This is a genomic window from Saccharopolyspora rhizosphaerae, from assembly GCF_003931915.1.
Taxonomy (GTDB): domain Bacteria; phylum Actinomycetota; class Actinomycetes; order Mycobacteriales; family Pseudonocardiaceae; genus Saccharopolyspora; species Saccharopolyspora rhizosphaerae.
Window position 1 is genome coordinate 229707 of record NZ_RSAA01000004.1, and the last position, 57671, is coordinate 287377.

Below are 57671 nucleotides of genomic sequence, written 5' to 3' on the forward strand. Positions count from 1 at the left end.
CGAGTGCGCTACCAAACTGCGCCACACCCCGTCCGACGTGCGACACACCCGGGTACCCCGGGTGCGTTGCGAAGAGCCTATCGCGACCGGTTAAGCTGGGGCACGCAAGGTCACCAACGGACCGCGGCTGCGCCGCGGACTCAGGTGCGGCTTGCACGCGGGCGTAGCTCAATGGTAGAGCCCCAGTCTTCCAAACTGGCTACGCGGGTTCGATTCCCGTCGCCCGCTCCGAACAGGGCGGAGACCCCGGCTGACCGGCTGGGATCTCCGCCCTTCTGCGTGCCCGCCCCGTGCTGCGCGTGGTGCGACACCAGGCTCCTGCGACGCCTGTGACCAGCGGCAGGAACCGTTTTGGGGTTTGTCGCGGGCTGGGGGATGCTGAAGGTGTTTCCGGTGTTGGAGCGGGGGGTTCTGTGCGGCGGCTCGAGTACAAGTGGCTGGTCGGCATCACGTTCGTGCTGGCGCTGATCATGCAGATCCTGGACGTCACGATCCTCAACGTGGCGCTGGCCACGCTGGGCCGCGAGTTCCAGGCCGAGCCCGCTCAGCTCCAGTGGGTGCTGACCGGCTACATGATCAGCCTCGCGGTGTTCATCCCGTCGTCCGGCTGGATCGCCGACCGCTTCGGCAGCAAGAAGACCTTCCAGGCCGCGGTGATCATCTTCACCCTCGCCTCGATGCTGTGCGGGCTGGCGACCTCGATGTGGATGCTCGTCGGGTCGCGCGTCCTGCAAGGCGTCGGCGGCGGCATGCTCGTCCCGGTCGGCCAGGCGATGATGTTCCGCGCCTTCCCCGCCAACGAGCGCGCGAAGGCCGGGGCGGTGCTGTCCATCCCGATCACCGTCGCCCCGATGCTGGGACCGCTGCTCGGCGGCGTCCTGGTCGAGTTCGCGAGCTGGCGGTGGATCTTCTTCATCAACCTGCCGGTCGGCGCCATCGCGCTGCTGTTCACGGTCCTGTTCCTCCGGGAGGAGACGACCCGCGACCCGGGCCGCTTCGACCTGCCGGGGTTCGTGCTGGCCGGAGCCGGCCTGGCCACGCTGCTGGTCGGCCTGGACCAGGGGGCGCAGGTCGGCTGGGCTCAGCCCGCGGTGTGGCTCAGCCTGGCCGCGTCCGTGCTGCTCCTCGGCGGTCTCGTGTGGCGGGAGCTGTCGGTGCGGTCGCCGATGCTGGACCTGCGCCTGCTGGGCGACCGGCTGTTCGGCACCGGCAACCTGCTGCTGCTGTGCATGACCGGCGCGATGTTCGGCGTGCTCTTCCTGATCCCGCTCTACCTGCAGACGCTGCGCGGGGTGTCGCCGATGTTCGCGGGGCTGACGATGATGCCGCAGGCCGTGGCGATGCTGGCGACCACGCAGGTGGTGAGCCGCGTCTACGGCCGCATCGGACCCAAGCGGCTGGTGCTGGCGGGCTTCGGCGTCCAGCTGCTCATCGGCGGGCTGCTGCAGCTGCAGGACCTGTCCACGCCGCTGTGGGCGCTCGGCCTGATCCTGGCCACCCAGGGCGTGGCGATGGGTCTGCTGATGACGCCGGTGCAGACCGCCACCTTCGCCGCGGTGTCCGGCCCGGCGATGGGGATGGCCAGCTCCATGTTCAACGTCACCCGCCAGGTCGCCACCGCCTTGGGCACCGCGGTCGTCGCGACCGTGCTCACCGCGCTCATGCAGCACAACCAATCCACAGTGGACAGCAGTGTGCCTGCGATGGCGGCCGAGGCGCAGCTGAGCGCCTTCCACGGCGCGTTCCTGGTCTCGGTGGTCTTCGCGGTGCTGGGTATCGTGCTGGCACTGCGGGTGCGCGACGCCGATGCCGCGGCCAGTCTCGATCGCCCGGATGCCGCCGCACGGCAGGGTGAACCCGAGCCGTCGAAACCGTGAGATAGGTCAAGCGCGCCCCACTTCCGGACACGTCCGGGCACTATGTGAGGGGTGACCGACATGCCGCATGCCGATCAGGTTCGCAACCACACCCGCTGGCGCACCGACTGGCACGCCGGCCGCACCGGGTACGCCTGGGTGTTGCCGCTGGCGGACCAGTCCGGGCTGCGCAAACTGGTCAACGACTACCAGTACGCGCTGCGCGACCTGCCCGGGTTCGACCTGGTGCCGCTGGAATGGATGCACATCCTGGTCCAGGAGATCGGTTTCACCGACGAGGTGGACGAATCCCAGGTCGAGCCCCTCCTCGAGGCGACCCGGCCGAAGCTGGCCGAGATCATGCCGCTGACGTTGGCGTTCCACCACGCGGTGGTGCTGCCCGAGTCGCTGTCGCTGCCCGCCGAGCCGCAGTCCAGCGTGCTCGACCTGCGCGCCGCCGTGCGCGAAGCCACCTCCGAGGTGCTGGGCGCCGACGCGGTCCCCTCGGAGCCCGAGGACATCGACAAGCACGTCAGCCTCGCCCACTCGACCACGGACGGACCGGCGATCTTCGCCATCGCCACGCTGCAGGCCACCCAGGTCGAGTCGGCCACCGCCAAGGTCTCGGCCCTCTCGCTGGTCAAGATGAGCCGCGACCACTCCAGCACGGAGTGGGAGACCATCGCCGAGGTCCCGCTCGGCGGCTGAAAAAACGGTCGCTCCACCTCGGGTCGGGCGGTACCAATGGTCCATGGGGAATCTTGAGGCGAGGAAGCTCGACGCTGCGGAGCACGAGGAGTTCCCGGCCGTGTTCGCGGCCGCGTTCCTGGAGGACTCCGAGGAGGAGCTGGCCCGGTTCCGCCCGATCGTCCCGCACGTCACGGCGCTGGGTGTCTTCGACGGCCCGGAGATGATCGGCACCGCCGGTCACCACGACCTCACGATCACGCTGCCCGGCGGACGCAGCTCGCCGGTGGCCGGGGTGACGACCGTCGGCGTCAAGCCCGGTCACCGCCGTCGCGGCGTGCTGACCGCGCTGATGCGCGAGCAGCTCGACCAGGTGCGCGGTTCGGCCGTCCCGCTGGCCGTGCTCTACGCCTCCGAAGGCGCGATCTACGGCCGCTTCGGCTACGGCGTGGCGACCTTCGAGAACCACCTCGCCCTGCCCGCAGGCGCTCGGTTCCGGGCCGACGTCGAGGTCGACGAGCGCCCGGTGCGCGAGGTCGACCGGGACCGCGCGTTGCCGGTCGTCCACGAGCAGCACACCCGGATCGCGGCGACCCGGGTCGGCTGGACCGGCCGCGGTGACGGGTCGTGGGAAGCCCTGGAGCTGATGCGCCAGAAGCGCGACGGCCTTCGGTCGCGCTACGCCCTGCACCCCGACGGCCACGTGATCTACCGCGCGGTCAAGAAGTGGACCGACCGCGGCCCGGACTACGGGCTGGTGGTCACCCACCTGATGGCCGAGACACCGCGGGCCTACGCCGCGCTGTGGCGCTACCTGGTGGAGTTCGACCTGGTCAGGGAGGTGGCGTGGAAGAAGGCGGCCGTCGACGAGCCGATCGTGCACCTGCTGACCGACCCGCGCGCCGCCGACCAGCGGGTCGTCGACGGGCTCTGGCTGCGGCTGGTCGACGTGCCCGCCGCGCTGGCCGCCCGCGGCCTCCCGGACGACGTGGTCGTGGAGGTCGGCGACTCCTTCTGCCCGTGGAACCAGGGGCGCTGGCGGCTGAACGGAGAGCCCGCGACTGCCCCGGCGCAGCTGTCCCTGGACGTGGCCGACCTCGCCGCGGCCTACCTGGGCGGCACCACCCTGGTGCAACTCGCCGCGGCCGGCCGCGTGCGCGAACTCGAACCGGGCGCCTTGGCCGCCGCCTCCCGCGCCCTCGCAACCGACCGCGCCCCGAACTGCCCGGACGCCTTCTAGGAGCCGCCTTCTCACCCTTTCGAGAGAGGGCGCGACATGTCGCGCGACATGTCGGCCACCACTCGGAAGGGTGAGAGGTTCGCTCGGGGTCCGTCGGCGGCAGCGCTGCTCGGAGCACTTCCCTCGACAGGGGCCCAGCGCCTCCCCGGGGCGGGTACTGTCGAACACAACGGGGTCCCGGGGAGGCAGGGATGACCAGTGCACTCGTAGTTCTGCTGATCGCGCTCGTCGTGCTGGGCACCGCGGTGTGGTGGTCCCGGCAGAAGGTCCTGGCCCACCAGCGCGAGCAGCTGGAGGACGACAAGGCCGAGGCTCGTCGCTGGGTGGAGCGGCTGGGCGGGCAGGTCCTCAACCTGGTCGGCACCAACGAGGCCGCGAAGCAGGCGCTGGCCGACGCCTCCGAGCGGCACGCCGCCGCGCTCACCCAGCTCGAGCAGGCCACCACCTCCACGCAGGCCCGGCTGACGACCCAGTCCGCGATGGAGGGGCTCTACTACGTGCGCGCCGCGCGCATGGCGATGGACGTGGATCCCGGACCCGAGCTCCCCTCGCTCACCGGCCAGCGCTACGCCGGGCACGTCAGCGAGGAGCGCGAGGTCGAGGTCGACGGCACGACGCAGGTGGCCTCGCCGAACCCGAGCGAACGCACCCCGCACTACTACCCGGGCGGCACCGTGGCGGGCAGGCCGGTGCCGGAGGGCTGGTACAGCGACCCGTGGTGGAAGCCGGCGATGGCCACCGGGATGTGGACCGCGGGGTCGTACGCGCTGATGTCGGCGATGTTCATCGGGATGGCGACCGTCCCCACCGAAGCCGCGTACGCCGACGGCTTCGCCGACGGAGCCGCGGTCGGCGACGTCCCCGGCCCGGGCGGCGACCCCGGGCTGATCGACGACTCGGAGGCCTTCAACGACGGAGGCATGGGCGGGTTCGACTTCGGGGGCTTCGGCTTCTGACCTGGCCCGCCGCACGACGTCTCAGCGCGACGCGAATGCGATCAGCAGGTCGTCGAGGCCGCCCGGGGCGCGGGAGCGTCGGGCGGCGAGCGCGGCGTCGCGCAGCCGCGCGCTCGCGCGGGCCGACCTCACCCCGGTCGCCAGGGCCGCGACCTGCGCCGCCGCACGTTCGGCTTCCGCCCAGGAGCGGACCTCCACCAGCACCGAGACCAGGTGGGCCGCGGCGAGGTAGGACGCCCACGGGTAGTCGTCGGGCGCCGCGTCCAGGGCGGCCGCGTAGCAGTCGACCGCTCGGTCCGGACGTCCGAGCGCGCTCCAGACACCGGCCTCGTGGTGGGTGACCTCGCGCAGGTCCACCCACCAGGCCCACGCCGGGTCCGTGCTCCGGACGCTCGAACCCACCTCGGTTCTGGCCCGGTGGAGGAGCTCGGCCGCTCGTTCGTCGCCCAGCGATGCTGTGGCGCGGGCGCGGCGCAGCGCGGTCATGATCCGCACCCGCGGGCTGAGCGGCAACCGCTCCACGAGCTCGACCGTGCGCAGCGCGTCCCGCGCTCGCCCGGTCTCCTGCTCCATCAGGGCCAGGTTGCCCAGCAGGAACAGCTCCATGCTCGTGTCCCCGGCCCGCCTCGCCAGGCGCAGCGCCGCCGAGGACAGCCGCCGGGCTCGTCCGTGCTGCCCGGCGTCGAAAGCGAGCCAGGCGGCCACTTCTCCGAGCTCCGCAACGGTGGCGGTGCAGTCGGCCTCGAGCGACGACGGGACGTTCCCGGCGGCCAGCCGAGCGGACGCTTCCCGGAACGCCCGTGCGGCCACCGGGACGAGTGCGGTGCCCCCGCTCTCGCCGTCGAGCCGCACCAGGTGCGCGGTGCTCGCCCGCAGCTGGTCGATGTCGTCACTGGCCAGAGGCTCGCGGCTGGGCTTCAGGACCAGGTCGTCCGGCGAGGGAAAGCGCCCCGCGTGCGCTCCGTCCGCCATCGCACCGCCTCCCCAACCGCTGACCTCCCGTGATCCCAGGTTACCGAGCCGCAGGACCGTCCTCCGCGGTGGAAGGAACTTCCCCACCACCACCGGAAGGGGCCAGTCGCAGGAGTTCCCGTCCTCGTGGGGTCACGCGGGCTGGCAGGTGGGGCACCAGTAGAGCTTGCGGGCGACCAGGTCGGCCGTGGCGACCTCGTCCCCGCAGACCAGGCAGGGCATCCCAGCTCTGCGGTAGACGTAGACCTCACCGCCGTGGCGGTCCTGGCGCGGTGCCCGGCCGGTGACCTCGGGGAGGTGTTCGTCGCGGACGGTGTCGATGCGGCCGACCTCGACCCCGTCTGCCATGAGCTCCACCAGATCGGCCCAGATGCGCTCCCACCGCTCACGCCCCAGCTCGCGGCCGGGCGTCAACGGCGGAACGCCGTGCCGGAACAGCACCTCAGCCCGGTAGACGTTGCCGACCCCCGCGAGGACCGCCTGGTCCATCAGCAGCGCGGCGATGCTCGTGCGCGACTTCGAGATCCGCTGCCACGCGCGTTCCGGGTCGGCGTCGGCGCGCAGCGGGTCGGGGCCCAGCCGGTCGCGGACGGCGGCGACCTCGTCGGGCGTGAGCAGTTCGCACTTGGTGGGCCCGCGCAGGTCGGTGAAGTGGGTGCGGCCGACCACGCGCATCCGCACCTGGCCGCGCGGTTCGGTCGCCGGGAGCTCGCTCTCGGCGAAGGTGCCGTAGAGGCCGAGGTGGACGTGCACGACCCGGTCGGCCTCGTAGAAGTGGAACAGGTGTTTGCCGTGCGCTTCGGCCCGCTCGTACACGGTTCCGTCCAGGACCGAAGCGCCCGAGGCGAAGCGCCCCTGCGGACTGCTGACCCGAACCGCGGTGCCGGCGAAGAGCTCCTGGTGCACCCCGGCCAGCCGGTGCAACGTGTGGCCCTCCGGCAAACCCGTCCTCCCGAGGTCGTCGTGCGCGGGAGGAGAGTCAAGCACACCGGCACCGCCGGGCCCGTGCCGGGAGCCTCAGAGGAGGATCCAGACCACAACCGATTCGAGCAGGTAGATCGCCGTGCAGCACAGCGCGATCCACAGGCCGCGGCGGACCGGGCGCTCGGTCCGCCGGAAGAACCCGGCGAGCAACGCGACCAGCACCACGGCCACCGCTCCGGCGATCAGCCACAGCCCGGCACCCAGCGCGCAGTCGGGCTCGGGGCAGGTCGACCCGGGCCCGCCGATGAGCACCGGCGACAGCAGGCTGTTCAGGAAGAACAGCACGCCCGCGCCGAGGGCGGTCGCGGCCAGCGCGGTCAGGGCGACGTGGAGACGCATCGTCGAAGTCTTGCAGAGATCGCCGCGCCTCCGCACTAAGCTCCACCCGTGGGCAACGCGTGGATCGAGGTGGCGGACCGGGTCTTCGCCCGTCGCCACACCGAGCTCGACCTCACCACGGGTCTCGTCGTCGGCGAGGAGTCCGCACTGGTGGTCGACACCCGCGGCGACCACCGGCAGGGCGCCGACCTGGCCGAGGCGGTGCGCGCGATCACCCGGCTCCCGGTGCAGGTCGCGATCACCCACGGCCACTTCGACCACTGCTTCGGCACCTCCGCGTTCCTGCCCGCACCGGTCTGGGCGCACGAGCGCTGCCCTGAGTTCCTCACCCGGACCGCGGCTGAGCAGCGCCGGCACTGGGTCGAGCACTACCGCGAGCGAGGCGACACCGGCACTGCCGAGGCGCTGGCGACCTCCACGCCCGCGCAGCCCGACCACCTCGTCACCGGCACCGCTTCCCTGAACCTCGGCGGCCGGGAGGTGCACCTGCACCACTTCGGCCCCGGCCACACCGACCACGACCTCGTGGCCGAGGTCCCCGACGCCGCAGTGGTCTTCGCGGGCGACCTGGTCGAGCACGGCGCTCCCCCGGACTTCGAGGACGCCCGCCCCGCGCACTGGCCCTCCACAGTGGACGCCGTGCTCGCGCTGCACCCCACCACCGTCGTCCCGGGCCACGGCGACCCGGTCGGCCCGGGGTTCGTGCACGAGCAAGCGGCGGACCTGGCGCGACTCGCGGAGGTCTGCGCGGGGCTGCGCCCACCGGCGGAATCGCCCTTCCCCGACGAAACCACCCAGGCAGCGCTAGACCGTTCGGCTCAGTGAAATGCGCCGTTGAGCCGCATTGTGCTGGGCGAGGGCACCGACGACCCCGGCGACACGTCAAACTGGTCGAAGCCATCACATCCGCACTGCAACGTGCTGTTGAGCCGGGGGAAGGCTGGAGATGCCTGGACGGGACTTCGACGCGTCGAGCGAGGAGAAGGCCGCGCGGAACTCCGCGTTGCGGAACCAGATCGACGACATGCTCGACGACCTGCGCAAGCGCACTGCCGACATCCAGGAGAAGCAGGCCACCGCCGCGCAGCAGACCTTCGAGGTGGCCTCCGACGACGGCATGATCACCGTGCGGGTCGACGCCACCGGGACAGTGCAGGAAGTCCGCTTGTCGGACAAGGCGTTCGAGCGCACGAACCCGGAGAAGCTCGCGCGGGCGATCACCAGCGTGATCCGCGAAGCCTCCGGCACCGCGCAGCGGCAGTTGCACTCCGAGTTCGCGCCGCTGGCCGACACCTCCAACGTGCCCGAGGTGCCGGGAATGCCGTCGCTGCAGGGGCTTCTCAACAGCGGGCCTTTCCTCACGCCGCCCGACCCGGCGGCCGAACGCGCGCAGCGCCGCAGCGAGGAGTCCACCTCGAGCCGGTCCGCGTCCGCACCGCAGGTGCAGGCCGGGCCCGACGACTGGGACGACGACTGGGAGAGCAACCGCCGAGGGGGCCGCCGATGAGCGGGAAGATGCGGATGCAGCCCGAGGAGATCCGCTCGGGCGGCAAGAAGATCGGCGACGCGGGGGACGACCTCGACCAGGTCCTCACGACCCTCAAGTCCGGTTTGGACGCTGAAGGTGAGTGCTGGGGCAACGACGAGGCCGGCCAGCAGTTCGGCGGCGACTACACCAAGGGCCGCGACAGCGTTCTGGAGAGCCTGAAGAAGGTCGTCAAGGCGCTCGGTGACATCAACGACAACCTCAAGGCCACCGCCGACGACACCGAATCCGGCGACCAGCAGGGCGCGAGCGGGATCGGCAAGGCCGGCTCGAACATGCCTCGGTAGGGAGTTGACTTCACGTGAGCATCGAGATGCCCGACGAGGTCAAGTGGCTGTTGCCGATCGTCGTCGGACAGTCCTGGCCCGAGGGTGATGAAGACGCCATGCGCCGGATGGCCGACGCGTGGCGCACGGCCGGCGAAGGCATCGCGAACGTCCAGGACGCGGGCAACGCGGGCGCGAACCAGGTCAACCTCGCGGTGGAGGGAGAGACCGGCGAGGCGTTCTCCAAGCTGTGGAAGGACGTCGGCGGCAGCGGCGACTCCGCTCTGGCGAAGCTCGAGGAAGCGTGCGAGAAGCTCGCCAAGTCCTGCGAGGACGCCGCGCTGGACGTCGAGCACACCAAGCTGACGATCATCGCGTCGCTGATCGCGCTGGCCATCCAGATCGCCGCGATGATCGCCGCCGCGCCCGCCACCTTCGGCGCCTCCACCGCCGGTATCGCCGCAGCTCAGGGCATCACCCGGGCCGTGGTGCTGCAGATCTTCAAGCAACTCGTCTTCAGCATCCTCAAGAACGTGGCCATCGAGGTCGCCACCTCGGTCGCGATCGAGTTCGCCGTGCAGGGCACGCAGGTCGCCATGGGCACCCGCGACGGCCTCGACGGTGGGAAGTTCAAGGACGCGGCGATCAGCGGCGCCATCGGGGGTGCCGTGGGCGGTGTCTTCGAGGGCGCGGGCAAGGCGTTCAGCAAGGGGGCCGGTGACGCCATCGGCGACGCGGCCGGGGACGCCGCGGGCAGCGCGGGCACCGCAGCCGGGCGCGCCGCGGGTGACGCCGCAGGCGACGCGGCCGGTGAAGCCGCCGAGAGCGCCGCGAAGACCATCGGCAAGGAAGCCGTCAAGGAAGGCGCGCTCGGTGCCGCCGAGGGTGCGGTGGGCAGCGCCGCCGAGCAGCTCATCACCGAGGGCAAGCTCGACTGGGAAGACGTCGGCACGGGCGCGGTGTCGGGCGGTGCCACCGGCTCCGTCATGGGGGGCATCGGCGGGGCCAAGGAGCACTTCGGCGGGGACGTGGACGTCCCCGACACCGACGGAGGTTCGTCGGGGTCGAACGGCTCCTCCTCGGGCGGTTCGTCGTCCGACCCGAGTTCTTCCTCCGACAGCTCAGGCAGTTCGACGTCCGACTCGAGCTCTTCCTCCGACAGCTCAGGCAGTTCGACGTCCGACTCGAGCTCTTCCTCCGACAGCTCAGGCAGTTCGACGTCCGACTCGAGCTCTTCCTCCGACAGCTCAGGCAGCTCGACGTCCGACCCGAGCTCTTCCTCCGACAGCTCAGGCAGCTCGACGTCCGACCCGAGCTCTTCCTCCGACAGCTCAGGCAGCTCGACGTCCGACCCGAGCTCTTCCTCCGACAGCTCCGGCAGCTCGACGTCCGACCCGAGCTCTTCCTCCGACAGCTCAGGCAGCTCGACGTCCGAGTCCGGCTCCTCCTCGGGTGGTTCGTCATCGGGCTCCGGTTCGAGCTCGAGCTCCACCTCGTCGGACCCGTCGGCTCCCGGCTCGGGCGCGGGCGGTTCCGAGGGTTCGACGTCCACCTCCGGAAGCAGTTCCTCGTCGGACCCCGGCACGTCCACGTCCTCCGACAGCGGTTCTTCCAGCACGTCCTCGTCGGGGTCGAGCACCTCCGCCGATTCGGGCTCGAGCCGCTCCTCGGACTCCGGCGTCTCGACCGCGAGCACCGCGGATCCCAGCGGCTCGGACAGCGGCTCCCGTTCGTCGGAGAGCGGTTCCTCGTCATCCGGCGGTTCGTCGGAGGGCTCGTCCTCGGGCGGGTCCGATGGCCGGTCCCACTCCGACACCACTTCGTCCACGTCGGAGTCGTCGGGTCCGTCCACCACCTCGGAGTCCGGTTCGTCCGACGTGCGGTCGGGTTCGGACGGAAGTGGCGACACCACAGGCGGTTCCAGCCGTTCCGACTCCGGGTCCTCTTCGGACTCCAGTGGTTCGGCCTCCAGTGGTGACGGCTCTCGCTCCACTGACTCCGACGACAACGGCTCGCGCGGCGGCGGAGGCGTGGCCGGAGCAGGCGCCGCGCACGCAGGTGGTGGCGGGTCGTCGAGCTCGTCCCCGGGCGGGTCGGGTGGCACCTCGCTCAGCGGCACGCTGCCCACCGACGCGGACCGCGGCCCGAGCACTCCGGCCGGCACCTCGGCAGCCAACGTCGACGCCCCCGCAGCCCCTGCTGCCTCGGCCGCGCCGGGAGCGGCAGGCCCGACAGCACCGCGCACCGACCAGCCCGCCTCGGGCGGAGCGGTCGGCGGGGGCATGGCCGGCGCCCCCGGATCGGCCGGCGTGGGTGGCTCGACACCGTCCGCAGGCGGCGGTCGCCCCGGCGGCGGGTGGACCGGCACCGCCGGATCCCCGGGCGCCGCAGCCCGCCCAGCTGGTGGTGACCCAGGTCCACGCCCGGAGCGCGCCGCCCCCCGCGGCTCAGCCACCCCGGACGCCCCGTCCCGCCCGAACACCAGGCCGGACAGCGGAGTCCCGCAGCACCGCGCCCCGCAAGGACCGGGCACCAGCTCCCCGCGTCCCGACGGTTCGGCGCCGCGCCCAGCCGGACCTGCTCAGCGCCCGGACACCCCAGGACCGGGCGGCACGCGGCCCGACAGCTCCACGCCACGTCCGGACGGGCCCGCCCAGCGCCCGGACGCGGGGTCGCCACACCCCGACGGGCCTGGTCAGCGGCCAGACGGCACGAGCCCGGAGGGCGCTCAGCGCCCGGGCGGCTCCGACCCGAACGGATCCCGCCACGACGGCGACCGTCCCGACTCCCACAGCGACCGCGACGGCAACCAGGACGGCCAGGACCGCCACGACGGCGACCGGCCGCAGGACGGCGAGCCGGGCACCCCGGAGCGCCAGGAGCAGATCGACAACGCGGAGTCCACCCGCCAGGACACCCCGGCCGGGTCGTCGTTCCACACCGATCCGAACATGCGCGACCTGGCCAGCCGGGTCCCGGACGACGGCGTGCACCACACCGTCGACGTCCACGCCTTGCCCGACGGCCGCGTCCGCGTCGGCGACCACACCTTCTCCGCGAAGGAGTTCGCCGACATGCTCCGCCGCGACCCGAACTGGGACGGCAGCAAGCCCGTCCGCCTGCTCTCCTGCGACGCAGGTACCAGCGGCCTGGCGCGGGACCTCTCGAACGAGCTCGGAGTCCCGGTCACCGCACCTCGAGGACTCGCCTGGACCGACGGCAACGGCCGCGTCTTCGCCTCCGACATGGGCCCCGACGGCCGCCCGGGCTGGCCCCCGAACGGCGGCTGGGACACCCACCACCCCGACGGCACACGAACCCCGGCCAGCAACGACGGCTTCCACCCCACCCGCGACGGCGAGGACGCAGGACAGCAGCCGGATGGCAGCGAAGCTTCCCGGAAGGACGGCCTCTCGGAAGAGGACAGGCGGCAGCGCCAGGAAGCGTTGGTCGACGAGCTCAATTCACTTCCACGGGACAAGGCGCAAGCCATCTTCGACAGGTACTACCGTCAAGACTCCAACGGGGTGGTGTACCGGCGCGACGGATACGCGAACGACCCGAACCTCTGGCACCAGGGTGCCACCGTTCCCCCGCTCCGCCTCGGTTCTGACGGCCGCTTCTCCATCAACGAGGGGCAGCGGGAACTCACCGCTAGAGCTGACTACGTCGGAGAGCCTCGGCGGCAAAGCGGTCCGCTCCCGCAGGAATGGGCCCAGACGGCCGATGACCTCGCGCGCGGTAGACCTGGGATCCAGCAGTCCACCATGGAGGCGGCCGAGTCCGCGAAGGGCAACCCCGATCCGAACTCGCGGTGGACCGAATCTGGTGGGCAACCGCTTGACGACATCGATCGCAGCGGTTTCAACCACGCTCGCTCCGTGACCGGAGAGGCGCTGGGCGACCTGGCGCAGACGCACTTCTTCAGCGAACTGGAGCAGCGCGGCTACCGCTTCGACGACGAACGCATCGCGACCGGCAACGCAGGCCACTTCGACGGGTTCAGGCGGGGCATCGACCCCGACGGGAACTCGGTCTACGTCGTCACCGAGGCGAAGGGGCCGAGCGCCGGCCTCGGCGCTCGGCAAGGCTTCGAGCAGGGAACGCCTGAATACTTCAAGTCCGTCTTAGACGCGATGGACAAGCGAGGCGGTCACGAAGCCGTCATCGCCCGGGAGCTCTCCGATGCTCTCGGCGATGGCCGGGTCGAGTACCACCTCGTCCAGGCGAACGTCGAGCCCGTCGGCACCAACTCCACAGACGCTCCGTCCTCTGGTACATCGGTGCCGCACGAGCGGTACTCCGGGTACACCGAGAAGCAGTTCGACCTGAACCCCGATCGTCCGCTCCACGAGCCACCGAGCTCGCGCCCGGACGCAGATGGCCCTGAAGCGCCTCCGGAGAACGCCGAAGCACGCGGAGGCGCCCCGGATGAGGACACGGGGACCGCTGAACACGAACAACGGGATGGCGCAGAGGCCCAAGAACCGTCGGACTACAAGCCACCGGCGGCCGAAGGGCCGGCAGCCCATCCTGTTGACTTCTCGCACACACCGCTGGAGGACCCAGGCGCCACCCCTGACTTCTCCGAGAGCGGGCCTTCTGACCGCACTCGCGGCTCAGCTGTGGAATCGCTCCCAGAAGACCGCGTCAAGCGGAACGACAACGGCCTCATCGCCGAAGTCAAGGACGCCGAGGGGAACTTCGTCCCCATCCACGACTACGTCCAACAGCTCTCCCAAGAACGGGCCGAAGCCATCGCCCCGGGAACGCACAAGAAGGAAGGGCCATGTTCGGCGGTCGCCATCGACCTCCAAACTGGGTTGATCACCGAAGGCGTGAACGGACGCCCGAACGATGTGCTGAAACCCGAGAACGTCCACCCGCTGCTGCGGGAGAACCTCGAGTCGCTCGGCCAGTGGCAGTACCCGGTTCGGGAGTCCGAAACCACCCTCGCGACCAACCACGACGGGGAGGCGGTCGTGCTCGACGGGCAGCCCCATTTCGACAAGCCGCTACGGCATGCCGAGGTCAAGGCCGTCAACGAACTGCTGTGGGCGCGCGAGCGAAGCGGCGATCCGCTGACACGGGAGGCTCTGGAACAGCTGCGCATCGATCCGCGCTGGGTTCGCGACGGCAGGAACATGGCCGTCGGCCAGGAGGCCCCTGCCTGCGCGAACTGCGATTCCGTGCTTCGCGGTGTGCCCAGCTACACCGGGCGCTTCTCGTACAACCCGTTCGACTATCGGTACCCTGACAAGCACTCGGTAGAGAACGACAACGGTTTGCGGCGGGACAGCGAGGACTCCGGTGGATAATGTGCGCGTCAACCGGGCGGACACGTCGATGGACGACCGCATGATCACGACGTACCAGGGATCTCCGTTCACCGGCGAGGTGGTCGACTTCGCCGCGGACGGGACGGTGATCGAGCTCACCAGCTACGAGAACGGCATCGAGCACGGTCCGCAGGTGGAGTGGTTCCCGAACGGCACCAAGCAGCTGGAAGGACGGTGCGACCGCGGGAAGGCCGTGGGTGAATGGCGCGAGTGGCACTCGAACGGCCGGCTCGCCCGGTACGAGGAGTTCGACGAGTTCGGCGAGCTGCTCAAGCGGCAGCGTTGGAGCGAAGCCGGCGAGTTGACCGAGGACCACACCGGCACACCTCCCCGCCGCTGAGAGCGCGCCAGGTCCCGGGTTCAGCCGAGGGTTGCACCCGCCGCGGTGAACTTCACCATCGACCTGGAGCGACACCCGCGCTTCACCGACACCACCCCGGACTGGTTCCGAGCGCACGTGCCTGGCGGACGAAGCGCAGGACCGTGAGGGTCCTGCGCGCAGGAACGGGGTTGTGACGCGGTGGGCAGGTGACCTGGAAAGCGCTGCACACGGCTGGGCGCCGCTGGTCAGGAGCGACGGGACAGGTGGTCCGCGGATCTCGTCGTCTCTGGGAGGCGGTACTTCGGTGCCAGGTCGAGAACCAGGTCGCAGGCGTCGTCGAGGGTGTAGCGGTGGCCGATGGAGACGAACACCGGCTTGACGCCGGTCTGCGTGCGGAGGGCTCTGCCGACCTCCTCTCCGTCCATGGTCACGGGTGACCACGAGCCTCGTGGTTCTGCGGGTGGCTCGTAGTGGCCCATCGCGGTCTTGCCGACGCCGATCGACGGCAGGTCGGTGAGGACGCCGAGGTGGCAGGCGAGGCCGCAGCGCCGGGGATGAGCGAGGCCGTGGCCGTCGCAGACGAGGACGTCCGGGACCACCCTCAGCTCCTGCAAGGCCTTGAGCAGAGCGGGCGCCTCGCGGAAGGCGAACAACCCTGGGACGTACGGGAATTCGGCGCGGCCTCGGACCGCTGCGCTGTCCACCAGGGACAACGTGGCGACGTCCAGGACCGTCACCGCGGCGACGAGCTCGTCCGAGGACTCGCGGTAGTCCACGTCCAGGCCGGCTGCGGTGCGCACCTCCGCCGGCTGCTCGTCCGTGCGGACCAGCGACCGGAGCCGCTCCTGGATCGACACGGCTTCGGACTCGGTCGTCGGCCAGTCGTGCAGCTCGCGCACCTCGATCACGGACGTCATCCTATGGCCCCGACTCCCGCGCCTGGCGCCAGCAGGCGGCGCACCTCCTGCCTCAGCGGGCGGGTGTTCCGCCGAGCGCGCCGAGGACTCCGAGGCCGGTGCGGATCGGGTCGAGGACCAGAGGTAGTCCCGGTTCCTGCTCGGCGGTGTCGACCGCGGAGCAGCCGTTGACCACCGCCGTGACCCCGGCGGCGCGGGCCGCGATCAGAGCGGGGCGCATGGCCGCCGACCAGCGGGCGGGGTCGGTGATGTCCTCCACGTCGAGGTCGAGGACGCTGACCTCGTGGAACGCGGAGTTCCAGCCGTAGGCGGAGATGCGGTCGCGCAGCTCGGTGGCGATCGCCGTGTTCCGGGTGATGGCGCCGACGCGGTGCCCGGCGGCGACCGCGGCACCGACGGTCAGGCGGAGCAGGCCCAGCGCGGGACGGCCGCCCAGCGTGCCGCCGTCGTCGGGCACCGCGGGGTCCAGGACGCAGTCCGGCAGGACCGCGTCGCAGCCGGGCGCGTCGGCGAGGGCCTCGGCGACCAGGGCCTCGGACCGGCGCACCTCCTCGGCGGTGTTGAGGGCGCGCGGGCCGTCCTGGAGGTCTCGCAGCACCACCTGGATCCCGGGCGGGGCCAGCGAGTCGTAGCGGGCTTGGCGGCGGGCCACTTCGGCTGGTCCGACGGTGATCGGGGTGACGGCGTGGATGAGCACGTGGTTCCTCCTCATCGGAAGCGGGTCGCCGACCCGAGCGCGCGCAGCACGTCCCCGGCGTCGGCCGCGTCCGGCAGGGCGGCGCACTGCTCCCGCACCGCCGCGACCACCTCGGGCGCGCCCAGCAGGTCCCCGAGGACGCGCACCCGGTCCTCGGCGGTGAACGGGTGGTACGCGGCGTCCCCGACCGGGTTCGGGCGTTCTTCGACGAGCTTCCCGGCAGGTGTGTCCACCGTGACGCGGACCGGGCGTTCACCCGGCAGCCGGGCGTCCAGGTCGGCGGCCGCACGAACCGTCACGCGCCGGGCGAGATCGGCCGTGGCGGGATCGCCCAGCGCGTCCGATGAGAGGTCAGCCGGGACGACGTGCCCTCGCAACAGCGCGGTGGCGACGACGAAGGGCAGCGAGAACATCGCGGCCAGCGGCGTCGGCCACGTCGTGCGGTCCAGTTGCGCACCGAGGGAGTGGATCTCGACCACGACGTCCCCGGCTTCACCGTCGAAGCGCTCCCGCAGCCCCAGCGCCGCGTCGATCGCGGCGTGGGTGAACGAGCAGGACGAGTGCTGCTTGAAGTAGCCGCCGAGGACCTCCCAGCGCTCCCCCAGGCTCTCGTCGAGCGCGGCCGGGTCGAGGGCGCCGAGCAGGTCCCCGAGCGATGCGGCGGCGACGCCGGTGAGGTGGCCGGTCCGGGAGGAGGCCAGTCGCGCCGCGGCCAGGCCGGACTGGTTCGACGCGCCCACCCAGTGGTCGCGGACCGGGTTCCCGTCCAGGGCGGCGGAGAACGGCCCGGCGACCGGCAGCCCGCTCGCGGCGTCCACCGCGACCGCGGTCTCGTCACCCCGCAGGCCCAGGACGCGGGCGCACCCCGCTCCGGCTCCGACCACGCCCCAGTTGCCGTGCGGGTGGACGCCCTGGCGGAGCCGGGTCGCCCGGCCGAACCGGGCGGCGACCTCGTAGGCGGCCAGCAGCGCGCTGCCCAGGTCCGCTCCCGTCGTCCTCGTTCGCGACGCCAGCGCCAGCACCGCCGGGAACCCGTGCGCGGCGGGGTGTCCGCCTGCGAGCCGGTGGCCGTCGTCGAGTTCGAGCCGGACGGAGGCGGTGGCGTTCAACCACGCTGCGGCGTCGACCGCGACCGAGCGGCCGGTGCCGAGCAGGGGCGCCGGACCACCAGGCGGGTCCCAGGCGTCGACGACCGCGCGCTGCGCGGGTTCGCGCGAGCCGAGCGCGGTGACCGCGACGGCGTCGACGAGCACGGTCAGCAGTCGTTCCTGGACCTCGGTCGGGACGTCTGACCAGCGCAGACCGGCCACCCACTCGCCCAGCCGCCGCACGGCCGCGCGGACGCGGTCCTGCCGGGGCGCGGTCACGCTCAGACCCCGGTTGCGGCGGTCGCCGCCTCCGGGCTGCTCGTGCGCTCGCGCGGCACCAGCAGCATGAGCAGCGCGCCGGCCACGGCGAGCCCGGCCATGACGACGAAGCCGCTGGTGAAGCTCCCCGTGCTGGACACGATGAAGCCCATCACCGAGGGGGCCACGATGCCGGAGGACGCGAACGCCGCGTCGGCGAAACCCGCCGCGCTGCCGGGCTGGTCGGGAGCCGCGTCGATGGACGCGACCCACCAGATCCCGCCGGTGACGAACCCGAAGCCGACGCCCAGCGAGATCGAGATCACCGCGACGGTCAGGGTCGGCGCGATCGCCAGCGGCACCAGCGAGCAGCCGGCGAGCAGCAGCGCCACGCCCATCACTCCGAACCGGCTGCGGATCTTCGGGCTGCGCCGGTAGACGCGGTCGACGATCACCCCGCCCGCCAGCGCGCCCACGATGCCGCACGCCCACGGCGCGATCGAGAACGCCCCGGCCTGCTTGACGCTGAGCCCGTAGGCGTGGGACAGGAACGAGGGCAGCCAGTACATGAAGCCCCAGAACATGAAGCCCCACGCGAAGTAGCCGCCCGCGACTACCCACAGGTTCCGGTTGGTCAGCAGCGGACGCCAGCGCACCGGCGCGCGGCCCGAACCGGCCTCGGCCTCCTGGCCCGAGGCGATCAGCTCGCGCTCGGCGGCGTTCACCCGCCGCGACTCCTGCGGCAGGTCGCGCAGCAGCGCCGTCGCGATCACGGCCCACACGACGCCGAAGACCGCCAGGGTCCAGAACATGCCACGCCAGCCGATGACGTCCATCAGCCCGGTCAGCAGCGGACCGGAGATGAGCAGGCTGCCCGAGACGGCGACACCGCCGCAGAGCGCCAGCGCGACGCCGCGCTCGCGGACCGGCAGCCAGCGGCTGACGGTCCTGGTCGCCGCCGGGAACGCCGGTGCCTCACCGATCCCGAGGAGTAGCCGGATGACCAGGAGGCCGGCGAACGACCCGGCCACCGGGATCAGGGCGGTGGTGATCGAGAACAGCACGACGGCGGTCAGCAGCACCCGGCGGCACCCGAACCGGTCCACCAGCGGTCCGGACAGGAACGCGGCGACCATGTAGCCGACGGAGAAGACGGAGCTGATGATCCCGTACTGCGCGGTGGTGATCCCGAAGGCCTCCTCCAGCGGTCCGACCGCGTAGGAGACCGCGCTGCGGTCGATGTAGTTGATGACGATGAGGCTGACGACCAGCCCCAGCGTCACGAAGCGGAACCGTGTGCTCATGTGGGCTTCCTTCGAACAGGGACTGCTCTCACGGTGGGGTGGGCATCAGCGTCCGGTCGGGCGGTGCAGGTAGGTGCCGCGCGGTTCACCGAGCACCTTGCCGTCGTCGAAGATCCGCTGTCCCCGGAGGAACGTCGTCTCGACCGTCGCCCCGACTTCCAGGCCGCGGAAGGGCGTGTACTCCTGGGTGGATTCGGAGTCCGCCGGGTCCACCACGAACGACCGGTCCGGGTCCACCAGCGCGATGTCGGCGTCGAAACCCGGTGCGACGTCGCCCTTCGTGGGCAAGCCGAGGCGCCGGGCCGGGTTCGTCGAGACGAGCTCGGCGACGGTCGACATCGGCAGTCCGCGCTTGCGCCCCTCGCCGACGAGACCGGGCAGCAGGTACTCGGTGCCGCCGAACCCGGACTTGGCGGCGAACACGTCGTCGCGGTCCTGCCCGAACTTCTTCTCCTCGCGGCAGCAGGCGTGGTCGGACACCACCCAGCTGACGTCGCCGGCGAGCAGGTGCTCCCACAACTTCTCGACGTCCGCCCTCGGGCGCAGCGGCGGGTTGACCTTGCCGCCGACCCCGTCGGCCGTGGTGACGTCGGCGAGCAGGTGGCCGATGGTGACCTCCCGCCGGAAGTCGACGTGCGGGAAGGTCTTCGCCATCAGCATCGCCGCTTCCATCGCCTTCGCCGACGACAGGTGCAGCAGGTTGATGGTGGGCAGGCCGGTCTCGTGCGCGAGGTAGGAGGCGATGGTGACCGCCAGGCCTTCCGAGTGCGGCGGGCGGGACGCGCTGTAGGCCTCCAGGCCGGACAGCGAGCCCTCCTCCTCGACCATCCGCGTGTAGGCGGTCATGATCTCGGCCGTCTCGCAGTGCAGGGACAGCGAGATCTGGTCGGCGATCTCCGGGTTCGCCTCGCGCGCGGCTTGGATGCCGCGCATCACGAACTCGAAGTGGGCGATGTCGTAGCGCTCGCCCTCCGGGATCATCAGGAAGTCGCTCTGGTCGGTGGACCGTCCGTGCAGCCCGTGGCTGCCGTAGAACATGAAGATCTTGAACGAGGTCACGCCGTGATCGCGCACGAGGGACGGGATCTCGTCGATGTGCGAGGCCTGCATGGGCGCGAGGTGGAACGCGTAGTCCACGTAGGACTTGCCCTCGGCGGCGTCGAGCACCTCCGGGAAGACCTCGGAGTAGGGGCCGCCGCGGTTGAGGTAGTACTGACCGGTCCGCATGTAGGTCAGCGAGGTCGTCACCCCGCCCTGCGCGCACGCCCGGCTCTCCGTGGTGGTGTCGTCGGAGAGCGGGTTGTAGATCCCCCAGTGCTGGTGGGCGTCGACGACACCGGGGAACGCCAGCAGCCCGCGTCCTTCGTGGACCTCGGTCCCGTCCGGGACGGTCAGCCCGGGGCCGACTTCGGAGATCACGCCGTCGGTGACGGCGATGTCGGCGGCGACGGGTTCGCCGCCGCCCGGGCGGACCACGCGGACGTCGCGGAGGATCAAGTCGGGCCGGGTCATCTGGCACCTTCCGGAGTGAGGGGGCGGGTGGTGGCGACCGACCGGGCGAGGTGCCCGGCGGCGAGGTAGGCGAGGCCCAGCGCGGGGAGCAGGCCGTTGCCGGCCAGGTAGCCGGCCGCGCCGTGGCCGGAGATGCCGGCGGCGGCGCCACCGGACGCGTACAGCCCGGGGATCGGGTCACCGGCGTGGTCGAGGACGCGTGCGTGCTCGTCGACGAGCAGTCCGCCCTGCGTGTGGAACAGCGCGGGGATGATCTCCACCGCGTGCAGCGGTGCGCGCAGCGGTTGCGCGGTGGTGCGGCCGAACCGGTCGGTGCGCTCCCCCGCCGCGACCTCGGCCAGCGCGTCGAGTTCGGGTTCGAGTTCCGCGGCGGGAACTCCGATCACCGTCGCCAGCTCGGTGGCCGAATGCGCGGTGCGCACCGCCCCGGCCGCCTCGACGTCCTGGAAGTCGCCGAACGCGCGGCAGGCCTGGGCGATGCGCTCGTCGAAGACCAGCCACCCGCGCCCGCCGGGCCTGGCGGCCAGCGCGGCGGCGTACTCGGAGTAGCCGGTGGTCTCGTCGCCGAACCGGCGTCCTCCGGTGTCGACGACGGCACCGCCGTGCATCACCGCCGTCCAGGTCACCAGGGTGCGCGCCGACGCCGAGAGCGCGGCGTGGCCCTGGTAGGCGTCCAGGAAGCCCGTCGCGGCACCGAGCTCGCGCCCGATCCGCAGCGCGTCGCCGCGGGAGTGCTCCCCGCCGTGGTAGGTCGCTCCCGCGATCTCGGGCACGTGCGCGGACACCAGCTCGGGGTCGGCGCCGTAGCCGTTGGTGGCCAGCAGCACCGCTCGCGCGCGGATCTCCTCATACCCACCGTCCGGCGTGCTGACGGTGGCGACCGCGCTCCCGTCCGGCCCGGGGGCGACCGCGGTCAGCCTGGCGGGAACCATGAGGTCGGCCCGTTCGCTGCGTTCCACGGCCTCGACGAGGTGGCGCAGCAGCGAGGAACCGTGCCTGCCGGGCAGGCTGTGCACCCTGGGCGCCGAGTGGCCGGGGTAGGTGAAGTCGGTGGGCAGTTCGACCGGCACGCCGACGTGGTCGGCGAGCCATTCCACGAGTTCGGCGCCGACGCGGGCCAGGGCCGAGGCGACCCGCACGTCCGCGGAACCGCCGGTCTTGCGCGCGATGTCGGCGACGAACTGCTCAGGTGAGTCGTCGATCCCGGCCGCCGCCTGGAAGCGGGATCCCGGCCCGGGAACCATCGCGGTGGACATCGAGGTGTTGTTCCCGCGCCGGAAGTTCGGGTCGGAGTCCACCACGAGCACGTCAAGACCCAGTTCGGCAGCGCGGACCGCGGCGCTCAACCCGCCTCCGGCTCCCGCGACCACCAGGTCGACGTCGAACGTCATCCTTCCTCCTCCTCCCGACCCTGCGGCAGTCGTTCCGCTCGGCGGAACAGCTGCCCGGGCCGTTCCGGTGAGGTCGATAACACCAGGTGGACTGTTCAAAAACAATGGCTGCGGCGGAACTTCTTGACAGGCTGCCGAGCGGAGCCCCACTCTTGTTCCGTCCAGCGGTACGTCAGGGAGCACGAGGAGGACCGAGTGGCGGAGCCGACCGGGACCGGGGCCACCGAACGGGTGGCGGACGTCCTGCTGCTGTTCACCTACGGGCCGCCGACGCTCGGCGTGACCAGGGTGTCCCGCGAACTCGACCTGTCCAAAGCCGTGGTGCACCGCATCCTGCGGTCACTGACCAGCCGCGACCTCATCGCCTACGACCCGGACACCCGCGAGTACCGGCTGGGGCCCGCCGCTGCCGCGCTGGGCAGCCGGGCACTGCGCGACTCCGACCTGCGGGCCACGGCCCTGCCGTTCCTGTCCGAGCTGCGAGACCGCCTGCACGAGACCGTCACGATCAGCGCGAAGGTCCACGGTGGACGCGTCTACCTCGACCAGGTCGTCGGCAACCACGAGATCACCATGTCGGTGGAGCTCGGCCGGCGGTTCCCGCTGCACGCCGGCTCGTCCGGCAAGTGCATGCTCGCCCACTCAGACCCCGACGAGGTCGACCGGTTGCTCGCAGGCGAACTCCAGGCGCTCACCCCGGCAACGCCCACCGACCCCGAAGCGCTGCGCGCCGAGCTCACCGAGATCCGCGCACGCGGGTACGCGGCGTCGGCGGGCGAGCGCCAAGGCGACGCCGGTTCGGTCGCCGTGCCGGTCTTCGGACCCGGCGGTCTCGTCGGCGCGGTCTCGGTGTGCGGGCCGCGGTTCCGCGTCACCGAGGAGTTCGTCGCCGACACCGCCCCGGAGCTGATCGAGACCGCCGACCGGATCACCGCCCAGCTCGGCGGCACCGCACCCGCGCGCGCCGTCCACACCTCCACCGGAAGGACGACATGAGCCACGACCACCCGGCTGCGCTGGGGGGCCTGAAGGTCCTCGACGCCTCCACCCTGTTCGCCGGCCCGCTGGCCGCCACGCTGCTCGGCGACCAGGGCGCCGACGTGATCAAGATCGAGCACCCGCGGGGCGATCCGGCCCGCACCCACGGCGCGCAGAAGGACGGCGTCGGGCTCTGGTGGAAGATGTTGGCGCGCAACAAGAGAGCGATCACGCTGGTGCTCTCCACCCCGCGCGGCCGGGAGCTGTTCCTCGACCTGGCCACCGACGCGGACGTGGTGATCGAGAACTTCCGGCCCGGAACGCTGGAGCGCTGGGGTCTCGGCTGGGAGGAGCTGTCCGCCCGCAACCCGCGCCTGGTCCTGGCGCGGGTGACCGGCTTCGGCCAGACCGGCCCCTACTCGCACCGCCCCGGGTTCGGCACGCTCGCCGAGGCGATGAGCGGGTTCGCGGCCATGACCGGCGAACCGGACGGACCTCCCACCCTGCCGCCGTTCGGCCTCGCCGACGGCGTGGCCGCGCTGACCACGGCGTTCGGCATCATGACCGCACTGCGGGCCCGGGAGACCACCGGCCGCGGGCAGGTGCTGGACACCGCGATCATCGAGCCGCTGCTGCACCTGCTCGGTCCCGGCCTGATCGCCTACGACCAGCTCGGCGTCCTGCAACCGCGCACTGGCAACCGCTCCACCAACAACGCTCCGCGCAACACCTACCAGTGCGCCGACGGCCAGTGGGTGGCGGTGTCCACCAGCGCCCACTCCATCGCCGAGCGGGTGATGCGGCTGGTCGGGGCTCCCGAGCTGATCGACGAGCCGTGGTTCGCCAGCGGCGCGGGTCGCGCCGAGCACGTCGAGCAGCTGGACGCGGCCGTCGGGTCCTGGATCGCCGCCCGCAAGCGGGACGAGGTCGTGGCCGCGTTCGAGGAGGCCGAAGCCGCGGTCGCACCGATCTACACCGCCGCCGACGTGCTCGCCGATCCGCACTTCACCGCGCTGGGCAGCATCGTGACGATCGACGACGACGAACTCGGGCCCGTCCGCTTCCAGAACACCCCGTTCCGCCTGTCGGAGACTCCCGGGTCCGTGCGCACCACCGGCCCCCGGCTGGGGGCGCACACCGCGGAGGTCCTGGGCGAGATCGGGATCGGCACCGACGAGCTGGAGCAGCTGCGGGAGCAGGGGGTCGTGTGACCGCCATCGGACTGGCCCGCAGCTGGCTCTACGCGCCCGGACACCGCCCGGACCTGGTCCGCAAGGCGCTCGAGGGGCCCGCCGACGCCGTGGTCGTCGACCTGGAGGACGCGGTGCCCCCCGCGCAGAAGGAGCAGGCCCGGGACGCGGTGGTCGCGATCTGCGACACCGCGGCCGACCGGGTCTGGGTCCGCATCAACGCCTCCGGTACGAAGTGGGCGGACGGGGACGCAGCCGCGCTGTCGGGCAGCCCGCCAGCGGGCGTGCGCGTCCCCAAGGCCGAGGACCCGGCGACCGTGGCGGCCCTCGCCGAACGGACCGGACTTCCGCTGCAACTGCTGATCGAGAGCGCCCGCGGGCTGCGCCGGGTCTTCGAGCTCGCCGAGTGCCACCCGCTGGTCGCCGGCGTCTCGCCCGGAGAAGCGGACCTCGCCGCCGACCTGCGGATCCGCGATCGCCGCGAGCTGGCGTGGGCCCGCGCCCGCATCGTCACCGCGAACCGCGCGGCCGGGCTGCCCAGCCCGGTCGCGAGCGTCTGGACGGACCTGTCCGACACCGCGGGTCTCGCCGAGGACAGCGCCGCGCTGCGCGACGCGGGGTTCTTCGGCCGCTCGGTGATCCACCCGAGCCAGATCGCACCGGTGCACCGCGCCTTCACCCCGGACCGCGACGAAGTGCAGCGGGCCCGCGCCCTGCTCGACGCGCTCGACGTCGCGGGCGACTCCTCGACGTGGGTCGACGACCGCGGTCGCTTCGTCGACCCGGCCGTCGTCGCCGGTGCTCGATGGGTCGCCGAACTCGCCGACACGCTCCGAGACCTCCCCGACGACCACGACGAACCGGCCGGAGCCAGGCCGGGAAGGAGCAACCCGTGAGCAGCACCACCGCCGCAGGCCCCGACCTGCTCGCCGCCTTCCGCGACGGAACGCGGGTGATCGAGCTCGGCCACCCCCTCTACACCGGGATGGCGGGCTCGCCGAACCACCCCGGGTTCCGGATGACGCTGGAGCGCCGGCACGGTGACGCCGTCCGCCCCGACGGCGGCTCGGCCTCCAACGAGGTCATCGTCACCGGCGGGCACACCGGCACGCACGTCGACGCGCTCGCGCACGTCAGCCACGACGGACTGCTGCACGGCGGCGTCGACGCCGCCGAAGCCCAGCGCGGCGGGAAGCACGCGGTGCACGGCGCGGAGACCATCCCGCCGATGGTCACCCGAGGCGTGTTCCTCGACGTCGCCGCGGTGCACGGCGTGGACGTGCTGGGAGCCGGGTACGGCGTGACCGCCGAGGACCTGGAGCGGGCCGCCGAGCGAGCGGGAGCCGAACCCGGCCCCGGTGACGTGGTCGTGGTGCGGACGGGCTGGGGACGGCTGTTCGGCGACCCGCAGGCCTACGTGGGCAAGGAGACCGGTGTTCCCGGCATGACGGTGGAGGGTGCGCAGTGGCTCGCCGAGCGGCGGATCGTCGCCACCGGCACCGACACCACCGCCTACGAGCAGATCCCGGCGGGCGCCGGGCACCGGGTGCTGCCGGTCCACCGGGTGCTGCTGGTCGACCACGGCATCCACATCGTCGAGCACATGGCCTGCGAGGACGCCGCCGAAGCCGGGCTGGGCGAGTTCCTCGCGGTGTTCGCGCCGCTGCGGATCGTCGGCGCCACCGGAGCTCCGGTCCGCCCGCTGGCGGTGGTCCCGGCATGACGACTCCCGCGCAGCGGATCGGTGAGGTCGGTGCCCGGCTGGCCGTCGAGGGCGTCGACGACCACCTCGCCGACGACCTGGTCCGCCGGATCGTCGACGTCGTCGGCAACTCCCTGGCGGCCACCCGCGAGGAGCCCGCCCGGATCGCCGGAGCGGTGGCCACCGAGTGGGCGGGCGCCCCGGATGCGACCGGGATCGGGCTGGCGCAACGCGTTCCCGCACCCTCGGCGGCGCTGGTCAACGGCACGCTGGCGCACAGCCTCGACTTCGACGACACGCACCTGCCCTCCGTGCTGCACCCGTCGGCGGCGGTGGTCCCGGCCGCGCTGGCGACGGCCGAGCGCACCGGGGCCGGTGGCCGGGCGCTGCTGGCCGCCGCGGCGATGGGCATCGAGGTGACCTGCCGTCTGGGCATGGCCGGTTACGACGAGGAGCTGGGCAACTCGGTCTTCTTCGAGCACGGCCAGCACGCGACCGCGATCTGCGGCGCGGTCGGCGCGGCCGTCGCCTCCGGCATGCTGCAGGGCTTCGACGCGGACCGGCTGACCTCGGTCATCGGCATCGCGGCGAGCATGGGCTCCGGGGTCATCGAGGCCAACCGCACCGGCGGCACCATCAAGCGCGTGCACTGCGGGTGGGCCGCCCACGCGGGTGTGGCCGCCGCCGACCTGACCCGGCACGGGTTGACCGGGCCACCCACCGTGATCGAGGGCCGGTTCGGGTTCCTGCGCGCGTTCTGCGGCGAGCGGGTGCACCCGGAGCGGGTCACCGACGGCCTGGGCGAGGAGTGGGAGACGCCCGGGGTGTTCTTCAAGCCGTACCCCTGCAACCACTTCACGCACGCGGGGGTGGACGCCGCGCTGCGGCTGCGCGAGCGCGGGGTGACCGCCGACCAGGTCCGCGAGCTGGTGCTCGGAGCGCCCGCACCCGTCCTGCGCACGATCGCCGAGCCCGCGGACGAGAAGCGGCGTCCCCGCTCCGGCTACCACGCGGCCTTCTCCGGCCCCTACACCGTGGCCGCGGCTCTGCTCGGCGGCGGTGGGCTGGGCGTGTTCCACGAGGACTTCACGGACGCGGCAGCGGCCGACCCGCGTCGGCTGGACCTCGCCCAGCGGGTGCGGGTGGTCGCCGACGACGAGGCCACGGCCGGGTTCCCGCGCCAGTTCCCGGCGGTGCTCACCGCCGAGCTCGCCGACGGCACCTCGGTGACCGAACGCGTCCGGGAGAACCGGGGTGGACCGCAGCGACCGCTCTCCAGCGACGAGCTGGCCGCCAAGTTCACCGGCAACGCCGAGCGGGCCGTGGGGCCGGACCGGGCGGCCGAGGTCGTCACGTCGTTGTGGGACCTGCGCGACGACCGGCCGGTCGCCGCGGTGATGTCCGGCCTGCAGGGGGTCGCGCAGCCGGCGTGACCCGGTCTCGACCACGCAGAGGCCGGAGCCCCGAGCGGCTCCGGCCTCTGTGGACGGTCGTGGAACGTGATGAACGGGAAGATCCGACCGTCCACACCTTTCCGCTGGTCACCCGTGCTCCTCGGGAGAATTCCGGGAAAGGCCGGAAACCTCCCGACGAGCGCACCTCAGTAGTCGAACTGCGGGTCCTCGGTGCGGCTGCGCTTGAGCTCGAAGAAGTACGGGTAGCGGGCCATCGCGACCGCGCCGTCGAAGATCTGGGCGGCCTCCTCGCCCTTCGGCACGCGGGTGATCACCGGACCGAAGAACGCCACGCCGTCCACGTGCAGCGTCGGTGTGCCCACCTCGTCGCCGACCGGGTCCATGCCCGCGTGGTGGCTGGCGCGCAGCTCCTCGTCGTAGTCGGTGCTGTGGGCGGCTTCGGCGAGCTCCGCGGGCAGGCCGACCTCGGCCAAAGCGCCCTTGATCGCCTCGTCGAAGTCCTTGATCCCCTGGTTGTGGATCCGCGTGCCCAGGGCCGTGTACAGCGGCGACAGCACCTCGTCGCCGTGGTGCTTGGCAGCGGCGATGCACACGCGCACCGGGCCCCAGCCGCGCTTCATCAGGTCGAGGTACTGCTCAGGCAGGTCGCGGCCCTCGTTGAGCACCGACAGGCTCATCACCCGGAAGTGCAGGTCGATGTCGCGGGCCTTCTCGACCTCCAGGATCCACCGGGAGGAGACCCAGGCGAACGGGCACAGCGGGTCGAAGTAGAAGTCCACCCGTGGGCGGGCAGGGGCGGTCATCCGTGCCTCCATCAGTCGAAGTCGTCCAGGTGCCGGCACGCGGCACCACGTCGGCGGCCTGATCAGGAACAGCTGGGCCCGGCGGGTGCCAGGAGCGGGACCTGAACAGCTCCTGGGGGGAGTAACCCCGCGACGGCCGATTGTCTTCCCGGCGGGCCCGACACGCCGCCGAAGATCGCGAGGTGCGTGCCCGGCAGCGCGACTCCGGCCGGACGTGATTTGATGCCTGCGCCGGGCATCCAACCGGCCTTGATCCGTCCCTACGAACTACGAGGTGATCCGTGGCACCGCCGAACCTCACCCGCGAACAGGCCGAGCAGCGCGCCGCGTTGCTGGAGGTCCAGTCCTACGTGATCGAACTGGACCTCTCCGCCGGCGCGGGGGGTGTGGAAGTGGAGACGTTCGGGTCCACGACCACGGTTCGCTTCCGCAGCGAGCAGACCGGCGTCGACACCTGGATCGACCTCGTGGCGGACCGGGTGCACAGCGCGGTGCTCAACGGTGCCGAGCTCGACCTCTCCGACTACGACGAGTCGACCGGCATCCGGCTGCCCGACCTCGCCGCCGAGAACGAGCTCGTGGTCCGCGCCGACTGCGCCTACACCAACACCGGTGAGGGCCTGCACCGCTTCATCGACCCGGTCGACGGCGCCGTCTACCTCTACAGCCAGTTCGAGACCGCCGACGCGAAGCGGATGTTCACCTGCTTCGACCAGCCCGACCTGAAGGCGACCTACCAGATCACGGTCGACGCCCCGGCCGACTGGAAGGTCATCTCCAACGCGGCCGGCGAGGTCACCGAGACCGCCACGGGCAAGCGCCACACCTTCGACACCACCAAGCCCATGTCGACCTACCTGGTCGCGCTGGTGGCCGGTCCCTACGCCGAGTGGCGCGACGAGTTCCCCGGCGAGGACGGCCAGGACCCGATCCCGCTGGGCATCTACTGCCGCGCCTCGCTGGCCGAGCACCTCGACGCCGAGCGCCTGTTCACCGAGACCAAGCAGGGCTTCGGCTTCTACCACAAGGCGTTCGGGGTGCCCTACCCGTTCGGCAAGTACGACCAGTGCTTCGTGCCGGAGTTCAACGCGGGCGCGATGGAGAACGCCGGCTGCGTGACCTTCCTCGAGGACTACGTGTTCCGGTCGAAGGTCACCGGCTACCTCTACGAGCGCCGCTGCGAGACCGTGCTGCACGAGATGGCGCACATGTGGTTCGGCGACCTCGTGACCATGCGCTGGTGGAACGACCTGTGGCTCAACGAGTCGTTCGCGACCTGGGCCAGCGTCCTCGCGCAGGTCGGCGCCACCGAGTACGACGCCGCCTGGACGACCTTCGCCAGCGTCGAGAAGTCCTGGGCCTACCGCCAGGACCAGCTGCCCTCGACCCACCCGGTCGCCGCCGACATCCCGGACCTGCAGGCCGTGGAGGTCAACTTCGACGGCATCACCTACGCCAAGGGCGCCTCGGTGCTCAAGCAGCTGGTGGCTTACGTCGGCCTGGAGAACTTCCTGGCGGGCCTGCGGGTCTACTTCGACCGCCACGCGTGGAGCAACGCCACCCTCGACGACCTGCTCAAGGCTCTGGAGGAGGCTTCCGGCCGCGACCTGTCCTGGTGGAGCGCGGAGTGGCTGGAGACGACCGGCCTCAACATGCTGCGCCCGCGGTTCAGCACCGACGACGAGGGCCGGTTCACCCAGTTCTCCGTGGTGCAGAACGGCGCCCGGCCGGGTGCGGGTGAGCTGCGCACGCACCGCACGGCGATCGGCATCTACGACGACGAGGGCGGCAAGCTGGTCCGCAAGCACCGCGTCGAGCTCGACGTGACCGGCGAGGTCACCGACGTCGCGGACCTGGTCGGCGTGCACCGCGGCAAGCTGGTGCTGGTCAACGACGACGACCTGACCTACTGCTCGCTGCGCTTCGACCCCGAGTCGCTGGCGACGCTGGTGGACCGCATCGGCGACATCGACGAATCGCTGCCGCGCGCGCTGTGCTGGTCGACGGCGTGGGAGATGACCCGCGAGGCCGAGCTGAAGGCCCGCGACTTCGTGACCTTGGTGCTCGGCGCCTCCGCCGAGGCCGGCATCGGCGCGGAGAGCCAGATCGGCGTGGTGCAGCGGGTCCTGCTGCAGACGCAGACGGCGCTGAACTCCTACGTCGACCCGTCGTGGCAGGAGGAGGGCTGGCGGCGGTTCAGCTCGCGGCTGTTCGAGCTCGCCCGCGCGGCCGAGCCGGGCTCGGACCACCAGCTGGCGTTCGTCAACTCGCTGACCGGTTCGGTGCTCTCCGACGAGCAGATCGACGAGTTGCGCGGCTGGCTGGACGGGTCGAACCCGCTCCCAGGCCTGACCGTGGACACCGACCTGCGCTGGGGCCTGCTGCAGGCTCTGGTCGCCCACGGTGCGGCCGGCGAATCGGAGATCGACGCCGAGCTGGAGGCCGATCAGACCGCGACGGGCCGTCGTCGCGCCGAGCGGGCCCGCGCCCTGATCCCCACCGCGGGCTCGAAGGAGAAGGCCTGGCAGCGCGCGGTGCACGACGACCAGCTGCCGAACGCGATCAGCGACGCGATCATCGCAGGCTTCCAGCACCCGGCGCAGCGCGAGCTGCTGGTGCCGTACGTGCGCCGGTACTTCGAGTCGATCGACGAGGTCTGGCAGCGCCGCTCCAGCGAGCGGGCGCAGCCCACGGTGATCGGGCTGTTCCCGTCCTGGGCGGTCACCGACGAGACCGTCGCTGCCGCCGACGAGTGGCTGGCCGGTGAGCACCCGGCGGCGTTGCGCCGTCTGGTCTCCGAGGGCCGCGCGGGCATCGTCCGGGCGCTCGCGGCCCGCGAGTTCGACCGCTCCTGATCCGCACGACGAAGCCGCCCCGGTCGGAGTTTCCGACCGGGGCGGCTCACGTCTGCTGCGGCCTCAAGCGCCTCAGGACGAGGCGGCCGCACGTGCGCGCTTTCGACGCCACGTCAGCCGCTCCCCGGAGGCAGCGGCCGTCTGGGGCGGCGCGACAGGTGCTCAGGACTCCTTGAACGAGGTTCCGGCTGCGTCGGCCAGCATCCGCACCGCGCTGACGAGGCCGTCGATGAGCTCGTCCTCCTTGAAGGAGGCGACCATGCTCATGGCGGCCAGCTGGCAGCTGCGGTCCGGGATGCGGCGGTAGGCCTCTTCCCCGGTGACGACCTCGAACTTGCGCTGTCCCGGGGACACGGCGATCAGCACGCCCTCGGACGCCAGGGCGCCGAGGTTGGCGTGCAGCTCCTCGGCCTGCTTGCGGGTGTCCTCGCCGAGGTCGCCGAGGTAGATCGCGAACTCCAGGCCGGTGCTGCGGCTGGCCACCGCCATCGCGTCGTCCAGCCGGGCCAGTTCGCTCGCGCTGAAGGGCAGCCGGGGACGGTCGGGCTCGACGCGGCGCGCCACGGACAACCGGCCGGTCGCCATGCGGGCCTCACCGGCGCTGAGCTCCTCGGACTCCGCGGACCGATGCGTGATCTCACCACTTGCCACTTGCGCCTCCCCGAGCCGTGACAGGCCGTGCGTCGTCCGGCACGACCTCACCTTCGCCCACCGGTACCGCGGAGTTCACGTCCTGCGGGTTGGCGGACCAGAACACCGGAGCGAAGTCCCAGTCCTCCCCCGCGCGGTAGCGCGGACGGGACAGCTTCGGCCACATCGCGATCAGCACGATCACGCCATAGATGGCCGCTGGGAGCACCGCCAGGACCAGCACACTCTCCACGACAGTCACGCCCAGTACGGTAGCCGATGACCAAGGTCCCGTGTGGGCGTCTTCGCGCGGGTCGCGATCTTGCTCCTGGAAGCGGACCGAGACCGTCCGGCAATTCGCCCGAAGCGATGCCGGCGAAGCCCGCTCGAGCGGAGATCAGCACTGAGAGTGATCTCGGCGTCACCCGATTCCGGGCTTGCTGAAAGCCTTTCGGAGGCCGCACCTGCGGCCTACCATGTGACTCGAATCACCATCATTAACTCGTCCGGGTTATCCACTGCGACTGAATGGAGTCGGCCCGGTCGGGGGCACATCGCGGCAGGTTGGCGGCTTGTTCCTGGCGGCTTCTGATCATAGTTTTTCACCTGTATGGGTCTTGCATTCTTGATCACATGCGTTCAAAGCACCCTATGTATTCGGGAGGTCCCGATGTCGATCAACGAAGCCGCCACTCAGCGCAGCGCACTCATCCTTCCGAACACCGGTCAACCGCTCGCTGAACACGGTGTGCGCATCAGCAGCAACCGCAACGGAGTCCGCACCAGCGGCCGTCAGGACGGCGTCCGCATCAGCGGTGAGGACGACGGCCTCAGGCTCAGCGGCCGACGCGCAGGCGTGCGCATCAGCGGCCAGCGGAGGGGCGTGCGCATCAGCGGTCAGCGCGAAGGTGTGCGCATCAGCGGCCACGCAGGCGTCCGGATCAGCAGCAACCGCAACGGCGTCCGCATCAGCGGCCACCGGAGGGGCGTGCGCATCAGCGGTCAGCGCGAAGGTGTGCGCATCAGCGGCCACGCAGGCGTCCGGATCAGCAGCAACCGCAGCGGCGTCCGCATCAGCGGCCACCGGAGGGGCGTGCGCATCAGCGGTCAGCGCGAAGGTGTGCGCATCAGCGGACGCACCCGCGGCGTGCGGATCAGCTGACCCGCACGCAGACGCACCCGAGCAGGACCAACGGGCTCCGAGGCGAAACCGCGCTCGAACGAGCGACTCGGCACCCCGCAGCGTTCGAGGCGGCCAGCGGCGGCAGCCGCTTCATCAGGTGTGGGACTCAGCTCGCACCGCCGCGGGTTCTGAGCGGCTTCGTGGCGAGTACGCCGCGACGCCGCGTCCGGCGCACATCAGGAGCGGCGCACGGAGTCCACGGAGCCCCACGGAGCCGCTGTGCTCTCCCGTTCCGGGGGTCCTGCCACCCGCACCGCCACGCACAGCGGCTGCGACGAAACCCTCAGGCAGCCGACTCGCCGAGGTAGGGGAGCCAGAGCGGATCCGCTTCGGACAACCCCGCCAACAACCGCCAGTGGCGGCCTCGTGGCGCCTGCGGGGTCACCGGGAGCCGCCAGCCCAGCTCGCTGAGGGTCTTGTCGGCCTTGCGGTGGTTGCACTTGGTGCAGCAGGCGACGCAGTTCTCCCACGTGTGCGGCCCCCCGCGGCTGCGCGGGAGAACATGATCTATGGTTTCCGCTCGTGCGCCGCAGTAGACGCACCGGTGGTTGTCCCGGAGCATCAGCGCGGCCCGGGTCAGCGGAACCCGGCCGCGGTACGGCACGCGCACGAAGTTGCTCAACCTGATCACGGACGGGATCTCGACCTCGGCGCTCGCCGAGTGCAGGGTCATCCCGGCCGAGTCGCCGTGGACCACCTCGGCCTTGCCGCACACGACCATCACGATGGCGCGGCGCAGCGGGAGCGCGGTGAGCGGTTCGAAGGTCGTGTTGAGCAGCAGGACCCGGCGCTTGCGCCACGACGTGGCGCTGCCGGGAGGCCGATCCGTCTGCGGTGGTCCGGAACCTCGGCTCGTCTGGCACAGCGGGGCCCGCGACGCGAGGCCCGAAGCCTTCCGCGCCGGCTGTCGGATCGGTTGTCGGTCTGGCACGCGACCACCTCCACCGGTGTCGGGCAAAGTTCAGCACAGAACCCGGCCCGAACGCACGTGTGATTCGCCACGCCACGCCGCCGCAGGCGCCCCGCCGCGCGTTTGCGCAGGTGGGAGCGATACCGCGTGATCACCGCCGAAGCCTCGCCCACGTCCGGCGGTCTCGACCACCGACCGCTCTCCGACGTTGATCACCTCAGGTGAAAACCGGCTCTGAGAACCCTCCGACCCCGCTCGCGGCCCCGGGCGGCACGTATCGTCGCGATCGTGACCGACGTTCAAGCGCACCTGAGCTACCCCGCCACCGCCCGCGAGGACACCGTGGAGACCCTGCACGGCCGCGACGTGGCCGACCCGTACCGGTGGCTGGAGGACGCCTCCTCGCCGAGCACCGAGGCGTGGTCACGAGCGCAGGACGAGCTCGCCCGCACCTGGTTGGACGCGCTCCCGGGCCGGGAGTCGATCGCGGAACGGCTGAAGTCGCTGCTCGGAGCGGGTGCCGTGGGCGCGCCTCTGTGGCGGGCAGGGCGGTGCTTCTTCACCCGCCGCGAGCCCGGCCAGGAGTTCGGCGTGCTCCACGTGCGCGAGGCCGACGGGACCGAGCGGGTGCTGCTGGACGTCACCGACCTCGACCCGTCCGGGCTGACGACGCTCGACAGCTGGGTGCCGAGCCTGGAGGGCGACCTGCTGGCTTACCAGATCTCGGTGGGCGGCGACGAGGAGTCGTTGCTGCACGTCATGGACGTGGCCACCGGTGAGCTGGTCGAGGGCCCGATCGACCGCTGCCGCTATTCGACGATCTCCTGGCTGCCCGGCGGGCGGGAGTTCTTCTACATCCGCCGGCTGGCGCCCGAGCTGGTGCCCGAGGGCGAGGAGCAGTTCCACCGCCGCGTGTGGCGGCACCGGGTGGGCACCGACCCCGAGCAGGACGTGCTCGTGCACGGCGAAGGCCTGGACCACACCTTCTACTACGGCACCCACGTCTCGCGGGACGGCCGTTGGCTGGTCATCGAGGGCAGCATGGGCACCGCCCGCCGCGACTCGGTGTGGATCGCCGACCTCTCCGACGGCGCCGAGGTCCCGCGGCTGCGCCAGGTCGTGGACACCACCGACGGCTACCGGGTCGCCGCGTGGGTGGAGCGCGACGGCCGGATGTACGTGATGACCACCAAGGACGCGCCGCGCTGGCGGCTGTGCGTGGCCGACCCGACCGAGCCCGAGCCGCAGAACTGGACCGAACTGATCGCCGAGGAACCGGATTCGGTGCTCGACGCGGTCCGCTACTTCGACGGGGACGCACCGCTCCTGGTGGCGCTGCGCACGCGGCACGCCGTGTCCGAGCTCACCCTGCACGACCCGGCCACCGGCGAGCGCACCGGCGAGGTCCCACTGCCCGGCACCGGCCAGGTCACCGCGCTGACCACCGTCGACTCGGCCACCGAGCGGCACCGCGACCGGCTGTGGATCGGCTGGACCGACTTCGCCACCCCGCCCTGCGTGCACACCTACGACCGCAGCACCGGCGAGGTGTCGTTGGAGGCCTCCGCCCCCGGAACCGTGGAGCTGCCCGAGGTCCACACCCGCCAGGTCAGCTACCGCTCGGCCGACGGGACCGAGGTCCGGATGTTCGTGCTGGCACCCGTCGCCGAGCCGGACCGCCCGCGCCCGGTGTTCCTCACCGGCTACGGCGGTTTCTCGCTCTCCCGCGAACCGGGCTACATGCCTTCGGCGCTGACGTGGGTCGCCGCGGGTGGTGTGTGGGCGCTGCCGTCGCTGCGCGGTGGCGGCGAGGAAGGCGAGGAGTGGCACGTCGCCGGCATGCGGGAGCAGAAGCAGCACACCTTCGACGACTTCCACGCCGCGGCCGAGCACCTCGTCGACGAGGGGTGGACGACGTCGGACCAGCTCGCGATCTCGGGCGGTTCCAACGGCGGTCTGCTGGTGGGTGCCGCGCTGACGCAGCGCCCGGAGCTGTACCGGGCGGTGGTGTGCTCGGCTCCGCTGCTGGACATGGTGCGCTACGAGCGGTTCCTGCTCGGCCGGACCTGGAACGACGAGTACGGCACGGCCGACGACCCGGAGGAGCTGAGCTGGCTGCTGTCCTACTCGCCGTACCACAACGTGACCGAGCACACGGCCTACCCGTCGGTGCTGTTCACGGTCTTCGAGTCGGATTCGCGGGTGGACCCCAACCACGCCCGCAAGATGTGCGCCGCGCTGCAGAACGCCACGAGCTCTGACCCTGGTAAGAGGCCCGTTCTGATCCGCCGTGAGACCGAGGTGGGCCATGCCGCCCGGTCGGTGTCACGTACCGTGGGACTGACGACCGACCAGCTCGCCTTCCTCGCGGAGGCAACCGGTCTCGCTCTGGACTGAGCCCCGAACTCGGTTCTGGCCGACCGGTTTTCGATCATCGTGCGCGGCGGGGCGCGCACGAAGGTCGGGCCGGACGGTTCTCGACGCCCTGCGTCGCACCCCGAAATCGACAGCCGTGGAGACCCCCGTACCCATGAACCTGCCGTTCCTGTCCCAACCTCCCGCGTGCGAACCGTCAGAACGCTGGTGCCAGGCGGTGTTCGACTGGACGCACAACGCGTGGTTGGCCTCCTACGCCGACCTGGTCATCGCCAAGCCGTTGCAGATCCTGCTGGTGCTGGTCATCGCCTTCGTGGCGCGCTGGCTCCTGCACCGGATGATCAACCGCCTGACTCAGGGCAACGGCAAGCCTCCGAAGCTGCTCGTGCCGCTGCGCGAGAAGCGCGGTGACAGCCTCACCTCGGAGCTGCTGTCCGAGCGCCGCAGGCAGCGCGCCAAGACCATCGGCTCGGTGCTGAAGTCGCTGGTCTCGTTCCTCATCTACGGCTTGGCGGCCATCTACGTGCTGCAGGTGCTGGGCGTGCAGATCGCTCCGGTGCTGGCCTCGGCCGGTGTGCTGGGTGTGGCGGTCGCCTTCGGTGCCCAGAACCTGGTGCGGGACTTCCTGTCCGGCATGTTCATGATGGTCGAGGACCAGTACGGCGTCGGCGACACCGTCGACCTGGGCGAGGCCGTGGGTTCGGTCGAGGCCGTGGGACTGCGCGTCACCACGCTGCGCGACATCAACGGCACCGTCTGGTACGTGCGCAACGGTGAGATCCTGCGGGTCGGCAACTCCTCGCAGGGCTTCGCTGTCGCGGTCGTGGACTTCCCGATCTCGCACAGCTCCGACGTGGAGAAGGCCATCGAGGTCGCGGGCAAGGTCGCCGAGGAGGCCGCCGCCAAGGAACCGCTGTCGAACGACGTGCTGGAGCCGCCGCAGATGCTCGGCGTCGACCAGATCACCTCGGACACGGTGACGCTGCGGCTCACGGTCAAGGTCCGTCCGGGCCGCCAGTGGGCGGTCCAGCGGCGGCTGCGCGTGGAGATCAAGCGCGCCTACGACGACTCGTCCATCGACCCGCCGTACCCGCACGGCCGGCCGGTCCCGCCGGAGACCATCTCGACGAAGAACTGACCTGACCAGCGCGATCCCCCCGGCCCGTCCGACCGGCCGGGGATCGTCCTGCGGCCGCCCCCCGCGAGCTGCGGGCACGGCCCCCGCGGGCCGGCGGGCGTTGGAGGAGAGCTCGAGCACGCCGCGACGGACAGCAGCTGCCTGACCACTGAAGCCCCCCGACGATGACCTGAGAGGATGGGAGGGTGACTTCCGTGGAGAGTTTCTACGAGCAGGTCGGCGGCGAAGCCACCTTCCGCTTCATCGTGGCCCGCTTCTACGAAGAAGTGGCCAAGGACGAGCTGCTGCGCCCGCTCTACCCCGAGGAAGACCTGGGGCCGGCCGAGGAGCGGTTGCGCCTGTTCCTGATGCAGTACTGGGGCGGCCCGACCACCTACTCCGAGCGGCGCGGACATCCGCGACTGCGGATGCGTCACGCGCCGTTCAAGATCGGTCCCGCCGAGCGCGACGCCTGGCTGCGCTGCATGGAGGTGGCCGTGGACGAGGCCCGGCTGAAGCCCGAACACCGCGACCAGCTCTGGAGGTACCTGGAGATGGCCGCCAACAGCATGATCAACTCGTGGTTCTGAGCGGCGGACCCGATCTAGGAGCGAAGGACGACCTGGTGATGCGGCAGGGCACGCAGGACCCCCTCGGTGAGCGACCGTGGTGGTTCGACGCGGTGTGCTACCAGATCGACGTCGGCGCGTTCGCCGACGCGGACGACGACGGGGTCGGCGACCTCGACGGGATTCGGGGCAGGCTCGGCTACCTGGAGCTGCTGGGCGTCAACGTCGTCGTGCTGGCCGGCATCGCCGGTTCCGACCCGGCCTCCCCCGCCCTGGCGAGGTTGCTGGCGGAGGCGCACGAGAACGGTCTGCGGGTCCTGCTGGCGCTGGACATCGATCCGGGGCGCACCGACCCGGGATCCCTGCTGCGCCCGTGGCTGGACCACGGCGTGGACGGGTTCCACCTGGCGCCGCGCAACGACCCGGAGGACGCGGTCGCCGCGGTGGTGGCCGACTACCCGGACCGGATCGTGATCGGCAGCGGCACCGGGAACTGGCACCTGCTGTTCGGCCTGGACCTGGCGGTCGCCGGGTTCTCCGCGGAACCCGTGCGCAAAGCGATCACCACGGTGCTGGACCCCCCCGGCCCGCGCCCGGCGTGGGCGATGGCCAGCCGTGACACCACCCGGATCCGCGACCACGCGGCGTTGACGCCGGTGCGCGCGATGGCGCTGGTGCAGCTGGCGCTGCCGGGCGCGGTCTGCCTGCGGCACGGCGAGGAGCTCGGCCTGCCGGGCACGGAGCGGATCCGGATGCCGTGGGAAGGCCTGATGCGGCCCTTCGGCTTCTCCGCGGCGCAGGCGGACTGGTCCTCCATCCCGCACGACTGGGTGCACTTCACGGTCGAGGCGCAGCTGGAGGACGAGGACTCGACGCTGTCGCTGTACCGGCACGCGCTGGAGATGCGGGCGACGCACCCGGCGTTCGTGGGCGACGAGGTGGAGTGGTTCGGCGCACCGGAGGACTGCTTCGCGTTCCGCCGGGTGGGCAGCAGCCTGATCTGCGCCCTGAACACCTCCGCGGAGCCCGTACCGCTGCCGCCCGGGGAGGTCCTGCTGAGCTCCCGACCGCTGGTGGCGGGCGAGTTGCCGCCGGGAACCGCCGCCTGGTTGGTGTGAGCGGCACCTCGCGAACACGGGCAGGTGCGGGGGCGACCGGAAGCGGTCGGTAGATTTCCAGTCATCGCCCCCGATCCGAGCTGGATGTCATGACTGCTGTTGCGCCCGAACGGACTTCACCTCGGGTGCGGTCCGCTACCGCCGGTAGGCCGGGGCGGCTGACAGGGGTCGACGTGGCCCGCTTCGTCGCCGTCTTCGGCATGTTCTGCATCCACTTCGGGGTGCCGTTCGTCGGCGGCTGGCCGGAGGTCTTGGCGGCCCAGTTCTTCAGCGGCCGGTCCACCGCGCTGTTCACGCTGCTGGCCGGGGTGTCGCTGGCGCTGATGACCGGCCGGACCGCGCCGCCGTCCGGCGCGGCCTTGCGCGACGCCCGGCGCCGGGTGGCCGTGCGCGCGGCGGTGCTGCTGGTCCTCGGACTCGCGCTGGCCAAGTCGACCGAGGCGACCGGCTTCCTGCTGACGGTGATCATCCCGTTCTACGGCCTGTACTTCCTGCTGGCGGTGCCGTTCCTGGGCTTGCGGGCACGCGGCTTGGTGATCGCGGCTGCGGTCAGCGCGGCGGTGGGACCGCAGCTGTCCTTCGTGCTGCGCGGCTGGATCGCCGCGGACACGCCGATGTCGGGCCTGGTCTCGTGGGTCAACAGCATCGATCCCGGGCACCTGCTGGCCAACGAGGGACTGTTCGACCTGCTGCTGCTCGGGTTCTACCCCGCCGCCTCCTACCTGCCGCTGGTGCTGGCGGGACTGGCGGTCGGGCGGATGGACCTGACCTCGCCCCGGGTGCGGCTGCGGATCGGCATCACCGGTCTGGTGCTGTCGCTGGTCGGCTACCAGCTGTCCTTCCTGTTGGTGCCCTTCGGCCCGCCGGCTCCGGTGGAGGGCACCATCCCGGTCGGGCACCCGGAGTGGCTGTTGGCATCGACCGCGCACAGCGGGACGACCCTCGAGCTGCTGGGCTCGGGCGGGATCGCGCTGGTCATCCTGGCGCTCTGCCTGCAGGTCGCCGACCGGGCGGGCCGGTGGCTGACGCCGCTGGCCAAGGCCGGGTCGATGGCGCTGACGCTGTACGCGGCGCACGCGGTGGCGCTGGCCTGGCAGATCATCTCCGGCGGCTGGCCGTTGAGCGGCGTGCCGGAGGACCTGGCGCACCTGGCGAGCATGGGCCCGGCGCTGCCGCTGGACGACCCGAACCTGCCGTGGTTCCCGCGCGATGGCCACGAGCCGACGGGCTTCGTGGCGTTCGTGAACGCCTTCATGCCCGAGGTGTTCCTGATCTTCACCTTCGCCTTCACCTACACCTGGCGGCACTTCTTCCGCCGAGGCCCGCTGGAGGCCCTGGTCAGCGACATCGTCCGCTGGACCACCACCCGCCGCCCCACTCCCACCCGCTGACGGCACGACGGAGCGGCCCGGAGCAGCTCCCGACCCCACCAGGAAGAACCCGGTGATCCGCCCCCGAGGACCCGGGGGTCCGTTGCGGACACGGAAGACCCGCGGAGATCGGGTCTCCGAGATACCGGGGGAATCCGTCCGGACACCCGGAGGGCCCGCGATCACCGCGGTGTCAGGTCTCCGTGTGGCCACGTACCCGGAGAACCCGGTCGTCAGGGTTCTGATCACCGGGTTCTCCGGACGCGCGCAGCAGGTGGTCGAGAGCTTGCTGGGCTTGTTCCGGGTGCGGCGGAGCCGCTGTCCTCAGGTGCGGAACTCAGCCCGCACCCACCGCGGGTTCTGAGCGGCGTCGTGGCGAGCACGCCGCGACGCCGCGTGCAGCCGAGGTGCTCGAAGAGCGGCGGACCGAGCCACGGGGCCGCTGCGCTCTCCCGTTCCGGGGGTTTCTGCCACCCGCACCCCACGCGGAGCGACCGACCCTAGAGCAACAGCGGAAGGAGGGCGTGGCGGCGGCGCACCACTGCGCCGAAGCGGGAGTCGAGGCGCAGCCACGAGTCCGTGGCGCTGACGCGGACGATCTCCTCCTCGGCCGGGGAGTCGACCAGGAATCCCATGCCGGACAGCACGAACAGGCAGCGCAACGGGACCTTCACGTCGTACCCGGCGCCCTGGACGGTGAAGACCTCCTGGTCCAGCAACGAGGCCGGCGGGGTTCCCTTCGGCCCGACGTTCTCCTTGGCGACGTCGATGCCGCGTTCGGCGACCTCGCCCACCAAGCGGGCCGGGAGGTCGTCAACGCGCTTCCACCCGGTGGCCGGAGGCAGCTCCGAGCGCCACAGCAGGTCCTTGGGCGCCCCCGGGTCCATCACCTCACCACCGGCGACGGTGAGCGTCGCGAGCAGTTCGTTGCCGGAGAGGCTGAGGTCGGAGGGCTCGACGGAGCCCACCACGGAGCGGGTGGACAGGGCGTCGAACGGGGTGGCCGCCCAGACGTCCATCCGGTCGCTGTCGGGCCGGTTGCGCATCCGGACCACGGCTTGGGAGTCGAGCCGGACCGCGCGTGCCACGAAGGCGCCCAGGTCGTCGCGCTCGACCCGGTCGGTCATGCGGAGCTCAGGCACGACCGGGCTCCAGCTGCTCCGCCTGCCACCCCGACAGGAACTCGCGCTCGTCGGCGGTGAGCCGGCGGGGACGTCCGGCGCTCAGGTCGTAGGGCACCATCAGGGTTTCGGCGGTGCACACGGCTTCCTGAGCGAACGCGGTGTAGTCGATGACGAACGAGGCCGCCTTGAGGTCGCGCACCGACATGCGGACCTGCAGCGATCCGGCCGCGTACATCAGCGGCGCGTGGTAGTCGATGACCACGCGAGCGACGACCATGCCTTCGGCCATCCCGAGCAGGCCCTGCTTCTCCGCCTCGGTGAACAGCAGGTCCGCCCGCGCCTCCTCCAGCAACGTGATCGTCCTGGCGTGGTTGACGTGGCCGAACGCGTCCATGTCAGACCAGCGCAGAGCCACCTCGGCTACGTACGCGCCCACAGGGCCTTCCTCTCTGCCGTGTCCGGGGTGGGGAGGTTCCCGCCCGGGAACCTCCCCACCCCTCAGGTCACCGGACCATGCTGCGGAGCTGACGCGCCGCCACCGACAGCGTGGCCAGGTCAAGCCGCCCGGAGTTGACGATCTCCTCCAGCGACGAGTTGGCCCGCGCAAGCCGCGAAGCGTTCGCCGACTCCCACCGCGCGATCTTCTCCTCCGCACCCTCGCCGGGCTCGGAGGCCCGCAAGGCGTCCACGGTGATCGCGCGCAGCGATGCGTAGAAATCATCCCGCAGCGCCAGCCTAGCCAGTGCGTGCCACCGGTTGCCGCGCTCCAGCTGGTTGACCGCCAGCAGCATCCGCTCCACGTCCAGGTGCGCCCACAGCGCGTAGTACAGTTCGGCGCTCTCCCGCGGGCTGCGCTCCGCGGTGATGCCCGCGTCGCGCTCGGCCAGCTCGGCGACCTCGCGGATGTCCAGCAGGGCGAACGCGTCGAGCAGCACCCCGACCCGCTCGGCCAGCTCCTCCGGAACCCCGGCGGAGACCCAGCGCTCGATCCGCGCGGCGACGCCCTCGGCGGCCCGCCCGCGCAGCAGCCCCCGCACGGTCGGCATGAGATCAGCCACAACCGGCCGGAACCGGGTGATCTCGGCGCCGATGGCCAACGGCTGCGGCCGGTTGGTCAGCATCCAGCGGGCCGCCCGGTCGAGCAGCCGCCGACTCTCCAGCACCATCTCGTCGGCGACGGCGCTCGGCACCGAGCCGCCCAGCGCGTCGATGTCCGACCACAACCGTCGCAGGTCGTAGACGTGGGTGACGACCGCGAACGCCCGCACCGCGTCGGTGGTGGAGGCGCTGAGCTCCTCCGACAACCGGTAGGCGTAGCTGATCCCCGCGCCGTCGACCATCTCGTTGACCAGCAACGTCGTGATGATCTCGCGGCGCAGCGGGTGCGCGGGGATGGCGTCGCCGTAGCGCTCCCGCAGCGGCTTCGGGAAGTACTCCGGCAACCGCTCGGCGAACGCTTCGGCGTCGGGCAGGCCGCTGTCGAGCACGTCGCTCTTGAGCTGGAGCTTGACGTGCGCCATCAGCGTCGCCAACTCCGGCGAGGTCAGGCCCTCGCCGGACTTCTCCAGGTCGCGGAAGGCCTTCTTGCTCGGCAGGGCCTCCAGCTCGCGGTCCAGCCCGGTGGCCTGCTCCAGCGCGGTGACCTGCCGGGCGTGCACCGACAGCATCGAGGCCGCGTGGGCGCGGGAGATGCCCAGGACCGCGTTCTGCCGGTGGTTGTCGGCCAGCACCAGCTCACCGACCTCGTCGGTCATCTCGGCGAGCAGCTCGTTGCGCTGCTGACCGCCGAGCCTGCCCTCGCTGACCAGCTGGTCGAGCAGGATCTTGATGTTGACCTCGTGGTCGGAGCAGTCCACACCGGCGGAGTTGTCCAGCGCGTCGGTGTTGACCTTGCCGCCGTTGCGGGCGAACTCGATCCGCCCCAGCTGGGTCAGGCCCAGGTTGCCGCCTTCGCCGACGACCTTGACCCGCAGGTCGGCGCCGTTGACGCGCACCGCGTCGTTGGCCTTGTCGCCGACGTCGGCGTGCGTCTCGACAGTGGACTTGACGTAGGTGCCGATGCCGCCGTTCCACAGCAGGTCGGCCGGCGCCTGCAGGATGTGCTTGATCAGCTCGGCGGGAGCCAGCTGCTCGATCGACTCGTCGATGCCCAGCGCTGCGCGGATCTGCGGGTTCAGCGGGATCGACTTCAGCGAGCGCGACCACACGCCGCCGCCCTGGCTGATCTTGCCGCGGTCGTAGTCGTCCCAGGTCGAGCGCGGCAGCTCGAAGAGCCTCCGCCGCTCGGCGAAGGAGACCGCCGCCTCCGGGTCCGGGTCGATGAAGACGTGCATGTGGTTGAAGGCGGCCACGAGCCGGATGTGCTCGGACAGCAGCATGCCGTTGCCGAACACGTCACCGGCCATGTCGCCGATGCCGACGACCGTGAACTCCTCGCGCTGGGTGTCCACGTCGAGCTCGCGGAAGTGCCGCTTGACGCTCTCCCACGCGCCCTTGGCCGTGATGCCCATGGCCTTGTGGTCGTAGCCGACCGAACCGCCGGAGGCGAAGGCGTCACCGAGCCAGAACCCGTAGGACTGGGCCACCTCGTTGGCGATGTCGGAGAACGTCGCCGTGCCCTTGTCGGCCGCCACGACCAGGTAGGTGTCGTCGCCGTCGTGGCGCACCACGTCCGGCGGTGGGGCGACCTCGTTGCCGACCAGGTTGTCGGTGAGGTCGAGCAGACCGGAGATGAACATCCGGTAGCAGGTCATGCCCTCGTCCAGCGACGCCTTGCGGTCCACGGCCGGGTCGCCCGTGGGGAGCGGCGGGCGCTTGACCACGAAGCCGCCCTTGGCCCCGACCGGTACGATCACCGCGTTCTTCACCGCCTGCGCCTTGACCAGGCCCAGGATCTCGGTGCGGAAGTCCTGCGGGCGGTCCGACCAGCGCAGACCACCGCGCGCGACGGACCCGAACCGCAGGTGCACGCCCTCCACCCACGGCGAGTACACGAAGACCTCGAACTGCGGCCGCGGTTCGGGCAGGCCGGGGATCTCGCGCGGTTCCAGCTTGAACGCCAGGAACGGGCGCTCGCGCTCGCGGGTGTCGACGAAGTAGTTGGTGCGCAGCGTCGCTCGGATCAGGCTCAGGTAGTTGCGCAGGATCCGGTCCGCGTCGAGGCTGGTGACCTCGTCGATCAGCTTGGTGACCGATTCGGTGAGCTCGCCTTCGCGCGCCGCGCGGTCGGCTTCGCCCAGCTCGGGGTCGAAGCGGGTCTCGAACAGGCGCACCAGCTCGGTCGTGGTGGTGCGGTGGGTGAGCATCGAGTCCTCGATGTAGTCCTGCGTGTAGGCGATGCCCACCTGGCGCAGGTACTTGGCGTAGGCGCGCAGCACGGCGGCCTGCCGCCAGTTCAGCCCGGCCCGCAGCACCAGCGCGTTGAACCGGTCGATCTCGGCTTCGCCCAGCCACACCGCGCGGAAGGCGTCCTCGAAGCGCTGCCGCAACGAGTCCAGCAGCTCCGGGTCGGAGCTGTCGAGCAGGGCCGAGTCCAGCCGCAGACCGAAGTCGTAGATGTAGAACTGCTGGCCGGAGGTCTCCAGGGTGAGCTCGTAGGGCCGCTCGTCGACGACCTCCACGCCCATGCTCTGCAGCACCGGCAGCACCCGGGACAGCGTGACCCGGCCGCCGACGTAGAGCTTGAAGCGGCGCTGACCGGCGCTGGCGTCGCGCGGCACGTAGAACGACATCCGCAGGTCGTCGGGGCCGCTCAGCGACTCCAGCCGGCGCAGGTCCGCGAGGCCCTCGGCGGCGGTGAAGTCCTCCTTGTAGGCCTCCGGGAACACCGAGGCGTAGTCCTGCCCCACCTGGGCGACGGCCTCGGACAGCGAACGGGCCGCGCGGTTCTCGGTCCCGTTGCCGTTCCGCTCGGCGGCCACCTCGGCGACCATCTGGTCGTCCCAGGTGTGGATGGCCTCCTCCAGCCGCTGCTGGATGCGGTGCAGGTTCGGCTCGACCTGGTCCTCCGGGTCGGTGTGCACCACGAAGTGCACCCGCGCCAGCGTGGATTCGCCCACCCGCGTGCTGTACTCCAGCTCGGTGCCGCGGAGTTCGTCGAGCAGCACCTCCTGCATGGCCAGCCGCGAACTCGTCGTGTACCGATCGCGCGGCAAGTAGACCAGGCAGGAGAAGAAGCGGCCGTAGGTGTCGCGGCGCAGGAACGGCTTGAGCTTGCGGCGCTCGGCCAGCGCCAGCACGCCGGTGATGGTCTCCTGCAGGGTCTCGAAGTCGGTGGAGAACAGCTCTGTGCGCGGGTAGCTCTGGATCTCCTCCAGCATCCGCTGACCGGAGTAGGACTCCAGCGGGAACCCGGCCCGGTGGATGACCTGCCGCACGCGGCGTTCCACGAGCGGGATGTCGAGGACGTCCTCGTGCAGCGCGGTGGTGGTGAACAGGCCGAGGAAGCGGTGTTCACCGGTGACCCGGCCGGAGTCGTCGAAGGTCTTGACACCCACGTAGAACGGGTGGACCGGTCGGTGCACTGTGGACGGTGCGCTGGCTTGGGTGAGCACCAGCAGCTCCGCGGACAGCGCGTGCGCCCAGGCGTCCGGACCAGCGGTCAGGCTGCGGGAGGCGACGCTGTCGCTGCGCAGCACGCCGAGCCCGGAGGCCAGCACGGGCTGCAGCGCGGGGCCGTCGCCCTCGACGAGCTCGTAGTGCCGGTAGCCGAGGAACGTGAAGTGACCGTCGGCCAGCCAGCGCAGCAGACCGGCACCGTCGGCGACCTGCTCACCGGGCAGCGGTGGGTTCTTCTCCAGCTCGTCGGCCAGGGACCGGGCGCAGGCGATCATCCGCTCGGTGTCCTCGACGACCTCGCGCACGTCGTTGAGGACGTCGGCGAGGTCCTGCCTGAGCGAGGCGAGCCGATCGGGGTCGACGACCTGCCCGACCTCGATGAACATCCAGCTCTCGGCCATCGCACCGGCCGGCGGGTTCGACGGGTCCGCCTCGGGCAGCACTTCCAGCAGCTCACCGGCGACGTCGCGCCGGACGACGATGATCGGGTGGATGACGCGCAGCACGTCGGCGTTGTCGCGGCCGAGCTCGGCGATCAGCGAGTCCACCAGGTAGGGCATGTCGTCGGTGACCGTCTGCACGACGGTGGCTTGGCTCTGCCAACCGTGCTCGTCGCGCGTCGGGTTGAAGATCTGCACGAGGGCGCGTCCGGCGACCCGGTTCGCGGCGAGCTCGCGGTGCGATCTGAGCGCGCCGACGAGGTCGCTCGGGTCGTCGTCGACGAGCTCTTCCGCCGGAACGTGGCGGTAGTACGTGCGCAGCAGCTCGCCGAGCTCGGGGGCGAACTCGACGGCTCGTTCCAGCAGTCGCCGTTTGGCCAGTTCGGGGTTCTCGGACTGCTCACCGGTCGTTCCGGTCGGCAGCTGTCCGGGATTCGACGTCATGTCAGGCAGCTCCACGCTCCACGGCACCTCGTTGTGCCAACACGGTCCACTCTAAGACTGCCAGTTCCCGCTCACGGGGCCGGGATCCGACCGAGGGGTCGCGGCGGGTGACGACGCAACGAAACGATGTCCAGGACGTTTCTCAGAGCAACGGATCCACTGCCGCGCTACCGATTCCGGGTGCGCGGTGCCTGGCTCCGACGCCCTCGTGATGATCATCCTCTGTGGACCGGTGCCGCTTGCGTCCGGCCACGCCGCCGGTGGTGTGATCGATGTGTTCGGCATCGCCCTCACCCCGCTCATCGCCGCGTCCCGGCTCACCGTAACCGGGTTTGTGACGACGGCCATGGTTGACGGCGGCGATGCCCTCGCTGACCTGCTGCTTCGCTTCGTCGGTGCGGCCGGCGTTGTAGGCCATCAGCGCGTCGGCGAGCAGGTCGGCCAGGCTCGCGTCCGGGCTCGGTTCCGGCGGCACCGGTTCCGGTTCGGGCTGCGGTTCGGGCTCCTCCGCGGCCTCCGGCTCCAGCATGCGCTGGGGTTCGTCCGCGGCGTGCGGTTCCGGCTCTGCGGCGGCGAGGCGGAAGCTCGGGTCGGTCTCCTCGGCCGGACGCGTCGAGCTCTCCGCAGCCTCGGACGTCGGCGTGGCGGGTTCAGTCTGGAACGCGGCGAGCGGGTCGGAATCGGCGTGCCGGGCGCGACGGCGGGAGGGCTGGTGGTCGGCGGGGAGCTTCAGCTCGGCGCGGATCTCGGCCAGCGACTTGCCCTTGGACCGGCGCCCGCCCGGCTCCTCCGACTCGGCTTGCGCCGGGACGTCCTCGGGCTCCGCCGCGGGGACGCCGTGCGCCGGGGTGGCGGGCTCGGGCTCCTGCTCCCGGCGGTCGTGGGCCGCGGTGATGCGCCGCAGGCTGTCGGCCGCCGCCGCCAGCGGGTCACCGCTCCACCGCTGCGCGACGCCGTCGTCGTCCCCGTCCTCGAAGCCGCCGGACTCCTCGTCCTCGATCGCGAGGCGTTCCGGCTCGTCGGAGGGCCACCAGGTGCCGGTGGAGTGCTGGCCGGCGGGCTCCTCCTCCGGCTCGGCCGCCTGCTGGACCCGTTCCGGGGGGGAGCCGAACATCTCGCTCGGCGACGTCGAGTCGAAGGCCACCCGCGGCTCGGGCATCGCCCGCTCGGCGAACGGCTCCGGGGCCTGTTCGGGTCGCTCCGCGGTCGGCGGGGGCTCCTCCTCGGCTTCCTTGGCGCGACTGGTCAGCGCTTCCATCAGCAGCCGAGCCGCGTCGTGCGCCTCGGCGTACCCACCCCGGCGGGACTGCTCGTGGCTCCCGTGGTGGCTGGTCGCCGCGGGTTCAGGTGCCGGCGACGCAGGCTCCGGTCCCACCGTCCGGTGGGTCGAGTGCGCAGGCTCGGTCCGCGCCGCTTCGAGTTCAGGTGCCGCAACGGGCTCCGGCGCCGAGTGCGCAGGCTCGGTCCGCGCCGCAGCGGACTCGGGCACGGCTTCGGGCGCCGAGTGCGCAGGCCCGCGCTCAGACTCCGCCACGCCCTTTCCAGGCGCGGGCGCGTCGGGTCCAGGTGCCGCGTGCGCAGGCTCGGTCCGCGCCGCAGCGGACTCGGGCACGGCTTCGGGCGCCGAGCGCGCAGACGCGCGCTCAGACTCCGCCAGGACAGCTTCAGGCGCGGTCGCGACGGCTTCAGGCTCGGCCGGTTCGGGGTCGGGCACGGCCGCGACGAGCGCCGAACGCCTGCGGCGAGGCTCCTCGGTCTCCGGCGGGTACGCCTTGATCAGGGCGACTCGGGCGTTGTGCACCAGCGCCCGCCACCGCCGGTCCGCCGAGTAGGCGCCGCGCAGCGCCTGCAGCGCCGCGGAGACCTCCTCCACGCGCTCGTAAGCGCGGGACAGCGCGTTGAGCGCCTCGGCGAGCAGCCCGTCGAGCTCGTGCCGCTCGGAGATCGCGGCCGTCTCGGCCAGCACGCGCAGCGCGGCGTCGTGGTCCCCGGCGGGCAAGTGCACACGGGTGGCCAGCGCCAGTCCGAGCCACCCGGTGGGTCCGGCGGCCGCCGCCCGCACGGGCTCGGCCAGCACCGCCTGGCTGGTCTCGACCGCCTCGACCCGGTGCCCCTGGTCGAGCAGGGCGTGCACGCGCTCCAGCAGCAACCGGGTCTGGACTTCCCCGCCGTCGGCCTCCGGGTCGCTGAGCCGCCGCAGCAGGCCCAGGCCGACGTCGGTGGCGGCGACGGCCTCGCCGAACTCGCCGAGCCTGCGGCGGTGCCCGGCTCGGGCGGCCCACACCCGGGCCTGGAGCACGCGGGTGGTGTCGGAGTCGTCGTCGGTGTGGAGGCGTTCGGCCTCGTCGAGAGCCTCGCTGCGCTCGTCGACGTCCTGCTGCGCGGGCAAGGCCGCGGCCAGGGCGAGGAGGGCGTGCGCGCGCAACGCGGGTTCGACGCGGTCGCGCGCGAGCTCGCGGCGCAGGACGCGGACGGCCACCTCGTGGCTGCCCGCGTGGACCGCGCACCAGCCGAGCTCGATGCGCAGCCTGGTCAGGACGTCGCCGGGAGCGGCGGTTTCGGCGTCGCGCACGGCCTCGAGCGCACGCCCGGTGGCCGCGACACCGCGGCCCAACCTGTTCGAGGCGAACAGCGCCAGCGCCTCGGCGCGCAACCGCGCGCTCCGGTCGCCGGTGCGCCTGGCGAGCGCGGCCGCTCTGTCGCTGAGCGCCAGCGCCAGTTCCGGGACTCTCCACCGCATCTGCCACGCGGGATCGAGCAACCCTTCCACCGAGCTGGACTCCTCAACAGCGGCCACGCTCGCCAAGGCGCCTCCGTTCAGCCGCGGGTCAACTTGCGATGGGTGACCCGGTGCGGACGGGCGGCTTCGGCGCCCAGCCGCTCGATCTTGTTCTGCTCGTAGCCCTCGAAGTTGCCTTCGAACCAGAACCACTTGGCCGGGTTCTCGTCGTCGCCCTCCCACGCGAGGATGTGGGTGGCGACGCGGTCCAGGAACCAGCGGTCGTGGGAGATGACCACAGCGCAACCGGGGAACTGCTCGAGCGCGTTCTCCAGCGAGCCCAGGGTCTCGACGTCCAGGTCGTTCGTCGGCTCGTCCAGCAGGATCAGGTTGCCGCCCCGCTTGAGCGTCAGCGCCAGGTTGAGCCGGTTGCGCTCACCACCGGAGAGCACGCCTGCCGGCTTCTGCTGGTCCGGGCCCTTGAAGCCGAACGCGCTGACGTAGGCGCGCGACGGCATCTCGACCTGGCCGACCTGGATGTAGTCCAGGCCCTCGGAGACGACCTCCCAGACGTTCTTGTCCGGGTCGATGTTCGCGCGGTTCTGGTCCACGTAGGACAGCTTGACGGTGTCACCGATCTTGACCGTGCCGCTGTCGGGCTCTTCGAGACCGACGATGGTCTTGAACAGCGTGGTCTTGCCGACGCCGTTCGGTCCGATGACGCCGACGATGCCGTTGCGCGGCAGGCTGAACGACAGGTCGTCGATGAGCAGCTGCTCGTCGAAGCCCTTCTTGAGGTGCTCGACCTCGACGACCGTGTTGCCCAGGCGCGGGCCCGGCGGGATCTGGATCTCCTCGAAGTCCAGCTTGCGGGTCTTCTCCGCCTCGTTGGCCATCTCCTCGTAGCGCGTCAGGCGGGCCCGCGACTTGGTCTGCTTGGCCTTGGCGTTGGAGCGGACCCACTCCAGCTCGTCCTTGAGGCGCTTCTGCAGCTTGGCGTCCCGCTTGCCCTGGACGGCGAGCCGCTCCTGCTTCTTCTCCAGGTAGGTGGAGTAGTTGCCCTCGTAGGGGTAGGTGCGGCCGCGGTCGAGCTCCAGGATCCAGCCGGCGACGTTGTCCAGGAAGTACCTGTCGTGCGTCACCGCCAGGACGGCGCCCGGGTAGGTGGCCAGGAACTGCTCCAGCCAGAGGACGGACTCGGCGTCGAGGTGGTTGGTGGGCTCGTCGAGCAGCAACAGGTCGGGCTTGCTCAGCAGCAGCTTGCACAGGGCGACGCGGCGTCGCTCACCACCGGAGAGGTGCTGGACCTCGGCGTCCGGCGGCGGGCAGCGCAGGGCGTCCATCGCCTGCTCGAGCTGGGAGTCCAGTTCCCACGCGTCGGCGTGGTCCAGGTCCTCCTGGAGCTTGCCCATCTCCTCCATCAACTCGTCGGAGTAGTCGGTCGCGAGCTTCTCGGCGATCTCGTTGAAGCGGTTGAGCTTCACCTTGATCTCGCCGACGCCCTCCTCGACGTTGCCGAGGACCGTCTTCTCCTCGTTCAACGGCGGCTCCTGCTGCATGATGCCCACGGTGTAACCCGGCGACAGGAACGCTTCCCCGTTGTTCGGCTGGTCGAGTCCCGCCATGATGCGCAGCACGGTCGACTTGCCAGCCCCGTTCGGCCCGACGACACCGATCTTGGCGCCCGGGTAGAACTGGATGGTCGCGTTGTCGAGGATGACCTTGTCACCATGCGTCTTGCGCACGTTTTTCATGGTGTAGATGAACTCGGCCATACCCCGAATCGTAGTTGCGTCCTACCGGGCGCCGCGCACGCGGCCCCCCGCAACCCGAACGAGCGACAGCCGGGGTTCAGCTGCGCGGCGAGTCCTGCTCGGCGAGCCGTTTGAGCATCTCGTTGTAAGCGGTGAGATCGGCGTCACCGTCCTGGTCCGCCTTGCGGTCGATCCGCCGCGCCTGCCGGTCGTCCGCCCGGGACCACTGGATGAGCAGCGCCAGCATCACCACGACCAGCGGGATCTCGCCGGACGCCCAGGCCAGACCGCCGCCGAGCTGCTGATCGGCGAGCAGGTCGGTGAACCACGGCAGGTCGAGGCTGCGGTAGAAGTCCCCGCCGATGGGCTTGGCGGACATCATCAGCGTGATGCCGAAGAAGGCGTGGAACGGCATCGAGGCGAAGACCAGGCCGACCTTGCCGATGGCGGGCAGGCGGCGCGGCGACGGGTCGATGCCGATCACCGGCCAGTAGAAGAGGTAGCCGACCAGCAGGAAGTGGGCGTTCATCGCCAGGTGCGCCCAGTGCTGGTCGAGCGCCAGGTCGAACAGGCCGGTGAAGTACAGCGCGTAGAACGAGCCGACGAACAGCACCAGCGCGACGACCGGGTGCGTGAGCAGGCGGGTCAGCGGCGAGTTGACGAAGGCCATCAGCCACTCGCGCGGACCGGGCGGCTGTCCCTTCCCGGCGGGCTTGAGCACCCGCAGCGCCAGCGACGTCGGCCCGCCCAGCACCAGGAGCACGGGGACGAGCATGGACAGCAGCATGTGCTGGCCCATGTGCACGCTGAACACGGCGGGCGCGTAGCGGCCGACACCACCGGACGTGGCGTAGAGCAGCGTCAGGCACCCGCACAGCCAGGCCACCGTCCGCCCGACCGGCCACCTGTCACCGCGAGCGCGCAGCCGGTGCACGCCCCACAGGTAGAGGCCGGCCGCCACCAGCGCCGCGGTGCCGTAGACGAGGTCGAAGCGGTAGTCGAAGAGCAGCCGCCCGAGGTCCGGCGGCGCGTCGAGGGTGTAGCCGATGATCAGCTCAGTGCGGCTGGGCACCGTCGTGTAACCCTCGGGCGGCGGGGTGCGGCCCAGCGCGACGGCGACGCCGAGGGTGGCGAACATGATCAGCACTTCCACGGCACCGAGCCGCAGCAGGCCGGAGGAACCGGACTCCAGCCGGGTCACGACCTTGCCGCGCTGCAGGTACCCGACGACCCCGAGCGCCAGCAGCCCGACGATCTTGAACAGCACCAGCAGCCCGTAGGTGGAGCCGAACAGCTGCTCCGGCAAGACCCGCACGAGCGCGTTGATCACCCCGGACAGGGCCATCGCGGCCCAGCTGACCAGTGCGATGGCCGAGAAGCGGCGCGCGACCAGCGGCAGGTGCGCCCCGCCGCGAGCGGCGTGGGCGATCAGGGCGACCAGCCCGCCGACCCACAGCACGGCGCCGACCAGGTGGAACAGCAGGCTGTTGGTGGCGACGTCGTGGGCGCCGCCGCTGGCGGAGTGGCCGGTGGCGATGACCGGGAGGAGCCCGGCGAGGCTGAGCCCGAAGGTCACCGTGGTCCAGCCCCACGACAGCACGATCCGGCAAGCCAGCGCGACGACGAAGGCGATCAGCGCGGTCAACGCCCAGGCCTTGGCCTCTTCGAGCGCGTCGACCAGGCCGAACACCACCTCGGCGCTGAGCACCTCGTTCACCGGGCGACCGGTGGCGTCGGCGCAGAGGAACGGCACCATCAGAGCCGCTCCGACGAACCACACCGAGGCGGCCCACCCGGCGGTGCGCACGGCGGCGTAGCCGTCGGCGAGCAGCGCACCCGAGCGGCTCGCCGGAATGCCGAACGAGGCCAGCAGCAGCGAACCGATCGCCACCACCGCACCGGCCTCGGCAACCACCCTCACCACGGGCAGGCCGTACTGGGTGACGGGACCGGGGTCGGGCAGCCCGAGCAGGGCGTAGTTGGCCCCGGCGGACAGCGTGGTCAGGGCCGCGGCGACGAGGGCCGCGAGCACTCCTGCGGTGAGGACCAGCACGCCGACCGTGCCGGAAGCGCTGCGCCTGTGGTTCGGTTCGGCGACGGACTCGGAGGGCACACACCGAGCGTAACGGCCGCTGTCCGCGCCTCACCGGTCAGGATGGCGCCCCTGGGCGTGGTCTCGCGCACTCCTCGCCGCTACGGTGACCCCGTGCCGAACGTCCGTCCCCGCCGACCACGGGTGCTCGCGCTGTGCGTTCTGCTCGGCGGCTCGGCGCTCGCCGCTTGCGCGAGCGACGTGGCGGGCACACCTGTCCCAGCCGCAGGCTTCATGGAGCACCCGGAGACGACGCAGACCCGCTCGGCGATCGCGACCCCGCCACGCATCCCGGACCCGCGCGGCGAGGTCGATCCGTGCACCCTGCTCTCCCCCGCCGACCTCGCCCCGGTCGGCGGTGCAGCAGGCCCGCCGCACCCGGGCAGCCCGGTCCCGGGCGCGTGCGCGCACCTGCTCGGCGGTCACCCGGACAACACGGCCGCGGCCGGCTTCCACGAACCCTTCCCGGTGCTCGCGCAGCGTCAGCCGAGGGGCGTCGAAGTGGACGTGCACGGCTACTCCAGCTGGCTGTACTGCGAATCCGTCACGGGCTACCAGACGTGCACCGCGGCGACCGCCATCAGATCGGACAGATCGTTGCTGACGATGCTCTCGCTCAAGGACGCCTCAGCAGCGGACACCGCTGATCGGCTCTTCGGCCTGACCAGCGCGGCGCTGCGGAAACTGCCCCCCGGGTAGCCCGCTTGCCGGTTGTCGAAAAGCTTGCCGTTGTGTACCGGCTCAGCAACGTTGCCGCGTCGTTCGCACATGCGATGCGGCCGACCGCTACCCTCCTTGCTGCACAACGTCGGGCAAACCGCCCACCGAACGGCCCCCATAGCTCAGCCGGATAGAGCAAAGGACTTCTAATCCTTAGGTCGCAGGTTCGAGTCCTGCTGGGGGCGCTCGAGCCCACCGGGACGAGCGGGTGCTGATCCGCGGAAGATCACCCTCCGCTCACACCGGGTCCGCTTGCGGACCGAGCTCGTGCCACGCTTCGGACGCCGAGCCTCCAGCGGACGTGCGTGAGCCGTGCAGACTCCCGGGGCGAAGCTGTCCCCACCACTCCAGCAGCAGGGACCGGGTTGCACGTGATCATCCGCCGGCCGCCGGCTTCCGAGACCCACTCGGAGTCAGGCGCTGGGGACGAGTTCGGCCACGAGGTCTCGGACTCGCCGGTCGATGTCGTCGCGGATCTCGCGGACCGCGTCGACGCCTTGTCCGGCGGGGTCGGTGAGCTCCCAGTCGAGGTAGCGCTTGCCCGGGAAGACGGGACAGGCGTCGCCGCAGCCCATGGTGATGACCACGTCGGCGGCTTGGACGGCGTCGGTGGTGAGCTTCTTGGGGAACTCCTGCGACAGGTCGAGGTCGAGTTCGTGCATGACCTCGACCACGGCGGGGTTGATCGTGGCGGCTGGTGCGGATCCGGCGGAGCGGACAGCGATCTTGCCCCGGGCGTGGTGGTGCAGCAGCGCGGCGGCCATCTGGGACCGGCCGGCGTTGTGCACGCAGACGAACAGGACCTCGGGGGTGGTGGACACGACGGCTCCTCGGTTCTTCAACGGTGAGGCGCCGGTCCGGACGTGGTCGCCTTCGGGGACGGGGACGAGGCGAACCGGCCTCGGGCGGCGAGTGAGACGTAGACGAGCGCGACCAGCACGGGCACCTCGATCAGCGGGCCGACGACTCCGGCCAGGGCCTGACCGCTGGTGACGCCGAAGGTCGCGATCGCCACCGCGATGGCCAGCTCGAAGTTGTTGCCCGCGGCGGTGAACGACAGCGTCGCGGAACGCTCGTAGTTCAGGCCGATGGCCTTGCCCAGCGCGAACGAGCCAGCCCACATCACCGCGAAGTAGACCAGCAGCGGCAGCGCGATGCGCGCGACGTCCAGCGGGCTCGATGTGATCGCCTCCCCTTGCAGCGCGAAGAGGATCACGGTGGTGAACAGCAGGCCGTGGAGCGCGACCGGGCCGATCTTGGGCAGGAACCGCGCCTCGTACCACTCGCGACCCTTCGCGCGCTCACCGAACCGGCGGGTGAGGTATCCGGCCAGCAGCGGGACGCCGAGGAAGATCAGCACGTTCTTGGCGATCTCCCACGCCGGAACCTCCAGCCCGGCCACCGGCAGGCCCAGCCATCCCGGCAGCACCGAGAGGAAGAACCAGCCGAGCCCGGCGAAGGCGACGACCTGGAACACCGAGTTGAGCGCGACCAGCACGGCGGCGGCTTCGCGGTCCCCGCAGGCGAGGTCGTTCCAGATGATGACCATCGCGATGCAGCGCGCCAAGCCGACGATGATCAACCCGGTCCGGTACTCGGGCAGGTCCGGGAGGAACACCCAGGCCAGCACGAACATCAGCGCCGGGCCGAGCACCCAGTTGAGCAGGATCGAGGAGACCATCAGCCGCTTGTCGCCGGTGACGGCGTCGAGCCGGTCGTAGCGGACCTTGGCCAGCACCGGGTACATCATCACCAGCAGGCCGAGCGCGATGGGCAGCGAGACGCCGCCGACCTGCACGGCGTCCAGCGCGGAGCCCAGCCCGGGGATCCAGCGGCCGGCCAGGAGCCCGACGACCATCGCGGCTCCGATCCACACCGGCAACAGCCGGTCCAACGCGGACAGCTTCGCCACGACGGCGTTGTCCTGCGCCTGCGTCATGCCGTCTCCGCCACGTCCAGAGCGGGGGCCAGCGAGTCCGACAGCAGGCGCAGGGTGTCCGGCCGGACGCGGTAGTAGATCCAGGTCCCGCGCCGCTCGCCCTCGATCACCCCGGCTTCGCGCAGCACCTTGAGGTGGTGCGAGATCGTCGGCCCCGACAGCTCGAACGCCCCGGTCAGGTCACACACGCAGGCCTCCCCACCGGCGTGCGAGGCGATCAGGGACAGCAGCCGCAGCCGCACCGGCTCACCGATCGCCTTGAACACCCGCGCGAGCGTCCCAGCCTGCTCAGCATCGAGCGGCTCACGCACCACCGGCGAGCAGCACAGCACCTCGTCACCCACTGACGGCCCTTGTTTCGACACACCTCTACCTTGACAGCCATCGAATCTAGGGCGCAAGCTTCGTGTGTCCATCTGATTCGATGGACATCGAATCAAGGAGTTGAGATGTCACGCATGCAACTGGCTCTGCGGGTGGGCGACCTGGAGGGCTCGATCGCGTTCTACTCGAAGCTCTTCGGCGCCGAACCGGCCAAGCTCCGGCCCGGTTACGCCAACTTCGCCATCGCCGAACCGCCGCTCAAGCTCGTGCTCGTCGAAGGCGAACCCGGGCAGGACACCGCCATCGACCACCTGGGCGTCGAGGTCGAAAGCACCGAGCAGGTCGGCAACGCCACCGACCGGCTCAAGGCGCTCGGGCTGTTCACCGAGGTCGAGGAGGACACCACCTGCTGCTACGCCCGCCAGGACAAGGTCTGGGTCCACGGCCCCGGCCGGGAACCCTGGGAGGTCTACGTGGTCAAGGCCGACTCCCAGACCTTCGGAGCCTCACCGACCGAGGAAGGTGCCACGCCCTGCTGCCGCTGAATGAGGCCGTCAGCGCACAGCTCACCGCCGCCCGCGGCCCGGCCAGCGCTCCGCGGGCGGCGACCTGCGGAAGGCACCCACTTGTGGCAGGCACGTTCTCGGACCACGTTCACGGCCCAGTCAGGGAGCGTGATGCCCCACGTCGAACTCCCCTCGGGCTTCTCGCTGTTCTCGCCGAGTCTGGGTCGCGTGCAGAGCTTGGCGGCGTTCGCGTTCGCGGTAGCTGAACGCTGCCTCGCGGACCGAGTTCTCGCTCTCGAATCCTGACCCGACCGCACCGGCAACAGTGGCTGCCGCGGTGACCAGCAGCACGACGACAGCATAGTCGCCAAACCCGAGGCCGGGCCCGACGTACTCACCGAGCACCTCAGGAGTCACGACGACGAAGGCTGCGATCAGGTTGACGACGTAGAGCGCCCCGTACATGCACGCCACTCCGATGGCCAGTGTCAGCACTGTGGAAGAGTTGAACAACATCGCCTCTTCGCGTTCGTTCGCGGGTCGCTCCGTGGTTTGCTCCCAGAGCCGGTGATAGACGATGAGCCAACCAACCATGACTGCCACCGAGCCGAGCACCGCGGCCAAGAGCTGGGGCAACTCCATCGTGCTGGCGAGCCGCCAAACCGTGGTGTTGATCAAGTAGAACGCGCTGAAAGCGAACGCCCCCACCAGCGGTCCGGTCAACCCGAACACCAGTCGCCACGGGCGATTGTCCCGAACCATGCCGATCAACAACCTCAGCACGCCTCGCGAGGCCAACACCCGCACATCGACATCGCGATGCTCGGGCGTGACCCACTGGAAGCGGTTGAACAGCCAGGGAAGTCGGCGACGCCGGTGCTTCTCGGTCCCCTTCGAGCCAGCGTCCCGACCGAACATGTCCGTGATGAGCTGGCTGACCAAGCCTCGCACCCGGCGGTGCAACGCCATGCCTCCGAGTGCCGGTAGCGACACCACCAACACCCTGCGCTCGAGACTCACATCGGCCACGATGGGCTGTTGACCACTCCGCAGCGGGTAGTCCGTTATGCAGGCAGCGAGATTCCACCCGTGCTGTCGCATACGCTTGCCGACGACGTCCATCATCTCGGTACGGCGGTCGTCACTGGGTGGCAACTGCTCG

The 57671-nt window shown here is 71.3% G+C and carries 48 protein-coding genes, 3 tRNA genes and 1 pseudogene (2 of these 52 cut by a window edge); 26 read left to right on the plus strand and 26 right to left on the minus strand.

The features are described from left to right. Positions 1-31: transfer RNA gene (locus EIL87_RS04460), tRNA-Pro, on the minus strand; it reaches 43 nt to the left of the window's first position. Positions 32-157: 126 nt separating this feature from the next. Here EIL87_RS04460 and EIL87_RS04465 point away from each other — a divergent pair. From EIL87_RS04465 to EIL87_RS04485, 5 genes are all read left to right on the plus strand, one after another. Continuing rightward, positions 158-228 (plus strand) — tRNA-Gly (locus tag EIL87_RS04465). A gap of 185 nt (positions 229-413) precedes the next feature. After that, complete coding sequence (locus tag EIL87_RS04470) at positions 414-1877, plus strand: MDR family MFS transporter (RefSeq protein WP_125088857.1); 1464 nt, start codon at positions 414-416, stop codon at positions 1875-1877. 60 nt (positions 1878-1937) lie between these two features. Beyond that, a complete protein-coding gene (locus EIL87_RS04475) occupies positions 1938-2564 on the plus strand; it encodes a 2'-5' RNA ligase family protein (protein WP_125088858.1) in 627 nt (208 codons plus the stop codon). Positions 2565-2607: 43 nt separating this feature from the next. Next, positions 2608-3783: a GNAT family N-acetyltransferase gene (locus EIL87_RS04480; protein ID WP_125088859.1), complete on the plus strand. Its 1176-nt coding sequence runs from the start codon at positions 2608-2610 to the stop codon at positions 3781-3783. Between the two features lie 191 nt (positions 3784-3974). Further along, a complete protein-coding gene (locus EIL87_RS04485; protein WP_125088860.1) occupies positions 3975-4739 on the plus strand; it encodes a coiled-coil domain-containing protein in 765 nt (254 codons plus the stop codon). A gap of 21 nt (positions 4740-4760) precedes the next feature. Here EIL87_RS04485 and EIL87_RS04490 read toward each other — a convergent pair whose 3' ends face one another. From EIL87_RS04490 to EIL87_RS04500, 3 genes are all read right to left on the minus strand, one after another. After that, positions 4761-5711: a hypothetical protein gene (locus tag EIL87_RS04490; protein ID WP_233576016.1), complete on the minus strand. Its 951-nt coding sequence runs from the start codon at positions 5709-5711 to the stop codon at positions 4761-4763. Positions 5712-5843: 132 nt separating this feature from the next. Continuing rightward, the gene (locus EIL87_RS04495) at positions 5844-6653 is read right to left on the minus strand and encodes an Fpg/Nei family DNA glycosylase (RefSeq protein ID WP_125088861.1); all 810 of its coding nucleotides are present in this window, start codon (positions 6651-6653) and stop codon (positions 5844-5846) included. 75 nt (positions 6654-6728) lie between these two features. Beyond that, positions 6729-7034: a hypothetical protein gene (locus tag EIL87_RS04500; RefSeq protein ID WP_125088862.1), complete on the minus strand. Its 306-nt coding sequence runs from the start codon at positions 7032-7034 to the stop codon at positions 6729-6731. Between the two features lie 48 nt (positions 7035-7082). Here EIL87_RS04500 and EIL87_RS04505 point away from each other — a divergent pair, with 48 nt between their 5' ends. The 4 genes and pseudogenes from EIL87_RS04505 to EIL87_RS28015 all read left to right on the plus strand — a co-directional run. Continuing rightward, a complete protein-coding gene (locus tag EIL87_RS04505) occupies positions 7083-7859 on the plus strand; it encodes an MBL fold metallo-hydrolase (RefSeq protein WP_125088863.1) in 777 nt (258 codons plus the stop codon). Between the two features lie 121 nt (positions 7860-7980). After that, positions 7981-8541, plus strand: a complete 561-nt coding sequence (locus EIL87_RS04510) for a YbaB/EbfC family nucleoid-associated protein (protein ID WP_125088864.1) — start codon at positions 7981-7983, stop codon at positions 8539-8541. After that, a complete protein-coding gene (locus EIL87_RS04515) occupies positions 8538-8867 on the plus strand; it encodes a WXG100 family type VII secretion target (RefSeq protein WP_233576017.1) in 330 nt (109 codons plus the stop codon). Before EIL87_RS04510 ends, EIL87_RS04515 begins: the two co-directional genes overlap by 4 nt. A gap of 26 nt (positions 8868-8893) precedes the next feature. Next, positions 8894-9268 (plus strand): annotated as a pseudogene (locus tag EIL87_RS28015) (WXG100-like domain-containing protein); the annotation flags it as partial. Between the two features lie 44 nt (positions 9269-9312). Here EIL87_RS28015 and EIL87_RS04525 read toward each other — a convergent pair. After that, positions 9313-11130 carry a prolipoprotein diacylglyceryl transferase gene (locus tag EIL87_RS04525; RefSeq protein ID WP_125088866.1) on the minus strand — a complete coding sequence of 606 codons (1818 nt, stop codon included), beginning with the start codon at positions 11128-11130 and terminating at the stop codon, positions 9313-9315. Between the two features lie 444 nt (positions 11131-11574). After that, positions 11575-11922 (minus strand): hypothetical protein, encoded by a 348-nt coding sequence (locus EIL87_RS04530; protein ID WP_125088867.1) that lies wholly within the window; start codon positions 11920-11922, stop codon positions 11575-11577. Between the two features lie 169 nt (positions 11923-12091). On the opposite strand from EIL87_RS04530, the gene EIL87_RS04535 reads away from it, so the two are divergent. Together EIL87_RS04535 and EIL87_RS04540 are read left to right on the plus strand one after the other, a co-directional pair. Further along, positions 12092-14164 carry a YwqJ-related putative deaminase gene (locus tag EIL87_RS04535; RefSeq protein ID WP_125088868.1) on the plus strand — a complete coding sequence of 691 codons (2073 nt, stop codon included), beginning with the start codon at positions 12092-12094 and terminating at the stop codon, positions 14162-14164. Positions 14165-14204: 40 nt separating this feature from the next. Next, positions 14205-14525: a toxin-antitoxin system YwqK family antitoxin gene (locus EIL87_RS04540; RefSeq protein ID WP_158628581.1), complete on the plus strand. Its 321-nt coding sequence runs from the start codon at positions 14205-14207 to the stop codon at positions 14523-14525. Between the two features lie 227 nt (positions 14526-14752). On the opposite strand, the gene EIL87_RS04545 is transcribed toward EIL87_RS04540, so the two are convergent. From EIL87_RS04545 to EIL87_RS04570, 6 genes are all read right to left on the minus strand, one after another. Next, positions 14753-15412, minus strand: coding sequence for an endonuclease V (locus EIL87_RS04545; RefSeq protein WP_233576030.1), 660 nt, complete (start codon positions 15410-15412; stop codon positions 14753-14755). Positions 15413-15476: 64 nt separating this feature from the next. After that, positions 15477-16121, minus strand: coding sequence for an aspartate/glutamate racemase family protein (locus tag EIL87_RS04550; RefSeq protein ID WP_125088871.1), 645 nt, complete (start codon positions 16119-16121; stop codon positions 15477-15479). Positions 16122-16132: 11 nt separating this feature from the next. Beyond that, positions 16133-17488, minus strand: coding sequence for an MmgE/PrpD family protein (locus EIL87_RS04555; RefSeq protein ID WP_125088872.1), 1356 nt, complete (start codon positions 17486-17488; stop codon positions 16133-16135). Positions 17489-17490: 2 nt separating this feature from the next. After that, a complete protein-coding gene (locus tag EIL87_RS04560) occupies positions 17491-18771 on the minus strand; it encodes an MFS transporter (RefSeq protein ID WP_125088873.1) in 1281 nt (426 codons plus the stop codon). A 45-nt stretch (positions 18772-18816) separates the two neighbouring features. Continuing rightward, the gene (locus tag EIL87_RS04565; protein ID WP_125088874.1) at positions 18817-20283 is read right to left on the minus strand and encodes a dihydroorotase; all 1467 of its coding nucleotides are present in this window, start codon (positions 20281-20283) and stop codon (positions 18817-18819) included. Beyond that, positions 20280-21674 carry an FAD-dependent oxidoreductase gene (locus tag EIL87_RS04570; RefSeq protein ID WP_125088875.1) on the minus strand — a complete coding sequence of 465 codons (1395 nt, stop codon included), beginning with the start codon at positions 21672-21674 and terminating at the stop codon, positions 20280-20282. Before EIL87_RS04570 ends, EIL87_RS04565 begins: the two co-directional genes overlap by 4 nt. A gap of 195 nt (positions 21675-21869) precedes the next feature. On the opposite strand from EIL87_RS04570, the gene EIL87_RS04575 reads away from it, so the two are divergent. From EIL87_RS04575 to EIL87_RS04595, 5 genes are read left to right on the plus strand one after another with little or no spacing between them, the layout of a single operon-like run. Further along, positions 21870-22670 (plus strand): IclR family transcriptional regulator, encoded by an 801-nt coding sequence (locus EIL87_RS04575; protein WP_125088876.1) that lies wholly within the window; start codon positions 21870-21872, stop codon positions 22668-22670. Then, entirely contained in the window at positions 22667-23863 is a 1197-nt protein-coding gene (locus EIL87_RS04580; protein WP_125088877.1) for a CaiB/BaiF CoA transferase family protein, read from the plus strand. Before EIL87_RS04575 ends, EIL87_RS04580 begins: the two co-directional genes overlap by 4 nt. After that, a complete protein-coding gene (locus tag EIL87_RS04585; protein ID WP_233576018.1) occupies positions 23860-24738 on the plus strand; it encodes an HpcH/HpaI aldolase/citrate lyase family protein in 879 nt (292 codons plus the stop codon). Before EIL87_RS04580 ends, EIL87_RS04585 begins: the two co-directional genes overlap by 4 nt. Beyond that, positions 24735-25565 (plus strand): cyclase family protein, encoded by an 831-nt coding sequence (locus EIL87_RS04590; protein WP_233576019.1) that lies wholly within the window; start codon positions 24735-24737, stop codon positions 25563-25565. The genes EIL87_RS04585 and EIL87_RS04590 overlap by 4 nt, the downstream gene beginning before the upstream one ends. Beyond that, positions 25562-26977: an MmgE/PrpD family protein gene (locus EIL87_RS04595; protein ID WP_125088879.1), complete on the plus strand. Its 1416-nt coding sequence runs from the start codon at positions 25562-25564 to the stop codon at positions 26975-26977. The genes EIL87_RS04590 and EIL87_RS04595 overlap by 4 nt, the downstream gene beginning before the upstream one ends. 167 nt (positions 26978-27144) lie before the next feature. Here EIL87_RS04595 and EIL87_RS04600 read toward each other — a convergent pair whose 3' ends face one another. Then, complete coding sequence (locus tag EIL87_RS04600) at positions 27145-27762, minus strand: mycothiol-dependent nitroreductase Rv2466c family protein (RefSeq protein WP_125088880.1); 618 nt, start codon at positions 27760-27762, stop codon at positions 27145-27147. Positions 27763-28043: 281 nt separating this feature from the next. Here EIL87_RS04600 and pepN point away from each other — a divergent pair, with 281 nt between their 5' ends. Further along, positions 28044-30617, plus strand: a complete 2574-nt coding sequence (pepN, locus tag EIL87_RS04605) for an aminopeptidase N (protein ID WP_125088881.1) — start codon at positions 28044-28046, stop codon at positions 30615-30617. 162 nt (positions 30618-30779) lie between these two features. On the opposite strand, the gene EIL87_RS04610 is transcribed toward pepN, so the two are convergent. Next, positions 30780-31268 carry a DUF5130 family protein gene (locus tag EIL87_RS04610; RefSeq protein ID WP_125088882.1) on the minus strand — a complete coding sequence of 163 codons (489 nt, stop codon included), beginning with the start codon at positions 31266-31268 and terminating at the stop codon, positions 30780-30782. Then, the gene (gene ctaJ, locus EIL87_RS04615; protein ID WP_125088883.1) at positions 31255-31509 is read right to left on the minus strand and encodes an aa3-type cytochrome oxidase subunit CtaJ; all 255 of its coding nucleotides are present in this window, start codon (positions 31507-31509) and stop codon (positions 31255-31257) included. The genes EIL87_RS04610 and ctaJ overlap by 14 nt, the downstream gene beginning before the upstream one ends. A 408-nt stretch (positions 31510-31917) precedes the next feature. Between ctaJ and EIL87_RS04620 the strand changes: the two genes are divergently transcribed. Further along, on the plus strand, positions 31918-32409 hold the full coding sequence (locus tag EIL87_RS04620; protein ID WP_125088884.1) for a hypothetical protein: 492 nt from the start codon (positions 31918-31920) through the stop codon (positions 32407-32409). Positions 32410-32713: 304 nt separating this feature from the next. Here the strand turns inward: EIL87_RS04620 and EIL87_RS04625 are convergent, their stop codons facing one another. Beyond that, positions 32714-33361, minus strand: coding sequence for an HNH endonuclease (locus EIL87_RS04625; protein ID WP_233576020.1), 648 nt, complete (start codon positions 33359-33361; stop codon positions 32714-32716). 267 nt (positions 33362-33628) lie between these two features. Here EIL87_RS04625 and EIL87_RS04630 point away from each other — a divergent pair, with 267 nt between their 5' ends. The 5 genes from EIL87_RS04630 (at position 33629) to EIL87_RS04650 (ending at position 39911) form a co-directional block, all read left to right on the plus strand. After that, positions 33629-35737, plus strand: coding sequence for a prolyl oligopeptidase family serine peptidase (locus EIL87_RS04630; protein ID WP_125088885.1), 2109 nt, complete (start codon positions 33629-33631; stop codon positions 35735-35737). Between the two features lie 133 nt (positions 35738-35870). Then, entirely contained in the window at positions 35871-36854 is a 984-nt protein-coding gene (locus EIL87_RS04635; RefSeq protein WP_125088886.1) for a mechanosensitive ion channel family protein, read from the plus strand. A gap of 185 nt (positions 36855-37039) precedes the next feature. Further along, on the plus strand, positions 37040-37423 hold the full coding sequence (locus tag EIL87_RS04640) for a globin (RefSeq protein WP_125088887.1): 384 nt from the start codon (positions 37040-37042) through the stop codon (positions 37421-37423). After that, positions 37414-38520, plus strand: a complete 1107-nt coding sequence (locus tag EIL87_RS04645) for an alpha-amylase family glycosyl hydrolase (RefSeq protein ID WP_325049397.1) — start codon at positions 37414-37416, stop codon at positions 38518-38520. Before EIL87_RS04640 ends, EIL87_RS04645 begins: the two co-directional genes overlap by 10 nt. A gap of 89 nt (positions 38521-38609) precedes the next feature. Then, positions 38610-39911, plus strand: coding sequence for a heparan-alpha-glucosaminide N-acetyltransferase domain-containing protein (locus EIL87_RS04650; protein ID WP_125088888.1), 1302 nt, complete (start codon positions 38610-38612; stop codon positions 39909-39911). Positions 39912-40390: 479 nt separating this feature from the next. Here EIL87_RS04650 and EIL87_RS04655 read toward each other — a convergent pair whose 3' ends face one another. From EIL87_RS04655 to EIL87_RS04680, 6 genes are all read right to left on the minus strand, one after another. After that, entirely contained in the window at positions 40391-41032 is a 642-nt protein-coding gene (locus EIL87_RS04655) for a hypothetical protein (protein WP_125088889.1), read from the minus strand. Next, the gene (locus tag EIL87_RS04660) at positions 41025-41450 is read right to left on the minus strand and encodes an acyl-CoA thioesterase (RefSeq protein ID WP_125088890.1); all 426 of its coding nucleotides are present in this window, start codon (positions 41448-41450) and stop codon (positions 41025-41027) included. Before EIL87_RS04660 ends, EIL87_RS04655 begins: the two co-directional genes overlap by 8 nt. A gap of 67 nt (positions 41451-41517) precedes the next feature. Continuing rightward, positions 41518-46455, minus strand: coding sequence for an NAD-glutamate dehydrogenase (locus EIL87_RS04665; protein WP_125088891.1), 4938 nt, complete (start codon positions 46453-46455; stop codon positions 41518-41520). A gap of 142 nt (positions 46456-46597) precedes the next feature. Next, on the minus strand, positions 46598-49225 hold the full coding sequence (locus tag EIL87_RS04670) for a hypothetical protein (protein WP_125088892.1): 2628 nt from the start codon (positions 49223-49225) through the stop codon (positions 46598-46600). Between the two features lie 47 nt (positions 49226-49272). Further along, a complete protein-coding gene (gene ettA / locus EIL87_RS04675; protein ID WP_125088893.1) occupies positions 49273-50949 on the minus strand; it encodes an energy-dependent translational throttle protein EttA in 1677 nt (558 codons plus the stop codon). A gap of 76 nt (positions 50950-51025) precedes the next feature. Continuing rightward, on the minus strand, positions 51026-52981 hold the full coding sequence (locus tag EIL87_RS04680; RefSeq protein WP_407690512.1) for a cytochrome c oxidase assembly protein: 1956 nt from the start codon (positions 52979-52981) through the stop codon (positions 51026-51028). 153 nt (positions 52982-53134) lie between these two features. On the opposite strand from EIL87_RS04680, the gene EIL87_RS04685 reads away from it, so the two are divergent. Together EIL87_RS04685 and EIL87_RS04690 are read left to right on the plus strand one after the other, a co-directional pair. Next, on the plus strand, positions 53135-53719 hold the full coding sequence (locus EIL87_RS04685; protein ID WP_233576022.1) for a DUF3558 domain-containing protein: 585 nt from the start codon (positions 53135-53137) through the stop codon (positions 53717-53719). Between the two features lie 132 nt (positions 53720-53851). After that, a tRNA-Arg gene (locus EIL87_RS04690) sits at positions 53852-53925 on the plus strand. 228 nt (positions 53926-54153) lie between these two features. Here the strand turns inward: EIL87_RS04690 and EIL87_RS04695 are convergent. The 3 genes from EIL87_RS04695 to EIL87_RS04705 are packed head-to-tail and all read right to left on the minus strand — an operon-like array spanning position 54154 to position 56044. Further along, a complete protein-coding gene (locus EIL87_RS04695) occupies positions 54154-54561 on the minus strand; it encodes an arsenate reductase ArsC (RefSeq protein ID WP_125088895.1) in 408 nt (135 codons plus the stop codon). A gap of 17 nt (positions 54562-54578) precedes the next feature. Further along, positions 54579-55679 (minus strand): ACR3 family arsenite efflux transporter, encoded by a 1101-nt coding sequence (gene arsB / locus EIL87_RS04700; protein WP_125088896.1) that lies wholly within the window; start codon positions 55677-55679, stop codon positions 54579-54581. Beyond that, on the minus strand, positions 55676-56044 hold the full coding sequence (locus tag EIL87_RS04705; protein ID WP_125088897.1) for an ArsR/SmtB family transcription factor: 369 nt from the start codon (positions 56042-56044) through the stop codon (positions 55676-55678). The genes arsB and EIL87_RS04705 overlap by 4 nt, the downstream gene beginning before the upstream one ends. Positions 56045-56128: 84 nt before the next feature. Here EIL87_RS04705 and EIL87_RS04710 point away from each other — a divergent pair, with 84 nt between their 5' ends. Then, on the plus strand, positions 56129-56548 hold the full coding sequence (locus EIL87_RS04710; protein ID WP_125088898.1) for an ArsI/CadI family heavy metal resistance metalloenzyme: 420 nt from the start codon (positions 56129-56131) through the stop codon (positions 56546-56548). A 120-nt stretch (positions 56549-56668) separates the two neighbouring features. Here the strand turns inward: EIL87_RS04710 and EIL87_RS04715 are convergent, their stop codons facing one another. Then, a protein-coding gene (locus tag EIL87_RS04715; protein ID WP_233576023.1) for a GtrA domain-containing protein crosses the window boundary here: on the minus strand, positions 56669-57671 show its 3' portion. It continues 116 nt past the right edge of the window; the window shows 1003 of its 1119 coding nt (coding positions 117-1119); the start codon falls outside the window, past its right edge — the gene reads right to left on this strand; its stop codon occupies positions 56669-56671.

Excerpts from the sequence above, each read along its gene's own strand:
- EIL87_RS04475 (WP_125088858.1), top strand. The coding sequence starts at position 1,938 with ATGCCGCATGCCGATCAGGTTCGCAACCACACCCGCTGGCGCACCGAC.
- EIL87_RS04480 (WP_125088859.1), top strand. The coding sequence starts at position 2,608 with ATGGGGAATCTTGAGGCGAGGAAGCTCGACGCTGCGGAGCACGAGGAG.
- EIL87_RS04485 (WP_125088860.1), top strand. The coding sequence starts at position 3,975 with ATGACCAGTGCACTCGTAGTTCTGCTGATCGCGCTCGTCGTGCTGGGC.
- EIL87_RS04490 (WP_233576016.1), bottom strand. The coding sequence starts at position 5,711 with ATGGCGGACGGAGCGCACGCGGGGCGCTTTCCCTCGCCGGACGACCTG.
- EIL87_RS04500 (WP_125088862.1), bottom strand. The coding sequence starts at position 7,034 with ATGCGTCTCCACGTCGCCCTGACCGCGCTGGCCGCGACCGCCCTCGGC.
- EIL87_RS04510 (WP_125088864.1), top strand. The coding sequence starts at position 7,981 with ATGCCTGGACGGGACTTCGACGCGTCGAGCGAGGAGAAGGCCGCGCGG.
- EIL87_RS04515 (WP_233576017.1), top strand. The coding sequence starts at position 8,538 with ATGAGCGGGAAGATGCGGATGCAGCCCGAGGAGATCCGCTCGGGCGGC.
- EIL87_RS04525 (WP_125088866.1), bottom strand. The coding sequence starts at position 11,130 with ATGCCCCCGCCGACCGCTCCGCCCGAGGCGGGCTGGTCGGTGCGCGGT.
- EIL87_RS04530 (WP_125088867.1), bottom strand. The coding sequence starts at position 11,922 with ATGTCGGCGAACTCCTTCGCGGAGAAGGTGTGGTCGCCGACGCGGACG.
- EIL87_RS04535 (WP_125088868.1), top strand. The coding sequence starts at position 12,092 with ATGGGCCCCGACGGCCGCCCGGGCTGGCCCCCGAACGGCGGCTGGGAC.
- EIL87_RS04540 (WP_158628581.1), top strand. The coding sequence starts at position 14,205 with ATGATCACGACGTACCAGGGATCTCCGTTCACCGGCGAGGTGGTCGAC.
- EIL87_RS04560 (WP_125088873.1), bottom strand. The coding sequence starts at position 18,771 with ATGAGCACACGGTTCCGCTTCGTGACGCTGGGGCTGGTCGTCAGCCTC.
- EIL87_RS04565 (WP_125088874.1), bottom strand. The coding sequence starts at position 20,283 with ATGACCCGGCCCGACTTGATCCTCCGCGACGTCCGCGTGGTCCGCCCG.
- EIL87_RS04570 (WP_125088875.1), bottom strand. The coding sequence starts at position 21,674 with ATGACGTTCGACGTCGACCTGGTGGTCGCGGGAGCCGGAGGCGGGTTG.
- EIL87_RS04580 (WP_125088877.1), top strand. The coding sequence starts at position 22,667 with ATGAGCCACGACCACCCGGCTGCGCTGGGGGGCCTGAAGGTCCTCGAC.
- EIL87_RS04595 (WP_125088879.1), top strand. The coding sequence starts at position 25,562 with ATGACGACTCCCGCGCAGCGGATCGGTGAGGTCGGTGCCCGGCTGGCC.
- EIL87_RS04600 (WP_125088880.1), bottom strand. The coding sequence starts at position 27,762 with ATGACCGCCCCTGCCCGCCCACGGGTGGACTTCTACTTCGACCCGCTG.
- EIL87_RS04620 (WP_125088884.1), top strand. The coding sequence starts at position 31,918 with ATGTCGATCAACGAAGCCGCCACTCAGCGCAGCGCACTCATCCTTCCG.
- EIL87_RS04635 (WP_125088886.1), top strand. The coding sequence starts at position 35,871 with ATGAACCTGCCGTTCCTGTCCCAACCTCCCGCGTGCGAACCGTCAGAA.
- EIL87_RS04650 (WP_125088888.1), top strand. The coding sequence starts at position 38,610 with ATGACTGCTGTTGCGCCCGAACGGACTTCACCTCGGGTGCGGTCCGCT.
- EIL87_RS04665 (WP_125088891.1), bottom strand. The coding sequence starts at position 46,455 with ATGACGTCGAATCCCGGACAGCTGCCGACCGGAACGACCGGTGAGCAG.
- ettA (WP_125088893.1), bottom strand. The coding sequence starts at position 50,949 with ATGGCCGAGTTCATCTACACCATGAAAAACGTGCGCAAGACGCATGGT.
- arsB (WP_125088896.1), bottom strand. The coding sequence starts at position 55,679 with ATGACGCAGGCGCAGGACAACGCCGTCGTGGCGAAGCTGTCCGCGTTG.
- EIL87_RS04710 (WP_125088898.1), top strand. The coding sequence starts at position 56,129 with ATGTCACGCATGCAACTGGCTCTGCGGGTGGGCGACCTGGAGGGCTCG.